At 67.2% G+C, this 54,408-nt stretch carries 50 protein-coding genes and 2 tRNA genes (1 of these 52 cut by a window edge); 23 read left to right on the forward strand and 29 right to left on the reverse strand.

Annotation, left to right across the window (positions count from 1 at the left end; genetic code table 11):
- Positions 1-322 carry the start of a thiamine-phosphate kinase gene (locus ACWF9G_RS20310; protein WP_379304733.1) on the reverse strand. The gene continues 683 nt to the left of window position 1, outside the view, so the window shows 322 of its 1,005 coding nt (coding positions 1-322); its start codon is at positions 320-322; its stop codon lies beyond the left edge, outside the window.
- A gap of 95 nt (positions 323-417) precedes the next feature.
- Between ACWF9G_RS20310 and ACWF9G_RS20315 the strand changes: the two genes are divergently transcribed.
- Complete coding sequence (locus tag ACWF9G_RS20315) at positions 418-1,248, forward strand: DUF3515 family protein (RefSeq protein ID WP_452517028.1); 831 nt, start codon at positions 418-420, stop codon at positions 1,246-1,248.
- Position 1,249: 1 nt separating this feature from the next.
- Here ACWF9G_RS20315 and ACWF9G_RS20320 read toward each other — a convergent pair whose 3' ends face one another.
- A complete protein-coding gene (locus ACWF9G_RS20320) occupies positions 1,250-2,344 on the reverse strand; it encodes a D-alanine--D-alanine ligase family protein (protein ID WP_379304585.1) in 1,095 nt (364 codons plus the stop codon).
- Between the two features lie 43 nt (positions 2,345-2,387).
- Complete coding sequence (locus tag ACWF9G_RS20325; RefSeq protein WP_452517030.1) at positions 2,388-3,383, reverse strand: NAD(P)H-dependent glycerol-3-phosphate dehydrogenase; 996 nt, start codon at positions 3,381-3,383, stop codon at positions 2,388-2,390.
- 31 nt (positions 3,384-3,414) lie between these two features.
- On the opposite strand from ACWF9G_RS20325, the gene cofC reads away from it, so the two are divergent.
- From cofC to ACWF9G_RS20340, 3 genes are all read left to right on the forward strand, one after another.
- Positions 3,415-4,095 carry a 2-phospho-L-lactate guanylyltransferase gene (gene cofC / locus ACWF9G_RS20330; RefSeq protein WP_379304581.1) on the forward strand — a complete coding sequence of 227 codons (681 nt, stop codon included), beginning with the start codon at positions 3,415-3,417 and terminating at the stop codon, positions 4,093-4,095.
- Between the two features lie 83 nt (positions 4,096-4,178).
- A complete protein-coding gene (locus ACWF9G_RS20335) occupies positions 4,179-6,335 on the forward strand; it encodes an RNA degradosome polyphosphate kinase (protein ID WP_379304579.1) in 2,157 nt (718 codons plus the stop codon).
- A gap of 20 nt (positions 6,336-6,355) precedes the next feature.
- The gene (locus tag ACWF9G_RS20340) at positions 6,356-7,276 is read left to right on the forward strand and encodes an NUDIX hydrolase (protein WP_379304577.1); all 921 of its coding nucleotides are present in this window, start codon (positions 6,356-6,358) and stop codon (positions 7,274-7,276) included.
- Between the two features lie 110 nt (positions 7,277-7,386).
- Here ACWF9G_RS20340 and ACWF9G_RS20345 read toward each other — a convergent pair whose 3' ends face one another.
- The 3 genes from ACWF9G_RS20345 to leuC all read right to left on the reverse strand — a co-directional run bounded on the left by ACWF9G_RS20345 (position 7,387) and on the right by leuC (position 10,268).
- Positions 7,387-8,043, reverse strand: coding sequence for an HU family DNA-binding protein (locus ACWF9G_RS20345; protein WP_189024485.1), 657 nt, complete (start codon positions 8,041-8,043; stop codon positions 7,387-7,389).
- Between the two features lie 157 nt (positions 8,044-8,200).
- Positions 8,201-8,809 (reverse strand): 3-isopropylmalate dehydratase small subunit, encoded by a 609-nt coding sequence (gene leuD / locus ACWF9G_RS20350; protein ID WP_189024488.1) that lies wholly within the window; start codon positions 8,807-8,809, stop codon positions 8,201-8,203.
- Between the two features lie 34 nt (positions 8,810-8,843).
- Positions 8,844-10,268, reverse strand: coding sequence for a 3-isopropylmalate dehydratase large subunit (leuC, locus tag ACWF9G_RS20355; RefSeq protein WP_452517031.1), 1,425 nt, complete (start codon positions 10,266-10,268; stop codon positions 8,844-8,846).
- A 63-nt stretch (positions 10,269-10,331) separates the two neighbouring features.
- Here leuC and ACWF9G_RS20360 point away from each other — a divergent pair, with 63 nt between their 5' ends.
- The gene (locus ACWF9G_RS20360; RefSeq protein ID WP_378851355.1) at positions 10,332-11,033 is read left to right on the forward strand and encodes an IclR family transcriptional regulator; all 702 of its coding nucleotides are present in this window, start codon (positions 10,332-10,334) and stop codon (positions 11,031-11,033) included.
- A gap of 45 nt (positions 11,034-11,078) precedes the next feature.
- Here ACWF9G_RS20360 and ACWF9G_RS20365 read toward each other — a convergent pair.
- The 4 genes from ACWF9G_RS20365 to ACWF9G_RS20380 form a co-directional block, all read right to left on the reverse strand.
- A tRNA-Glu gene (locus ACWF9G_RS20365) sits at positions 11,079-11,151 on the reverse strand.
- A gap of 28 nt (positions 11,152-11,179) precedes the next feature.
- Positions 11,180-11,251, reverse strand: a tRNA-Gln gene (locus ACWF9G_RS20370).
- Between the two features lie 189 nt (positions 11,252-11,440).
- Positions 11,441-12,916 carry a glutamate--tRNA ligase gene (gltX, locus tag ACWF9G_RS20375; RefSeq protein ID WP_452517032.1) on the reverse strand — a complete coding sequence of 492 codons (1,476 nt, stop codon included), beginning with the start codon at positions 12,914-12,916 and terminating at the stop codon, positions 11,441-11,443.
- Positions 12,917-12,934: 18 nt separating this feature from the next.
- The gene (locus ACWF9G_RS20380; RefSeq protein ID WP_379304568.1) at positions 12,935-13,708 is read right to left on the reverse strand and encodes a fumarylacetoacetate hydrolase family protein; all 774 of its coding nucleotides are present in this window, start codon (positions 13,706-13,708) and stop codon (positions 12,935-12,937) included.
- 356 nt (positions 13,709-14,064) lie between these two features.
- On the opposite strand from ACWF9G_RS20380, the gene ACWF9G_RS20385 reads away from it, so the two are divergent.
- Positions 14,065-15,189, forward strand: coding sequence for an MFS transporter (locus ACWF9G_RS20385; protein WP_452517087.1), 1,125 nt, complete (start codon positions 14,065-14,067; stop codon positions 15,187-15,189).
- Positions 15,190-15,272: 83 nt separating this feature from the next.
- Here ACWF9G_RS20385 and ACWF9G_RS20390 read toward each other — a convergent pair whose 3' ends face one another.
- Together ACWF9G_RS20390 and serA are read right to left on the reverse strand one after the other, a co-directional pair.
- The gene (locus ACWF9G_RS20390) at positions 15,273-16,280 is read right to left on the reverse strand and encodes a 3-isopropylmalate dehydrogenase (RefSeq protein WP_379304566.1); all 1,008 of its coding nucleotides are present in this window, start codon (positions 16,278-16,280) and stop codon (positions 15,273-15,275) included.
- Positions 16,281-16,398: 118 nt separating this feature from the next.
- Positions 16,399-17,997, reverse strand: coding sequence for a phosphoglycerate dehydrogenase (serA, locus tag ACWF9G_RS20395; protein ID WP_379304564.1), 1,599 nt, complete (start codon positions 17,995-17,997; stop codon positions 16,399-16,401).
- A gap of 133 nt (positions 17,998-18,130) precedes the next feature.
- On the opposite strand from serA, the gene ACWF9G_RS20400 reads away from it, so the two are divergent.
- Positions 18,131-18,940: a nucleotidyltransferase domain-containing protein gene (locus ACWF9G_RS20400; protein ID WP_452517034.1), complete on the forward strand. Its 810-nt coding sequence runs from the start codon at positions 18,131-18,133 to the stop codon at positions 18,938-18,940.
- A gap of 59 nt (positions 18,941-18,999) precedes the next feature.
- On the opposite strand, the gene ACWF9G_RS20405 is transcribed toward ACWF9G_RS20400, so the two are convergent.
- Entirely contained in the window at positions 19,000-19,203 is a 204-nt protein-coding gene (locus ACWF9G_RS20405; RefSeq protein WP_014987157.1) for a cold-shock protein, read from the reverse strand.
- A gap of 396 nt (positions 19,204-19,599) precedes the next feature.
- Here ACWF9G_RS20405 and ACWF9G_RS20410 point away from each other — a divergent pair, with 396 nt between their 5' ends.
- Positions 19,600-20,382, forward strand: coding sequence for an MHYT domain-containing protein (locus ACWF9G_RS20410; RefSeq protein ID WP_379304560.1), 783 nt, complete (start codon positions 19,600-19,602; stop codon positions 20,380-20,382).
- Positions 20,383-20,456: 74 nt separating this feature from the next.
- The gene (locus tag ACWF9G_RS20415; RefSeq protein WP_452517036.1) at positions 20,457-20,732 is read left to right on the forward strand and encodes a hypothetical protein; all 276 of its coding nucleotides are present in this window, start codon (positions 20,457-20,459) and stop codon (positions 20,730-20,732) included.
- Here the strand turns inward: ACWF9G_RS20415 and ACWF9G_RS20420 are convergent.
- Positions 20,729-20,932 (reverse strand): cold-shock protein, encoded by a 204-nt coding sequence (locus ACWF9G_RS20420; RefSeq protein ID WP_452517037.1) that lies wholly within the window; start codon positions 20,930-20,932, stop codon positions 20,729-20,731. The genes ACWF9G_RS20415 and ACWF9G_RS20420 overlap by 4 nt on opposite strands.
- Before the next feature lie 171 nt (positions 20,933-21,103).
- Here ACWF9G_RS20420 and ACWF9G_RS20425 point away from each other — a divergent pair, with 171 nt between their 5' ends.
- Positions 21,104-22,390 carry a hypothetical protein gene (locus tag ACWF9G_RS20425; protein ID WP_452517038.1) on the forward strand — a complete coding sequence of 429 codons (1,287 nt, stop codon included), beginning with the start codon at positions 21,104-21,106 and terminating at the stop codon, positions 22,388-22,390.
- Here the strand turns inward: ACWF9G_RS20425 and ACWF9G_RS20430 are convergent, their stop codons facing one another.
- Entirely contained in the window at positions 22,391-22,822 is a 432-nt protein-coding gene (locus ACWF9G_RS20430) for an NUDIX hydrolase (RefSeq protein ID WP_452517040.1), read from the reverse strand. It abuts the gene before it with no gap.
- A gap of 67 nt (positions 22,823-22,889) precedes the next feature.
- Between ACWF9G_RS20430 and ACWF9G_RS20435 the strand changes: the two genes are divergently transcribed.
- From ACWF9G_RS20435 to ACWF9G_RS20450, 4 genes are all read left to right on the forward strand, one after another.
- Positions 22,890-23,534: a hypothetical protein gene (locus ACWF9G_RS20435; RefSeq protein ID WP_452517041.1), complete on the forward strand. Its 645-nt coding sequence runs from the start codon at positions 22,890-22,892 to the stop codon at positions 23,532-23,534.
- An 81-nt stretch (positions 23,535-23,615) separates the two neighbouring features.
- The gene (locus tag ACWF9G_RS20440; RefSeq protein ID WP_452517043.1) at positions 23,616-23,774 is read left to right on the forward strand and encodes a hypothetical protein; all 159 of its coding nucleotides are present in this window, start codon (positions 23,616-23,618) and stop codon (positions 23,772-23,774) included.
- A gap of 105 nt (positions 23,775-23,879) precedes the next feature.
- Positions 23,880-24,533 carry a Uma2 family endonuclease gene (locus tag ACWF9G_RS20445; protein WP_452517045.1) on the forward strand — a complete coding sequence of 218 codons (654 nt, stop codon included), beginning with the start codon at positions 23,880-23,882 and terminating at the stop codon, positions 24,531-24,533.
- 1,074 nt (positions 24,534-25,607) lie between these two features.
- A complete protein-coding gene (locus ACWF9G_RS20450) occupies positions 25,608-26,648 on the forward strand; it encodes an HNH endonuclease (protein ID WP_452517047.1) in 1,041 nt (346 codons plus the stop codon).
- A 2-nt stretch (positions 26,649-26,650) separates the two neighbouring features.
- Here ACWF9G_RS20450 and ACWF9G_RS20455 read toward each other — a convergent pair whose 3' ends face one another.
- The 4 genes from ACWF9G_RS20455 to ACWF9G_RS20470 all read right to left on the reverse strand — a co-directional run bounded on the left by ACWF9G_RS20455 (position 26,651) and on the right by ACWF9G_RS20470 (position 33,047).
- The gene (locus tag ACWF9G_RS20455) at positions 26,651-29,632 is read right to left on the reverse strand and encodes a Z1 domain-containing protein (protein WP_452517049.1); all 2,982 of its coding nucleotides are present in this window, start codon (positions 29,630-29,632) and stop codon (positions 26,651-26,653) included.
- A gap of 18 nt (positions 29,633-29,650) precedes the next feature.
- Positions 29,651-31,108 carry an ATP-binding protein gene (locus tag ACWF9G_RS20460; protein ID WP_452517051.1) on the reverse strand — a complete coding sequence of 486 codons (1,458 nt, stop codon included), beginning with the start codon at positions 31,106-31,108 and terminating at the stop codon, positions 29,651-29,653.
- 268 nt (positions 31,109-31,376) lie between these two features.
- Complete coding sequence (locus tag ACWF9G_RS20465; RefSeq protein ID WP_452517053.1) at positions 31,377-32,306, reverse strand: Shedu immune nuclease family protein; 930 nt, start codon at positions 32,304-32,306, stop codon at positions 31,377-31,379.
- Positions 32,307-32,468: 162 nt separating this feature from the next.
- The gene (locus ACWF9G_RS20470; protein WP_452517054.1) at positions 32,469-33,047 is read right to left on the reverse strand and encodes a hypothetical protein; all 579 of its coding nucleotides are present in this window, start codon (positions 33,045-33,047) and stop codon (positions 32,469-32,471) included.
- A 181-nt stretch (positions 33,048-33,228) separates the two neighbouring features.
- Between ACWF9G_RS20470 and ACWF9G_RS20475 the strand changes: the two genes are divergently transcribed.
- The 3 genes from ACWF9G_RS20475 (at position 33,229) to ACWF9G_RS20485 (ending at position 35,788) form a co-directional block, all read left to right on the forward strand.
- Positions 33,229-33,414 carry a hypothetical protein gene (locus ACWF9G_RS20475; protein WP_379310439.1) on the forward strand — a complete coding sequence of 62 codons (186 nt, stop codon included), beginning with the start codon at positions 33,229-33,231 and terminating at the stop codon, positions 33,412-33,414.
- Positions 33,411-34,685 (forward strand): hypothetical protein, encoded by a 1,275-nt coding sequence (locus ACWF9G_RS20480; protein WP_452517057.1) that lies wholly within the window; start codon positions 33,411-33,413, stop codon positions 34,683-34,685. Before ACWF9G_RS20475 ends, ACWF9G_RS20480 begins: the two co-directional genes overlap by 4 nt.
- A 176-nt stretch (positions 34,686-34,861) precedes the next feature.
- The gene (locus ACWF9G_RS20485; protein WP_452517058.1) at positions 34,862-35,788 is read left to right on the forward strand and encodes a hypothetical protein; all 927 of its coding nucleotides are present in this window, start codon (positions 34,862-34,864) and stop codon (positions 35,786-35,788) included.
- 26 nt (positions 35,789-35,814) lie between these two features.
- Here the strand turns inward: ACWF9G_RS20485 and ACWF9G_RS20490 are convergent, their stop codons facing one another.
- On the reverse strand, positions 35,815-36,777 hold the full coding sequence (locus ACWF9G_RS20490; RefSeq protein ID WP_452517059.1) for a helix-turn-helix transcriptional regulator: 963 nt from the start codon (positions 36,775-36,777) through the stop codon (positions 35,815-35,817).
- Between the two features lie 89 nt (positions 36,778-36,866).
- Here ACWF9G_RS20490 and ACWF9G_RS20495 point away from each other — a divergent pair, with 89 nt between their 5' ends.
- Complete coding sequence (locus ACWF9G_RS20495) at positions 36,867-37,394, forward strand: DinB family protein (RefSeq protein ID WP_452517061.1); 528 nt, start codon at positions 36,867-36,869, stop codon at positions 37,392-37,394.
- Here ACWF9G_RS20495 and ACWF9G_RS20500 read toward each other — a convergent pair.
- A complete protein-coding gene (locus ACWF9G_RS20500; protein ID WP_452517063.1) occupies positions 37,354-39,861 on the reverse strand; it encodes a tetratricopeptide repeat protein in 2,508 nt (835 codons plus the stop codon). The genes ACWF9G_RS20495 and ACWF9G_RS20500 overlap by 41 nt on opposite strands.
- A 178-nt stretch (positions 39,862-40,039) precedes the next feature.
- On the opposite strand from ACWF9G_RS20500, the gene ACWF9G_RS20505 reads away from it, so the two are divergent.
- Together ACWF9G_RS20505 and ACWF9G_RS20510 are read left to right on the forward strand one after the other, a co-directional pair.
- Complete coding sequence (locus tag ACWF9G_RS20505; protein ID WP_378849479.1) at positions 40,040-40,495, forward strand: carboxymuconolactone decarboxylase family protein; 456 nt, start codon at positions 40,040-40,042, stop codon at positions 40,493-40,495.
- A 41-nt stretch (positions 40,496-40,536) separates the two neighbouring features.
- The gene (locus ACWF9G_RS20510; RefSeq protein WP_452517065.1) at positions 40,537-40,992 is read left to right on the forward strand and encodes a nitroreductase family deazaflavin-dependent oxidoreductase; all 456 of its coding nucleotides are present in this window, start codon (positions 40,537-40,539) and stop codon (positions 40,990-40,992) included.
- Positions 40,993-41,090: 98 nt separating this feature from the next.
- Here the strand turns inward: ACWF9G_RS20510 and ACWF9G_RS20515 are convergent, their stop codons facing one another.
- The 3 genes from ACWF9G_RS20515 to ACWF9G_RS20525 are packed head-to-tail and all read right to left on the reverse strand — an operon-like array spanning position 41,091 to position 44,221.
- The gene (locus tag ACWF9G_RS20515; RefSeq protein ID WP_452517067.1) at positions 41,091-42,482 is read right to left on the reverse strand and encodes a vWA domain-containing protein; all 1,392 of its coding nucleotides are present in this window, start codon (positions 42,480-42,482) and stop codon (positions 41,091-41,093) included.
- Positions 42,483-42,507: 25 nt separating this feature from the next.
- Entirely contained in the window at positions 42,508-43,395 is an 888-nt protein-coding gene (locus ACWF9G_RS20520) for an AAA family ATPase (protein WP_452496477.1), read from the reverse strand.
- Positions 43,396-43,420: 25 nt separating this feature from the next.
- The gene (locus ACWF9G_RS20525) at positions 43,421-44,221 is read right to left on the reverse strand and encodes a TetR/AcrR family transcriptional regulator (protein ID WP_452517069.1); all 801 of its coding nucleotides are present in this window, start codon (positions 44,219-44,221) and stop codon (positions 43,421-43,423) included.
- A gap of 110 nt (positions 44,222-44,331) precedes the next feature.
- Between ACWF9G_RS20525 and ACWF9G_RS20530 the strand changes: the two genes are divergently transcribed.
- Entirely contained in the window at positions 44,332-45,000 is a 669-nt protein-coding gene (locus ACWF9G_RS20530) for a hypothetical protein (protein WP_452517071.1), read from the forward strand.
- A gap of 2 nt (positions 45,001-45,002) precedes the next feature.
- On the opposite strand, the gene ACWF9G_RS20535 is transcribed toward ACWF9G_RS20530, so the two are convergent.
- From ACWF9G_RS20535 to ACWF9G_RS20555, 5 genes are all read right to left on the reverse strand, one after another.
- The gene (locus ACWF9G_RS20535) at positions 45,003-46,367 is read right to left on the reverse strand and encodes a DUF2252 domain-containing protein (protein WP_452517073.1); all 1,365 of its coding nucleotides are present in this window, start codon (positions 46,365-46,367) and stop codon (positions 45,003-45,005) included.
- A 43-nt stretch (positions 46,368-46,410) separates the two neighbouring features.
- Entirely contained in the window at positions 46,411-47,490 is a 1,080-nt protein-coding gene (locus ACWF9G_RS20540; RefSeq protein ID WP_452517075.1) for a DUF4185 domain-containing protein, read from the reverse strand.
- Between the two features lie 126 nt (positions 47,491-47,616).
- Entirely contained in the window at positions 47,617-48,618 is a 1,002-nt protein-coding gene (gene ilvC, locus ACWF9G_RS20545; protein ID WP_355282871.1) for a ketol-acid reductoisomerase, read from the reverse strand.
- A gap of 50 nt (positions 48,619-48,668) precedes the next feature.
- Complete coding sequence (ilvN, locus tag ACWF9G_RS20550; protein WP_189024559.1) at positions 48,669-49,172, reverse strand: acetolactate synthase small subunit; 504 nt, start codon at positions 49,170-49,172, stop codon at positions 48,669-48,671.
- Between the two features lie 76 nt (positions 49,173-49,248).
- A complete protein-coding gene (locus ACWF9G_RS20555) occupies positions 49,249-51,186 on the reverse strand; it encodes an acetolactate synthase large subunit (RefSeq protein WP_379310425.1) in 1,938 nt (645 codons plus the stop codon).
- A 307-nt stretch (positions 51,187-51,493) separates the two neighbouring features.
- On the opposite strand from ACWF9G_RS20555, the gene ACWF9G_RS20560 reads away from it, so the two are divergent.
- Both ACWF9G_RS20560 and ilvD read left to right on the forward strand, forming a co-directional pair.
- Complete coding sequence (locus tag ACWF9G_RS20560) at positions 51,494-52,225, forward strand: PH domain-containing protein (RefSeq protein WP_452517078.1); 732 nt, start codon at positions 51,494-51,496, stop codon at positions 52,223-52,225.
- Between the two features lie 295 nt (positions 52,226-52,520).
- Entirely contained in the window at positions 52,521-54,362 is a 1,842-nt protein-coding gene (gene ilvD / locus ACWF9G_RS20565) for a dihydroxy-acid dehydratase (RefSeq protein WP_452517080.1), read from the forward strand.
- Positions 54,363-54,408: the final 46 nt, after the last annotated feature.

The following is a 54,408-nucleotide window of genomic DNA, read 5'->3' on the forward strand; positions in this document are numbered from 1 at the left end:
GCACCGGGGTGTCGGCCGGACAGCCGAGCGCGACCACGAACGCCGTCGGACGCGCGCCCATGGCCACGATGTCGGCGGCGTTCTGGGCGATCGCCTTGCGGCCGATGTCCTCGGGCGCCGACCAGTCGAGCCGGAAGTGCCTGCCTTCGACGAGCATGTCGGTGCTCACCACGAACCGGCCGTCGGGCGCGGCGACCAGCGCGGCATCGTCACCGGGTCCGAGCAGGACGTGCGCTGCCTGCTGCCTGCCCGCGTTGATCCGGTCGATCAAGGCGAACTCACCCAGCTCACGCACCGTCTGCGGACGGCTGTCCTCGCTGATGACCGGCCCCTTCCCACTGTGCTGACGACCGACGAAATCGCCCCGACGGTACCCTTTCGGAGGCGATCGGACACAACGGAAAGGACCGGACGGTTATGGCGGCGGATTCGTCGGACTCGACAGCGGCAGACGATCGGGACAACACGTCCCCGGCCGGCGACGGCCCCGACACCGCGCCCGAGTCCTCGACCGGCAAGCCGACGACCGGCTCGGACGCCGATTCGGCGGCGGGCACCGCGTCGACCGACAGCGGTGCCGCCGACAGCGACGCGAAGCCCGACGCGAGTGCGAAGCGGGACGCCGACGCGAAGCCGGAGGCCGACACCGATGCCGATTCCGATGCGAAGCCGGATACGGATGCGGATGCGGATGCGGATGCGGATGACGACGATACGTCGACGCCCTACTCCCCCGCGCTCATCGCCACCGCCGTCGCCCTGCCGATCGTCCTGATCGTCGGCGTCCTCGCAGCTGCCTTCCTCGCCCTGCGCGCCCCTGTCGAACGCGAACCCCTCCCCCTCGGTCCGGTCCCCGCCCCCGCCGCCGACGGCCCCGCCTGCCAGGCCCTGCTCCCCGCCCTGCCCGCCGACCTCGGCGACTACACCAAGTCCACCCTCGCCGAACCGGCGCCGCCCGCCACCCGCGCCTGGCAGCACCCCGACGGCGGCGAACCGATCGTCCTGCGCTGCGGGCTCGACCGACCGCTGGAATTCAACCGCGCGTCCACGCTGACCGAGATCAACGGCGTGCAGTGGTTCCAGGTCCGCGACGAGGTCGGCAAGGTCGGCACCTGGTTCGCCGTCGACCGCGAAACCTACATCGCCCTGACCGTCCCCGACGGCTCGGGAACCGGCGCCATCACCACGGTGTCCGACGTCATCACCGCGAATCTGCCTGCCCGCGCCCCGAATCCAGGCGAGCTGTAACTCAGCGCAAACCGGTGCCGCGCGCCACGGCTGTCTCGATCAGCGTCGACACCAGCGCCGGGTAGTCGATCCCAGTCGCTTCCCACATCCGCGGGTACTGCGAGATCGGGGTGAACCCGGGCATGGTGTTGATCTCGTTGATCACCGGACCGTCCGCGGTGACGAAGAAGTCGACACGCGCCAGCCCCTGGCAGTCCAGTGCGCGGAACGCGGCCACCGACAGCTCGCGGATCTGGTCGGCGACCTCGTCGTCGAGCTTGGCGGGCACATCGAATTCGCACACGTCGTCGAGGTACTTGGTGGCGAAGTCGTAGAACTCGGGGGCAGCGGCATCGGCGTCGGGCATCCGGATCTCGGAGACGACGCTGGCCCGCACCTGGCCGTCGGCGAATTCCAGCACGCCGCACTCGACTTCCCGGCCGACGATGCCCGCTTCGACGATCACCTTCGGATCGTGCTCGCGCGCCGCGGCGATCGCGGCGTCGAGATCGGCCCAGCCGGTGATCTTGGTGATGCCGATCGAGGACCCACCGCGCGCCGGCTTCACGAACGCGGGCAGTCCGATCCGTGCCCGCTCCGCCTCGGTCAGCGTCGCGGTACCGGGCCGCAGCACGACCTGCACGCCGACGGGCAACCCCTCGGCCGCCAGCAATTTCTTGGTGAACTCCTTGTCCATGCCCGCGGCACTGGCCAGCACGCCCGCCCCCACGTAGGGGACGCCGGCTAACTCGAGCATGCCCTGTAAGGTCCCGTCCTCGCCGAACGGACCGTGCAGGATCGGGAACACCACGTCGACCCGGCCCAGCGCGGCCGAGGGATCGTCGAGCGCCACCAGCGCACCGGCGCGGCTGGGATCGGCGGCCAGGGTGAGCGCGGTGCCCGCCGCGTCGACCGCGGGCAGCGAACCGTGGCTGAGCGCGAGTTCGCCGATGCCCTCGGCGAGCACCCAGCCGCCGTCGGCGGTGATGCCGATCGGCACCACCTCGTAGCGTTCTGGATCGAGGTTGCGCAGCACACTGCTCGCCGACACACACGAGACGGCGTGCTCGCTGCTGCGCCCGCCGAAAACCACGGCCACCCTGATCCGGTTCGTCATGAACGTCACCGTAACCGTTTGCCCGGTTCGCGGCGCTATCGCCCTACTCGGGTTTGATCCGCCTGCCGAGCAAACTGTCGACCGCCTCACGCACCGAAAGGCCCTCGTGGCACACCCGGTGCACCGCGTCGGTCAGCGGCATCTCCACCTGATGCGCGGCGGCCAGGGACCGCACCGATGTGCACGACTTCACACCTTCGGCGACCTGCCCATTGGTCGCTTCCTGCGCGGCCTGCATCGACCCGCCCGCGCCGAGCACATGGCCGAAGGACCGGTTGCGCGACAGCGGCGAGGTGCAGGTAGCCACGAGATCGCCGACACCGGCGAGCCCGGCCAGGGTGACCGGCTGCGCCCCGAGCGCGACCCCGAGCCGGATGACCTCGGCCAGCCCGCGGGTGATCAGGCTGGCGACGGTGTTGTCGCCGAGCCCCATCCCCGAGGCGATGCCACAGGCCAGCGCGATGACGTTCTTGCACGCGCCACCGATCTCGCAGCCGATCACATCGGTATTCGTGTACGGCCGGAAATACCCGGTGGCGCAGGCCCGCTGTGCCACCCCGGCACGCTCGGTGTCGGTGCACGCGATCACCGTCGCCGCGGGCTGACATTGCGCGATCTCACCGGCCAGGTTCGGACCCGACAGCACCGCGATGCGTCCCGGCTCGGCCCCGGTGACCTCCGCGATCACCTGACTCATCCGCAGCAGCGTGCCGGTCTCGATGCCCTTGGCGAGACTGAGCAGGGTGGCGTCGGGGTCGATATCGCCCTTCCACCGGTCCAGATTCGCGCGCAGCGACTGCGACGGCACGGCGAGCACGACCAGGTCGGCGCCCGCGAGCGCGGCCCCGTGATCGTCGGTAGCCCGCACGGGCGGCAACTGCACGCCGGGCAGGTAGAACGGGTTGCGATGCTCGGTGTCGAGCGCCTGCGCCACCTCGGCTCGCCTGGCCCAGATCGTGACATCGGTCCCCGCCTCTGCCAACACCTTCGCGAACGCGGTGCCCCACGACCCCGCACCCATAACCGCCGCCCTCGTCATCAGCTCAATATGCCATGGAAGGATTGACCCCATGCGTCCGCACACCGTGCACGCCGTGATGGCGGTCAAGCACATCGATCGGGCCAAGAGCAGGCTGGCCGACGTGCTGACTCCCGAGCAGCGCGGGCAGCTCGTGCTGGCCATGTTCGCCGACACCGTCGCGGCAGCGACCGCCGTGCCCGAGGTGTTGTCGCTGACCGTCGTCACGCCCGATCCGCTCGTGGCCGCCCGCGCCCGCGAGCTCGGCGCGTACGTGCTCGACGAGCCGGTGGGCGCCGACGATCCGCTCAACACGGCCCTGGCCGCCGGTGCCGCCGACGTGCGCGACCGGCACGGCCCCGCCCATCTGCTGGCTCTGCAGGCCGACCTCCCCGCCCTGCGCCCGGCCGAACTCGCCGACCTGCTCACGGTCGCGCCCGACGGAATTCGCTCGGTCGTGATCGATCACACCGGCACCGGCACCGCGGCATTACTGGTCCGTGACACCACCGCCGCACTGGCACCACGTTTCGGCGCCGACTCCGCCCGCGCCCACCGCGACGCCGGCGCGCACCCCCTCTCCGGGCACTGGCCCGGCCTGCGCTGCGACGTCGACACCCCCGCCGACCTCGATACCGTCCGCACGCTCGGGGTCGGCCCGCGGACCGCGATCACGCTCCGCGAATTCGGGCTGCCCGCACGGATCGGTGACCCCGTTCGCACCGTGTGCTAGCCGATCGCCGCAATCAGTTCACATCGGGCGAACCGGTCGGTGTCATGCTGCGGACTGCCCGGTATGTAGGGGATGATTGATGCGTGAGCGACACGGAAACCATCAAGCAGCAGCCCCCGATTTCCCCGCCACCTGCGGCCGCCATCGCCTCGGGCGGTGACACCACCTCGCAGCGATTGCCCCGGGATCGCTATCTCAACCGCGAACTGAGCTGGCTCGACTTCAACGCCCGGGTGCTCGCTCTCGCCGAGGACGCTTCGCTGCCGCTGCTCGAACGCGCGAAGTTCCTGGCGATTTTCGCCTCGAACCTCGACGAGTTCTACATGGTCCGTGTCGCCGGGCTCAAACGTCGCGCCGAGACCGGTCTGTCGGTGCGCTCCGCCGACGGCCGCTCACCGTCGGAACAGCTGGAGATGATCACCGCGCGCGCCCAGGAACTCGCCGAGCGCCACGCGAACGTCTTCCTCGACGATGTCGATCCGGCGCTGGCCACCGAGGGCATCGACCTCATCGGCTGGGCCGATCTCGACGACGATGAACGGCAGCGCCTTTCGGGCTACTTCACCGACCAGGTGTTCCCCGTGCTCACCCCGCTGGCCGTCGACCCGGCGCACCCGTTCCCCTACATCTCCGGCCTGAGCCTCAACCTCGCCGTGACGGTGAAGGACGCGGGCACCGGCGGTGAGCATTTCGCCCGCGTGAAGGTGCCCGACAACGTCGACCGGTTCGTCCGCGTCCGGCGCACCGCGGCGCCGTCGGCGATCGCGGCGTTCCTGCCGATGGAAGACCTCATCGCCGCGCATCTCGATCTGCTGTTCCCCGGTCTGACCGTGGTGGAGACGCATTCGTTCCGGATCACCCGCAACGCCGATTTCGAGGTCGACGAGGACCGCGACGAAGACCTGCTGCAGGCGATGGAACGCGAACTCGCCCGCCGCCGTTTCGGTAAGCCGGTGCGGCTCGAGGTCTCCGACGACATGACCGAGCACATGCTGGAGTTGCTACTACGTGAGCTCGAGGTCGACCCCGCCGATGTGATCCAGGTTCCCGGACTGCTCGACCTGTCCTGCCTCTGGCAGGTCTACGGCGTCGACCGTCCCGATCTCAAGGACGCGCCGTATGTCCCGGCCACCCCGGCGGCCTTCGGTGAGCGCGAGACTCCGCGCAACGTCTTCGCCGCGCTGCGCGAGGGCGACGTGCTGGTGCACCACCCCTACGACTCGTTCTCCACCAGCGTGCAGCGTTTCATCGAGCAGGCCGCGGCCGATCCGCAGGTGCTCGCGATCAAGCAGACGCTGTACCGCACCTCCGGTGACTCGCCCATCATCAACGCGCTGATCGAGGCCGCCGAGGCGGGCAAGCAGGTCGTCGCGCTGGTCGAGATCAAGGCCCGCTTCGACGAGCAGGCCAACATCAAATGGGCGCGCGCACTGGAACAGGCGGGCGTGCACGTCGTCTACGGCCTCATCGGCCTCAAGACCCACTGCAAGACCTGCCTGGTGGTGCGCCGCGAGGGCTCGACCATCCGCCGCTACTGCCACATCGGCACCGGCAACTACAACCCGAAGACCGCGCGCCTGTACGAGGACGTCGGATTGTTCACGGCCGCACCGGAAATCGGCGCCGACCTGACCGACCTGTTCAATTCGCTGACCGGTTACTCCCGCAAGGAGGACTACCGCAATCTGATGGTCGCCCCGCTCGGCGTGCGGGCGGGCATCATCGACCGGATCGACCGCGAGATCGAACTGGCCAGGCAGGGACTCGGCGCGCGGATCCGGATCAAGGCCAACGCGATCGTCGACGAGCAGATCATCGACGCGCTGTACCGGGCCTCCCAGGCGGGGGTTCCGGTCCAGATCGTGGTGCGCGGCATCTGCGGCCTTCGCCCCGGTGTGGCGGGCCTGAGCGAGAACATCGAGGTGCGCTCGATTCTGGGCCGCTTCCTCGAGCACTCCCGGGTGATCGAGTTCGGCGCGCAGGAACAGACCTGGATCGGCAGCGCCGACATGATGCACCGCAACCTCGACCGCCGCGTGGAGGTCATGGTGCAGGTGAAGGATCCGCGCCTGGTCGAACAGCTCGCCATGGTGTTCGATTCGGCGCTGGACCCGATGACCCGCTGCTGGGTGCTCGGTCCCGACGGCACCTGGCAGGCCAGCCCGACCGCTGCCGAGGCCGGCGGGGTGCGCGACCACCAGCAGTTCCTCATGCGGCTGCGTCGTCCCGATCAGCCGTGAGCAAGGGCGTACAGAAACCGATGCGTGACCCCAGAGTGCGGCCCAACATCCATGCCGCGGGCGCGGTCCTGTGGCGCATCGGCGCCGCTGGGCCGGAAATCGCCGTGATCCACCGGCCCAAATACGGCGACTGGTCGCTGCCCAAGGGCAAGCTCGACCCCGGCGAGACCCCGATCGTCGCCGCGGTCCGCGAGGTCGGCGAGGAAACCGGCCTGCCGTGCACGCTCGGGCGCTATCTCGGGCACGTCACCTATCCGATCCCCGGCCACCGTCAGCTCAAGCGGGTCGACTACTGGGCCGCCGAAGCCGCGGCGGGCGAGTTCGCCGTCAACGCCGAAGTCGACCAGCTGCGCTGGTTCCCGCTCGACCAGGTGATGGATCAGCTGTCGTATCCGATGGACCGTCAGGTCGTGCGGATGTTCGCCCGGCTGCCCGCGACGACGAACACGGTGCTGCTGGTGCGCCATGCCAAGGCGGGCAAGCGCGCGCGCTTCGACGGACCCGACGAGTTGCGCCCGCTCGAGCCCGCCGGCGAGCAGCAGGCGAAGGCATTGACGCCGAATCTGCTGGCGTTCGGGGCATCCGAGATCCATTCGGCCGATCCGCTGCGCTGTATCCAAACCGTGACACCGTTGGCGGAACAGTTGAACACCGAAATCAATTGCGAGCCAATGTTTTCCGAGCAAGGTTACGATTCAGCGAAAAGCGCCGCGCGGCAGCGATTTCTGTCTTTGGTAACGGATCGGGGTGTCCCGGTCGTGTGCAGTCAGGGCGGGGTGATTCCCGATCTGGTGCAGTGGCTCGCCCAGCGCAGCGAGCTCACGCTGCCGCCTGCCCGCAATCGCAAGGGCAGCGTCTGGGCATTGTCGTTCGTCGGGGACCGATTGGTCGCCGCCGACCATATGGACCGTTCGCTGTCGACGGGCATCGTCACCGCCTGAACGCCCTCAAACAGCCGAAACGGCCCCGGTTTCCCGGGGCCGTTCTCGGTCCAGTGGTGGGTGATGCGGCCTACGTGCACATTCCCCGACCCGATCCCGCTGCGGCGGGATCAACGAGCACGACGGGTGGCTGTCTTCTTCGCAGCAGTCTTCTTCGCGGGGGCCTTCTTGGCGGCCGTGGTCTTGGCGGCGGTGGTCTTCTTGGCCGCCGTGACCTTCTTCGCCGGCGCCTTCTTGGCCGCGGTCACTTTCTTTGCCGCCGTGGTCTTCTTGGCGGCGGTGGTCTTCTTCGCTGCCGCCGTCGTGGTCTTCTTGGCGGCGGGTGCCTTGGTGGCTGCCTTACGGGCGGTGGTCTTGGCCGGACCCTTCGACGGCGTCGCCTTCTTGGCGGCGGTCTTCTTGGCCGCCGTCTTCTTGGCTGCCGCCTTCTTCGCCGCCACCGGGGCGTTCACGCCGCGCTTGACGGCGGGGCCGGACGCGGCCAGCTTCTGCTTGCCCGCGATCACCGCCTTGAACTGAGCGCCCGGCCGGAAGGCAGGCACCGAAGTCGCCTTCACCTTCACGGTTTCACCGGTACGCGGGTTACGGGCAACCCTGGGGGCACGCTTGCGCTGTTCGAACACACCGAATCCGGTGATGGTGACGCTTTGACCTTTGTGCACGGCACGGACGATGGTGTCGACCACGTTCTCGACAGCCGCAGTAGCCGTGCGCCTGTCCGTACCCAACTTTTCGGTCAGAACGTCGATCAGTTCCGCCTTGTTCATTGAATCCTCCGCAGACTAATGGCCCGTCGTCGGACCGACTAGGTACCACGGTAAACCCAGTTTGAGCAAGAGTCTATGTGCCACGCCAAAATTCATGTGGTTTAGCACACGTCCAGCTACCGCCCCCAGGGGATGCGCCGCCAATCGTCGGTGGTGATTACGCTTGCGAAATAGGCTCCGGCAGCGTCACGGGTTTCCATGACGGCCTTCCCTTTTCGAAGTCGCCGATGACGTCGGCCTGGCGCAACGTCAGGCCGATGTCGTCCAAACCCTCCAGCAGACGCCACCTGGTGTAGTCGTCAATATCGAACGGCAACACGACGGTTCCCGCCGTCACGGTGCGCGCGGTCAGGTCGACAACCAATTCCAGGCCGGGCTGTTCCTCCATCAGCTTCCACAGCATTTCGACATCGTTCTGTGACATCTGCGCGGCCAACAGGCCGCCCTTGCCCGCATTCCCACGGAAGATGTCGGCGAAACGCGACGAGATGACCACCCGAAAGCCGTAGTCCGACAGCGCCCACACCGCGTGCTCACGCGAGGAACCGGTGCCGAAATCCGGTCCGGCCACCAGAACACTGCCGTGACGGTAGGGCTCGGTGTTCAGAATGAAGTCCGGATCGGCCCGCCAACCGGCGAACAAGCCGTCCTCGAAACCCGTGCGGGTCACCCGCTTCAGGTAAACGGCGGGGATGATCTGGTCGGTGTCGACATTGGACCGGCGCAGCGGGACCCCGATGCCTTTGTGAACAGTGAAGGCTTCCATAACGATTCTCCTTCGATCGTGGTGGTCGGGGCGCTCAGGCCAGATCGGCGGGCGAGGACAGGGTTCCGCGGACCGCGGTGGCGGCGGCCACCAGCGGCGAGACCAGGTGGGTACGGCCACCCTTGCCCTGCCTGCCTTCGAAATTGCGGTTCGAGGTGGACGCGCAGCGCTGGCCCGGCTCGAGCTGATCGGGATTCATGCCGAGGCACATCGAGCAGCCCGCCTGGCGCCATTCCGCGCCCGCGGCGGTGAAAATCTCGCCGAGTCCTTCTTTTTCCGCCTGCGCGCGCACCTTCATCGACCCGGGTACGACCAGCATTCGCACCCCGTCGGCGACGTGGCGTCCCTTCAAAACATCGGCGACGGCACGCAAATCCTCGATCCGGCCGTTGGTGCAGGAACCGACGAATACGGTGTCCACGCTCACCGCGCGCAGCGGCATTCCCGGCGTCAGGTCCATGTAGCGCAACGCCTTCTCGGCGGCGTCGCGCTCGTTCTCGTCGGCGATCTGGGACGGATCCGGCACGTCGGCGCCCAGCGGCAGGCCCTGGCCCGGGTTGGTGCCCCAGGTGACGAACGGGGTCAGCTTGTTCGCGTCGATATGGACCTCGGCGTCGAAAACCGCGCCCTCGTCGGTCTTCAGCGCCTCCCAGGCGGCCACCGCGGCGTCCCAGTCCGCGCCCTGCGGCGCGTGCGGGCGGCCCCTGAGGAATTCGTAGGTCACCTCGTCCGGGGCGATCATGCCCGCGCGAGCGCCCGCCTCGATGGACATGTTGCAGATCGTCATCCGCGCTTCCATCGACAGCTTGCGGATCGCCTCGCCGCGGTACTCCAGCACATAGCCCTGGCCGCCGCCGGTGCCGATCTGGGCGATCACGGCCAGGATCAGGTCCTTGCTCGTGACGCCGGGCGCCAATTCGCCGTCGACGGTGATGGCCATCGTCTTGAACGGGCGCAGCGACAGCGTCTGGGTGGCCAGCACGTGTTCGACCTCGCTGGTGCCGATGCCCATCGCCAGCGCGCCGAACGCGCCGTGGGTGGAGGTGTGGCTGTCGCCGCACACCACGGTCATGCCCGGCTGGGTCAGGCCGAGCTGCGGGCCGACCACGTGCACGATGCCCTGCTCGACATCGCCCATCGGGTGCAGGCGGACGCCGAACTCGGCGCAGTTGCGGCGCAGCGTCTCCACCTGGGTGCGCGAGACGGGGTCGGCGATCGGCTTGTCGATGTCGGTGGTGGGGACGTTGTGGTCCTCGGTGGCGATGGTGAGATCAGGCCTGCGCACCGGCCTGCCCGCCGCGCGGAGCCCGTCGAAGGCCTGCGGGCTGGTCACCTCGTGCACGAGGTGCAGATCGATGTAGATCAGGTCGGGTTCACGGGAGGAACCTTCGCCGGCACCGGTAGTGACGACGTGCTGTTCCCACACCTTCTCTGCCAGTGTGCTGGCGCGCTCGGCCATGGCTTGATCACCTTTCGACGGGCATACTTGGTATCTCAACATATGAGACGTTAGTATCGTTCTATGAGACAGCATAGCGGTATCGGTGTCCTCGACAAAGCCGTGGCGGTGCTCTACGCCGTCGCGGACGAGCCATGCGGTCTCAACGACCTGTGCACCCGCACCGGCCTGCCCCGCGCCACGGCGCACCGGCTGGCGGTCGGGCTGGAGACGCACCGGCTGCTGGCACGTGACGGCAACGGGCTGTGGCGTCCGGGCCCCGCGCTCACCGAACTGTCCGCAGGGGCCGCCGATCCACTGGTGGAGGCCGCAGGGTCCATTCTGCCCCGTCTGCGGGAGATCACCGGCGAGAGTGTCCAGTTGTACTGCCGCGACGGGCACGCACGCGTCTGCGTTGCCGCGCTGGAGCCGCCCGTCGGCCTGCGCGACACCGTGCCGGTCGGCTCCCGGCTCCCGCTCACCGCGGGCTCGGCGGCCAAGGTGCTGCTGGCGTGGGCCGATCCCGAACTGCAGCGCACCGTCCTGGCCGACGCGGTGTTCGGCGATCGCGCGCTGGCCGAGGTCCGCAAGCGGGGGTGGGCGCAGAGCGCCGCCGAACGCGCACAGGGCGTGGCGAGCGTCTCCGCGCCGGTCCGCGACACGGCGGGCCTCGTGGTGGCCGCGGTGTCGGTCTCGGGTCCGATCGACCGGATGGGCAGGCGACCGGGCGCGCGCTGGGCCGCCGATCTGGTCGCCGCCGCCGAGGCGCTGCACAAGCGGTTGTAAAACGAAGAAGACCCCCGGTCGAATTCGACCGGGGGTCTTTCTTTGTAGCCCCGACGGGATTTGAACCCGCGCTACCGCCTTGAGAGGGCGGCGTCCTAGGCCGCTAGACGACGGGGCCAGGACGATCTCACCGAAGTGAAACCTTGCTGGGGTACCAGGACTCGAACCTAGAATGGCTGAACCAGAATCAGCTGTGTTGCCAATTACACCATACCCCAAGGATGGAAACGCTCGGCCTGGCATCTCACCGGCTGGTTGTCGGTGTTGCGAGGCCGTGTTCCGCGGCGAGGAGAAGATTACCAAACACAGTGGGGTAAACTACAAATCGCCTGGTCAGAAGCCTATTTTTGGCTGTTTCGACCGTTCCCGGGGCGGCTGCGGACCGGCCACATCCGCCCCGGACGCACTCACTGCGCTGCGGGCACCCAGCCACGCGCGGCACGCAGCCGGTCGAGCGAGACCTCGCGGCCGAGCAGTTCCATCGACTCGTAGAGCGGCGGGCTGATGTGCGAACCCGTCACCGCGACGCGCACCGGCGCGAACGCCTTGCGCGGCTTGAGCCCCAGATCGTCGATCAGCGCCTTCTTCAGCGCCTCTTCCAGGGCAGGCGTCGTCCACTCGGCCAGCGGCTCCACGGCGGCGATCGCGGCGTCGAGCACCGGATCGGCCTCGGCGCCGAGGTTCTTGCCGCCGGCGGCCTGGTCGATCGCGAACTCCGCGGGCTCGACGAACAGGAACTTCAGCAGGTCCCACGCGTCGCCGAGGACGACGATGCGGGTCTGCACGAGTTCGGCCGCGGCGAGGAACGCCTTCTCGTCGATTTCGGCGCCGATATGCCCCTGCGCGGTCAGGTACTCGCGCAAACGGTGACCGAAATCACCCGGCTCGAGCAAACGAATCTGCTCGGCATTGATGGCGTCGGCTTTCTTCTGGTCGAAGCGGGCCGGATTCGAATTCACCGTCGAAATGTCGAATGCCGCCACCATCTCCGCCATGGAGAACACATCGCGATCCTCGGCGATACTCCAGCCGAGCAGGGCCAGGTAATTCAGCAAACCCTCGGGGATGAATCCGCGATCACGGTGGACGAACAGATTCGATTCCGGGTCGCGCTTGGACAGTTTCTTGTTGCCCTGGCCCATCACGAACGGCAGGTGACCGAACTCCGGCGTGAACTCCGCGACCCCGATACGCTGCAGTGCCGCGTACAAAGCGAGCTGGCGCGGCGTCGAGGACAACAGGTCCTCGCCACGCAGCACATGGGTGATCTTCATCAACGCGTCGTCGACCGGATTCACCAGTGTGTAAAGCGGATCGCCATTGCCGCGAGTGAGCGCGAAGTCGGGCACGGTACCGGCCTTGAAGGTGGTTTCGCCGCGCACGAGATCATTCCAGCCGAGATCTTCGTTCGGCATCCGCAACCGGATCACCGCGGGCCTGCCCTCGGCCTTGTAGGCCGCGATCTGCTCGGCGGTCAGGTCCCGATCGAAATTGTCGTAACCCAGTTTCGGGTCACGACCGGCCGCGAGATGCCGGGCCTCGACCTCGTCCGGGGTCGAGAAGGATTCGTAGGCCTCGCCCGCCTCGACCAGCTTGCGCACGACCTCGAGGTGCTGATCGCGGCGCTGCGACTGCCGGTACGGCTCGTAGGGCCCGCCGACCTCGGGGCCCTCGTCCCAGGTCAGGCCGAGCCAGCGCAGCGCGTCCAGGATCGCCCGGTAGGAATCCTCGGAATCGCGTGCGGCGTCGGTGTCTTCGATGCGGAAGACGAAGCTTCCGCCGTGGTGGCGCGCGTACGCCCAGTTGAACAGCGCCGTGCGGATCAGGCCGACATGCGGCGTGCCGGTCGGCGACGGGCAGAAACGGACCCGTACTTCAGTCATGACTCTCTCTCCGCGGTATCAGCGCTTGGTGGCAACAGGATTGGTGAGGGTGCCGATGCCCTCGACGGTGACCGACACGTTCTGCCCGGCCCGCAGCGGGCCGACGCCTTCCGGTGTGCCGGTGAGGATCACGTCACCGGGCAGCAGGGTCATCACGGTCGACACCCATTCGACGATCTTGGGGATGTCGTGCAGGAACAGCGACGTGCGGCTGCGCTGGCGGACCTCGCCCTCGACCTCGGTGACGATCTCCAGATCGCTTGGATCCAGCGCGGTTTCGATCCACGGGCCGAGCGGGCAGAACGTGTCGTAGCCCTTGGCCCTTGTCCACTGCCCGTCGTGGCGCTGCTGGTCGCGGGCGGTGACGTCGTTGGCGACGGTGTAGCCCAGAATGACATCGGCCGCCTTGGCCGCGGGCACGTCCTTGCACGGGCGGCCGATCACCACGGCCAGCTCGCCCTCGTAGTCGACCTGAGACGAGCTGGGCGGCAGGATGATCGACGCGTTCGGGCCGACGATCGCGGTGTTGGGCTTCATGAAGATCACCGGGTCGGCCGGCGCCTCGCCACCCATTTCGGCCGCGTGGGCGGCGTAGTTCTTGCCGATGCAGATGACCTTGCTCGCCAGGATCGGCGCCAGCAGGCGCACATCGGCCAGCGGCCAGCTCCGGCCGGTGAACGTCGGCGAGCCGAACGGGTGTTCGGCGATCTCCTTGGCGGTGGCATCGCTGCCGTCACCTTCGATGCTGACGAACGCGACTCCATCGGGACTGGCAACTCGACCTAAGCGCATGCCCCGGAGTCTATCGAGACACGCCCACCTGCCCGAACGCGCCCGGGATGCGGCGTGCGACGAGTGATGCGCCCGCGGGTGGAGTGCGGGCAATCTCACACCGGGGCGATTCGAAGCCGCTGCCCGCCTGTGGGATTCGCACTCCGCACCGTCCTCGCCGGTTGTGATCTGTCAGACACCGAATCGAGGGGCGTCATTCGGCGGTCACGGGTGTACCGTGAATCCAGATGTTCACCCCATGAGACATCAATCTCAAATATTGAGATGCAATCGTGCAATCCGGCGAGGTGAGAATCGTGACACAGGTGCGGCCGAGGGCCGAAGTGACCAGGATCGGCGACGGCAGACGCTGGCTGATGCTCGCCCTCGGTGTGTTCGCGCAGACCTCGAGTTCGATCTTCATCCACGGCACCCCGTTCCTGCTGCCCGCGCTCACCGCGCGCGGCGATTCCCTGTTCGCCGCGGGCGCGCTGGTCGCCCTGCCGACCGTCGGCCTGGTGTGCACGCTGATCGCGTGGGGCTATGTCGTCGACCGGATCGGCGAACGGATCGTGCTGGTGGCGGGCACGGCGCTGATGTTCGTGGCCGGGGTGGCCGCCGCGCTGGTGGACAACCCGATCGCGTTCGGCGCGCTGCTGTTCCTCGGCGGTGTCGGCGCGGCCAGCTCCAACGGCGCGAGCGGCCGGGTGATCGTCGGCTGGTTCCCGCCCGACCGGCGCGGCCTGGCCATGGGCATCCGCCAGACCGCCCAGCCGCTCGGCGTCGGTCTGGCCGCGCTGAGCATTCCGTGGGTCGCCCAACACCACGGCATCCCCGCCGCCCTGCTGGTCCCCGCGCTGATGGCCGGTATCGCCGCGGTCGGCTGCCTGGTCGGCATCGTCGACCCGCCGCGTCCGCCCGCCAAGGCCGCCGACCGCGCCAACCCCTACCGCGGCGATTCCACCCTGTGGCGCATCCACGCCGTGTCGATCCTGCTGGTCGTCCCGCAGGCCACCCTGTGGACCTTCGCCCTGCTGTGGTTGCACCGCGACCTGGGCTGGTCGCTGGCCGCCGCGGGCGCACTGATGACGGCCACCCAATTCCTGGGCGCCGCAGGACGAATCGGCGCGGGCGCCTGGTCGGACCGGGTCGGCAGCCGCCTCGGCCCGCTGCGTCAGGTGGCCGTCGCCGCCGTCGTCGCGATGGCCGCCCTGACGATCACCGCCTGGACCGGCTGGTGGTGGCCGGCCGTCCCCCTGATGGTCGCCGCCTCGGTGATCTCGGTGTCCGACAACGGCTTGGCCTTCACCGCCGTCGCCGAAATCGCCGGCCCGTTCTGGAGCGGCCGCGGCCTCGGCATCCAGAACACCGGCCAGAACCTCGCCATCGCCGCCGTCCCACCGGTTTTCGGCCTCCTGATCACCGCCACCGGCTTCCCCGCCGCCTTCGCGGTGGCCGCCGTCGCCGCCGCGGCCGCAGTCCCGTTGGTACCGCGAAAGTAGCTGTACCGCATCATGTTTCGCTAGACCGAACACGAAGGCCCGCTCCGGCAACAGCCGAGCGGGCCTTCGGTTGTTCAGCGTCCTCAGACGATGGCGGCGATCCGGTCGCCCACCTCGACGGTGGAGGCGGTGCCGGCGCGCGAGACCAGGTCCTTGGCGACGGCGGACTCGATGCGCGCCGCGCCCTCGGTGTTGCCGAGGTGGTTGAGCAGCAGCGAGACCGACAGGATGGCGGCGGTCGGGTCGGCCTTGGACTGGCCCGCGATGTCGGGGGCACTGCCGTGGACCGGCTCGAACATCGACGGGTTCACGCCGGAGGCGTCGATGTTGCCCGAGGCCGCCAGGCCGATGCCACCGCTGACGGCGGCGGCGAGGTCGGTGATGATGTCGCCGAACAGGTTGTCGGTGACGATCACGTCGAAGCGGCCCGGGTCGGTCACCATGTGGATGGTGGCGGCGTCGATGTGCTGGTAGGCGGTCTGCACCTCGGGGAACTCGGCGGCGACCTCGTTCACGGTGCGCTGCCACAGCGAACCGGCGAAGGTGAGCACGTTGTTCTTGTGCACCAGGGTCAGGTGCTTGCGGCGGGCCTGCGCGGTGGCGAAGGCGTAGCGGACCACGCGCTCGATGCCGAAGCGGGTGTTGGTGGACACCTCGGTCGCGACCTCGTGCGGGGTCTCGACGCGGATCGCGCCACCGGTGCCGGTGTAGGGGCCCTCGGTGCCCTCACGCACGACCACGAAGTCGATGTCGGGGTTGCCCGCCAGCGGGCTGGTGACGCCGGGGTACAGCCGCGACGGACGCAGGTTCACGTGGTGATCCAGCGCGAAGCGGGTCTTGAGCAGCAGACCACGCTCGAGCACGCCGCTGGGTACCGACGGGTCACCGATGGCGCCGAGCAGGATCGCGTCGTGCTGCTTGAGCTCGGGCAGCACCGACTCCGGCAGGATCTCGCCGGTGCGGTGGTAGCGGGCAGCGCCCAGGTCGTATTCGGTCTTCTCGACACCGGGCGACACCACGTCGAGCACCTTGAGCGCCTCGGCGATGACCTCGGGACCGATGCCGTCACCGGCGATGACTGCGAGTTTCATGAACAAGCTCCGTTCGAAGTCGGGGCGGATCGTGCCGCGCCGGGGATACAGGTGCGCGCCGCCACCGTGGGGTGACGGCGCGCAGCTGCCGATGTCCCGGAGACCGGGACGTCACAACTCAGGCCAGGTCGACCAGGACGACCTTGGCGGCGCCGACGGCCTCGGCGATCGCGGTCTGCACCTCGGCGGACACCTCGCGGTTGACGCGCAGGATCACGGTGGCGCCCTCGGCGTCCACGTCCTGGCTCAGCTGCGCGGCCAGGATGTCGATCTCGGCCTCGCCCAGCTTGGTGCCGATCTTGCCCAGCGCGCCCGGCTTGTCACCGTAGTTCAGCACGGCCAGGTTCAGGCCCTCGGCGCGCATGTCGTAGTTGCGGCCGTTGATGTTGACGATCTTGTCGACCAGGTTCGGCTCGGTCAGCGTGCCCGCGACGTTCAGGGTCGAACCGTCGCCGAACACGGCGCGCAGGTCGACGACGCTGCGGTGGTTCGGGCTCTCGGTGGCGGTGGTGACCTCGGCGGTGATGCCACGCTCCTTGGCCAGCGCGGGCGCGTTGACGAAGGTGACCTGGTCCTCGACCAGCGCCGAGAACACGCCGCGCAGCGCGGACAGCTCCAGCACGGCGACGTCCTGCGAGGCGAGCTCGCCGCGCACCTGCACCTCGACGCTGACGGGCAGCTCGCTGGCGATGGCGCCGAGCAGGTGACCCTGCTTGCGCACGACGTCCAGCCACGGCGCGACGACATCGTTCACGGCGCCACCGGTGACGTTCACCGCGCCGGGCACGAACTCACCGGCCAGCGCCAGCAGCACCGACTTGGCGACATCGGTGCCGGCGCGGTCCTGGGCCTCGGCGGTGGAGGCGCCCAGGTGCGGGGTCACGACGACCTCGGGCAGCTCGAACAGCGGGCTGTCGGTGCACGGCTCGGTCTCGAACACGTCCAGACCGGCGGCGCGCACGTGGCCGGACTTGATGGCGTCGGCCAGCGCCTGCTCGTCGATCAGGCCACCGCGGGCGGCGTTGACGATGATGACGCCCGGCTTGGTCTTGGCCAGCGTCTCGGCGTTGAGCATGCCCTTGGTCTCGGGCGTCTTCGGCAGGTGGATGGAGATGAAGTCGGCGCGCTCGAGCACCTCCTCCAGGCTCAGCAGCTCGATGCCGAGCTGGGCGGCGCGAGCGGGCGAGGTGTAGGGGTCGTACGCGACGATCTTGGTCTCGAAAGCCGCAAGACGCTGCGCGAACAGCTGGCCGATGCGGCCCAGGCCGATGACGCCGACGGTCTTGCCGAGGATCTCGACACCGTTGAACTTGCTGCGCTTCCAGGTCTTCTCGCGCAGGGTGGCGTCGGCGGCCGGGATCTGGCGCGCGGCGGCGAGCAGCAGGGTGACGGCGTGCTCGGCGGCGGTGTGGATGTTGGAGGTCGGCGCGTTGACGACCATCACGCCACGCTCGGTGGCGGCGGGCACGTCGACGTTGTCGAGGCCTACGCCGGCACGGGCGACGATCTGGAGCTTCTTGCCCGCCTCGAGCACCTCGGCGTCGACGGTGGTGGCGGAGCGCACGAGCAGCGCGTCGGCCTCGGGGACCGCGGCGAGCAGCGCCGGGCGGTCGGGGCCGTCGACCCAGCGAACCTCGACACCGTCACCGAGCGCGTCGACGGTCGACTGGGCGAGCTTGTCGGCGATCAGAACTACAGGACGGCCTGCTTGGCTCACTGTGGGGTACTCCTGGGGAAGAGAGGGGGTCGGCAGTTACCGCCGACCAGAATAGTCGGCGGAGTTCGGCTGCCCTTACCCCCCTGCCGAAAACCGGGTGAACCCTGGGTGTCGCGCCACCTACCATCACGCCATGTCATTGCGCACCGTCCCCGACTCGATGGATCCGGCCGTCGTGGCCGCCGTCGACGCCGAGCTCGACCGGGTGGCGGCCGAGCACGACGTGTCCATCCGGCTCGCCATCGAAAGCGGCAGCCGCGCTTGGGGTTTCCCCTCGCCGGATTCCGACTACGACTGCCGGTTCGTCTATGTGGCGAGCCTGGAGACCTATCTGTCGCCGTGGTCGCGTCGCGATGTCATCGAGACGCCGCTGGTCGGGCTGCTCGATGTGAACGGCTGGGACCTGGCCAAGGCGCTGCGCCTGCTGGTGCAGGGCAACGCGGTGCTGGTCGAGTGGCTGATGTCACCGATCGTCTATCGCGGCGACGAGGCGTTCCGCGCCCGCCTGCGCGAGGTGGCCGAGGAGGTGGCCGATCGCGACCGGATCGCCCGGCACTATCTGCACCTCGGCGCGCGCCAGTGGGCGCTGTTCGAGCGCAATGGCGGCTTGAAGAAGGTGTTCTATTCGCTGCGCCCGGCGATGGCGCTGCGCTGGTTGCGCGAGCATCCCGGCGCCGCGGTGGCCCCGATGCACCTGCCGACCCTGCTCGCCCAGTGCGAACTGCCCGCCGACCTGGTCGCCTCGATCACCGAACTGACGGCACTCAAGTCGAAGACAAGGGAGATGGGCTCGGCCGAGCCGCCGCGCTTGATCGCGGACTTCATCAACGACGAGTTCACCAGGGCGGCAGCGGAATTCGCGACGCGCGGGCCGCGCGATCTGACGGCGGCGCGAGCGGTGACCGACGAGTTCTTCCGCGCGGAGGCACTGGCCCCCAGATAGCAGAAACTCCGCACCTACTGGTGCGGAGCTTCACGTTCGTACGCTGGTCAAGCGCAGAATCAGAGGACGCGGACGTCCTGAGCCTGCGGGCCCTTCTGACCCTGACCGATCTCGAACTCCACACGCTGACCCTCGTCGAGGGAGCGGAAGCCCGAGCCGCTAACAGCCGAGTAGTGCACGAAGACGTCGGGTCCGCCGCCGTCCTGTGCGATGAAGCCGAAGCCCTTCTCGCTGTTGAACCACTTCACAATGCCCTGAGCCATTTCAAAACCTTCTGTAGACGAGCCAGGTCCTAATAGTCCGGTCCCGGTCTCGGCTTCAACAATGCCATGATCCGACGAATTCCTCCACACCCGACTTCGTCGACTGTGAGGAAGCCAACGCCGCGATGCCGTTGACCGGTGCCGTCACACAAGCGACCGCTTGGATGCTCGGTGTATGCCGAGGTAGTTGCGGCGAGGATGCCGGATTCGATCGACACCCTCCACCGAACCGGCTGGCACGCTTCACCATCGACATCTCTATGCCACTGTGCCCCGTCACCGTCAGCATCCCTAGACATTTTCAAGAAACCCAGTACGGCAAATTTCCTACCAGCGTATTTTCCGAGTTTGTGAGGGAGGGCACACCCCGCGGAGAAATCACGCAAGGAGTAGAGAGTGCTGGACATCAACCATTTCACCTACGGCTGGGTAACCCCACTGCTGGCGTATCTCATGTCGGTCATCGGATCGATGCTGGCACTGCGTTGCATGGTTCGCTCGCGCGCATCGGGTAGTCACGGCGGCTGGCTCACCGCGGCCGCGATCGCACTCGGCGGGACCGGCATCTGGGTCATGCATTTCATCGCGATGCTCGGCTTTTCCGTGCACGGCGCGACCATCCGATACAACGTCCCGATCACCTTGTTCAGCGCCGCCGTCGCGATGGGCGTGGTGTGGCTCGGCCTGTCCATCGTGGTGCGCCGCAGCTGGGACAGCGCCGCCCTCCCGGTGGGTGGGACGATCACCGGTCTCGGCGTCGGCGCGATGCACTATTCCGGCATGTACGCGATGAAGACCGACATCGAAATCGTCTACGACCCGTTCGTCGTCGCCGTCTCGATGGTCATCGCCGTCGTCGCCGCCACGGCCGCGCTCTGGTTCGCCCTGCACATCCACGGCCTCGTCGCCACGATCGGCGCCGCCCTGCTGATGGGTGTGGCCGTCACCGGCATGCACTACACCGGCATGTTCTCGATGAGCGCGCACACCAGCGCCCACGTCGCCCACGCCTCCGGCGCCACCGCGTACCAACTGCTCACCCCGCTGATCATCGGAATCAGCATGGTCACCATGGTGCTGCTCATGCAGGTCGGTGTCACCGAGGCCGAGGACCCCAACCTGGCCAGGCCGGTGCACGATCAGCGCGCGAGCCGCTTCTGGCCCAGCGGCCAGAACTGAATCTGTCGTACCCCGTTGAGACACTGAGGAGGTAGCAATCACCGGCTCCGGCCGAGTCTCTACGGGGGATCCACATGCTGTTTTTCATCATTGCGGCCGTGCTCTGCGCGGGCGCGGGCGCTCTCGCCCTGTTCGCCGCCTCGATCACCGAATCCAAGGCGACCGACGCGCTGCTCGCGTCGCGGGCCGCCTCGCATTTCATCGGCGACGGCAACCCGACCAGCGGGTTCTTCGTCCTGCGCGCCCGCCACGACCGGCTGCACCGGCTCAGCACGCGGCTGCTGACCGTCAGCGCGGTAGCGGCGCTGGCGGCGACCGCTTTCGCGATCTACGCCGTCGCCGTCTACTAGACGACCCGCACGTGGTGCGCTTCCGGCCCGCGCCGGGTCTCCCTGATCCCGAATTCCACACGCTGACCGGCCCGCAGCGTGCGGAACCCCTCCCCGACGAGTTCGGTGTACTCCACGAACACCTCCGCCCCGCCCGCGTCGGGGGTGATGAATCCGAATCCCTTGCCGCTGTCGAACCAGCTCACGACGCCGCCCGGCATCAACCGACCTTCCGAATCATTTGCCTGACACGCTGATTCGCCCATGGTCGCATGCCCAGCCCCGCGACACGAAAGCCGTGGAGTTCTCGCAGCCGTTCGCCGGCATCCACGCTGGATAAACTCCAGGTAGGTCCGCAGGGGACCGGCCGGGTCCGGGAGAACGGAGAGCCGGTGCAGCGCAGCGCCACCACCGTCCGTTCCGCCGCCGAAGCGGTCACCGTCTTCGCGGCCACCGCCGTCGCGGTGCTCGCGATCATGCTGCCGATCAGCTTCGCCGCCCTGGCGCAGGCGCGCCACATCGACCTGCTGGTGTTCAACATTCCGCGGGCGATGACCGGTGGCGCGTTCGCCGCGGTCATCACCGCGGCGGTCACGGTCGCCGTCGGCAGCCGGCGCACCGCCCGCTGGACGGCGCTGCTCGCACTCGCCGGCATCGTGCTGAGCCACCTGCTGTTGGTCCCCCACAGCGACAACGCGGACTTCACCGGCCTCTCGCTGGCCACGCTCAATTTCCTCGACGCGCTGCTCGCCGGCGTGACGCTGGGCGCGATGGCCGTCGTGGTCTGGCCCGAACCACTGCTGCGGACCGTCTACCTGTTCGCGGTGCCCGCCGCCGCCGTGCTGGGCGACCTCACCGAGACACCCACCGACGAGGGTTCGGCAGGCTTCGACGGCGTCCTCGCCGGCTCGCTGCCGCTGTGGTTCATCACGGCCGGGGTACTCGCACTCGCCTACTTCGCGATCACGACCGTCACCCCGCCGCGCAACGGTGTCGACACCGCGATTCCCTTGGCCCCCGTGTTCGCCGGCGTCGTCGCCTTCTCGACCATTCTCATGACGTCACTCGCCGTGGCGTCCCGCGAGACGAGCATCCCGGCTGTGCTCGTCGGCTCGATCGTCGTCGTCGCGGCCGCGACGGTGGCCGCGCTGATCCTGCCGGACCGCGACGGTGTCCTGGTGCTGCTGATGACCGGTTTCGCCGTGGCAGGCAGCCTCGTCATCGCGCTACCCCGTTCGGGCCTGGTCGACGTGGGCACCGTCATCGCCCTCGGCGCCGGACTGCTGGCAGCCCTGCGCCGTCCCCATCCCCTGGCCGCCGCAGTCAGCGTGGCGGGCTTGGCGGTCTTCGTCCTGGCCACCGACCTTCTCGACCCACCGGCGACCCTCAATGCCGCAGTCGGCTGCCTGGCACTCGGCGCGATCTGCGGCTATTGCGTCGGCTCCGCCGTCCCGTTGAGCCCCACCTCCGCCACGGTCGGCCTGTCGATCCTGTGCGTGCCGTCCATCGGAGTCGCGTTGAGCGACAGCGAGTTCAGCCATCTGGCCTACTCGTCGTCCTGGTACCGCACCGCCGACGTGAACCGAGGCCCGCTCCCGGCGGCGATCGCGATCGGCATCGCCATCGGCTGCGCCGTCGCCATCGCACTACTGATCCGTCACCGCCCCGCGCCCGACTAGTCAGGCGTCCTGCCAACCGAATTCGGAGAACGCCCGCCCGGTCAGCACCTCCCCCAGCCCGACCCGGCAGTACTCGACGATCTCCGTCGGCAGCGCCGACACCTCGAACCACCGCAGCTCCGAACACTTCTCCGGCTCACAGTTCGTCACAGCACCTCGCCAACGCCGGACGGTGAAGAACATCTGCACCCGCTCGGCACTGTGCAGCACATGCGCGAATTCGACATCGCCCGCGTCGATTTCAACCCCCACCTCCTCGCGTGCCTCGCGAATCAGCCCCGCCACCGCTGACTCCCCCGCCTCGAGATGCCCGGCAGGCACGTGGAACAACCCGTCTCCGAACCCGGTATCACGCCTGCGCCCCAACAGCACCCGCCCGTCCCTGTCGAGGAGCACCAGATGAACGCCGACGAGCACCCAATACTTGTCCACGATTTCCACCCTACCGAGAACTACGAGACCACCCATCCCACAGCCATATTCGGGGTATACCGAGAGCATGAGTTTTCCGGTGACCTTCGGGCTCGCCCAGGTCGTCCTCCTCGCACTGATCGCGCTCGCCCTAGCCCTCCTCGTCTCCGCAGCCCTCGCGGCCCGCCGCCGCCGAGGCCCGAAAGCCGTCCTCGGCCGAGGCGCCCCCGCCCTCGCCCTCCTCCTCGTCGCCACCCTCCTCCTCTGGATCGCCACCCTGCTCCAGACCTACCTGGGCCTCACCGGCGAAATCACCGCCGCCCATGTCATCGCGAAACCCGTTGCCGGACAGTCCGACCAACTCGACCTGGAACTGACCATCTTCGACGACGACGGAGCGGTCGACACCCGCACAACCCACCGCGTCGAAGGCAACCTCTGGGTCCTGCAAGCCAACATCGTCGAACTACACCCTTGGGTCAACGCCCTCGGCTTCCACTCCGGCTACAAAATCACCCGCCTCTACGGCCAACGCCTGGACGGCAAACACACCACCCAAGACCACATCATGCTCAACGGCAGCGACCGCGACTTCTTCGAAGACATGAACAACGGCACCTGGTACACCTCCCCCTTCGTCAAATCCGCCTACGGCAACGCCGTCATCGCCACCCCCGGCGAATACGACGTCCTCATCTCCCACGACGCCATCAAGGTCCGCGCCACCTTTTGAGCGCACCGGGCGTCTCGACGAACGGGATATCCCGCCCTTTGACCACGCAGCGATACAAATGCACGAAAGGGACAGTAAGAGGTGACAATTCAGCGAACCACCGACGTCTGGGAAGCCATCAGCGAGTCTCCCGAGGAAGCACAGCGACTTCGCGACTGGGCCGAGGCCATGGATGCCGTGCTCGCCCGAAAAGAGCGTAGGAGCTCACAGCTACCCAAGCCGCCGAACGACTCGGTGTAGCCAGGTCGCGCATCCACAAGATGCGTGCCGGCAACCAGGGCACGTACAGAACCGCGCATTCGCCGAGGCAGGACGCGGTCAGCCGGGCCTGGGTAGCATGGATGAATGCCTGTGCCCAGCGTCGAGCGTCCAGATCTTCCAGAGCACATGACCTGGGAAGAGCTGGAGAATCTGCCTGCGGAGGTCGCCGAGCAGATCGAGTTGTGGGAGGGGCGGGTCGTCTGGGTGCGGCGCGGTCCCGGCGAGCATCAGATGGCAATGCGCAGGCTGACCGAGCAGATCGAACGATGCGCTCGGGACGACATGTCGACAGGTTCCGAACGGTGCTGGCGAGTGAACCTTGAAACGAATGTGTTCTTCGGTAGTAGCGGAAAATCCGACTTCGTCACCCCCGACTTCCTGGTGCACCGCTGTCTACCAGCATTCGCCGACGTACGTGCCACCGATACGGTGCTGGTCGGCGAGGTCCTGTCACCGTCTAACACTCAGATCGACATCGAGGCCAAACGAGCCCGCTATGCCAGCGGAGGGATCCCCTGGTACTGGGAAGTCAGTTTGCAACGAGACACAGGCGCGATCGGAACCGTCCGGGTATACGGACTAGACATCGGCCACGCCGAACTCCCCGAGGGAGTCCGCCCGCTACGCCGCGCAAACTATGTCCTCGCGGGTGAATGGACCTCAGCCGCCGGCAGCACCGATATATCGTTCCACTTCCCGTTCCCCATCAACATCCCTTGGTCCTCGCTGACCTTCTGAGCCGACCCGAGAAACCACTTCACTCAGCACGGGCACATCGATAGCGGTGTCGATTCAAGCCACTGGCGGCGGGCAAGCTGCCTGTCGGGATGTGTCAGGTCCGACGGGCCCACCGCCGACGTGCCACGCGAAAGGCCGAGCGTCTACGCCAGCACTACATGTGCTGATCGGCCAATTGGCTTGCCCCACATGGTAATCGCGGGCGACGATGATCTACTTGTCCTTCGAACGAGGGCTGAGCGCCGGCGCCAGGTGCGCCTTTGGAAGCGACGATGACAGACGACCCCACAACGACAGCCGAGTCCCCGACGGCCGATAGCGGTTCTCCGCAGGCCGCCTGCATTCCGCCACCACCGCAGTCGAGCCGTACACAGTCGACTTCTTCGACCGATGGACCTATGCGCGCTTTCTAGGTCCGGAAGCCCTCGCGTTTGGGTTCGAGTCAGGTCAGCCGTGGGACCTCGATGGCTCGTACGGTAACCGCCTCTGGGGCATAGAAGTTCTCACTCTGGACGACGACGGCACCTGGAAGGTCACCGACTACGAGCACGAACAGAGGCAGCACGACGAGGAGTTCCTTCCCGATCAATCGTCTGGAATCCCCAAGGCACACTAGCCTGGCTCCGCGACGGAATACTCGAATGCCGAGTGCTGAACACACCGAGACCTGCACTCAGTCAGATCTGGCCACAAGCCGTCCAGTACTCGGACGATTTCCGCCTGGTCGACTTCTGGTTCGACATTCCGGCCCCTTGGACCGACCTCACCCTCGCTGTTGACGGCCGACTCCTCCTGGCCCACGGCCCCGATGCCACCGACCACATCGATCTCGTCCACACCCGGCGATCACCCGATGGCCACACCTGGTACGAACTCCCGCCAGAATCGCTCGATCGCCCATCAGCAGGCACCATCTGACACGCCTCACCCTCCAGGTGCGCAGTCAACCACTCCTCCGACCCCCCGGACCTCACGCCGACCTCCAATCCCGGTGTGCGCCGGATCAATTCCACGACGATCGTCGCGAGCATGTATCCACCAGAATCTGTCGTGGAACCGTGGCACACTGCGTCTGTGGACCTTGGGGATGAACGCGCGCTTCGACTCGACATCTTCGATGCGCTGAGGGCATTGGTGGAGGAGCGGGGCGGATCGGTGACGCGCGCCGATCTGCTGGACTTCCAGGCTGGTGACTTCGCGATTCAGTTGATCGATCGCAACCGTGGGATTCGGAATCCCAAGATTCTCGCCTCGACGCTGTCCATCATGTCGAAGCCGGACAGTCCATACGACGATGCGATCGTCGGAGAGTCGCTGTTCTCCTATTCCTACCGTGAAGGCCCTATCGATGCCGGTGACAACGTCAAATTGCGCAGGGCGGCCGACACGCAGCTACCTCTCATTCTGCTGCGGTGGATCAAGGTCGGCGACGATATCCGATACCTGCCTGTGTTTCCGGTGTACGTCGTCGCCGATGACCCCGCCAATCGACGAATTCTGCTGGCCCTCGACGAATCCCTGCGTGATGTGAGTGACCCGCAGCACCTGACCGAGACCGAACGACGCTATGTCCAGCGGGTGACCAAGCAGCGCTTGCATCAGCCGCAGTTCCGCAGCCGAGTGCTGTTGGCTTATCGGAACCGATGCGCCGTTTGCCGGCTCGGGCGAGCGCAACTGTTGGAAGCCGCCCACATCATCGGTGACAAGGAGGTGCACGGCATCGCCGATATCCCGAACGGCCTGAGCCTGTGCAAGATTCACCATGCGGCCTACGACCAGAACCTGATGGGCATTTCTCCCGACTGCCGAGTCCACATCGGTCCGGCGCTGGCCCAGGCCGACAATGAGGGCCCAATCCTCAAGTTCGGACTCAAAGGCATGAGCGATGTACGGCTAACGCTCCCCGACAAGAAGTCGCTGCATCCTGCACGGGACCGCTTGGCCGAGCGATTCGAGCAGTTCCAGAAGGGCGACATCGCCTTCCCCACCACTGGATCGGGTTCGTACGGCCTCGCCAACGTCGACTTCCAAAAGACCACGCCGGTCACAATCGGAACGAACTTCCCGCTGGTCGACTTCACATCGGCGGATACGCGGTCCGCCGATGCGAAGTAGGTTCAGTCGTCGCAGTCGATAATCGCCGCATCGGTCGCGGAATTCTTGGTGGTGAAGCGGACCACCCGGTCGCCGCTTCCGTAGGCGGAAGCGGGTGCGGCGAATCCGAAGGTGAGCACCAGCTTGCCGGGATCGATCGAGCCATCCGAGTTCATGCTGTCGACGTGAGTCGGTTCGACCACCGCGTGGACCATGACGGCGCCTGTCCGATCCCCGACCAGCGCCTCGGTATTGGGGTCCTTCGAATCACCGAGGGCACCCGCGATCCGCAGGGCGATGCTGCGGTGACGGCTCGTACTGATCGACCCGAAGAGAGGGTCGCGACGGCGCACGCGGTCCCATCGCGTGAACATCCGGCCGCCGACAAGCACCTGCTGGTTGCCCTTTTCCCGCTGTGGGGCAAGGACCACCCACTCGTCGACCGCGCGCCCGACTCCCCGGGTAATCGAACGCAGGTACTCGAGGTGCGGACCGAATTCACCGGCCGCACGCCATTTTGTCTGCTCTGCCAGCTCCAAGAACTCCTCTGGTGAGAGTCGCCCGGTCAATGCGGTCAAGTAGTGGACCTTCGGTCCCACAGCGTCCTTAGCATGCCGACCGTTCTGCGCCGGAAAGTGATAGGCGAACCGCGTGGTCTCGTTGGACAACCTGTCGAACACCGGCGTCCACAACGCGGTGTTGTGCTTCAACTGAGCACTCGCCGTCGGATACGCGGCGGGTTCCAGCCACTTACCCGGCGAACGCACTTCGACGAGTTTGGAGTTGTACATCTTGTTCGGGCTCGTCGGCTTCAAGTGTGGAAAGTGTTGGGAGACAAGCGGCGGAACCTGGGCAGGCGTCACCTGCGGCTCGCCGTCCACGAGTACCGAGTACTGCTGCAATTCACGGCGGAACGCGTCTTCGTCCTGGCAGACCGCTTCGAACGCGCGAAGCAGGTCGAACCCTTTGGCCCCGACGCCCTGCTGTTCGCGTCCGATATAGAGCCGCACCAGATCGCGATATCCGGGACGGAATCCGAACCATCGGCCCATCTGCATCAGCGCCGACATATTCGTGGCGCGACGCAGGAAGTACGAGACCGTCAGGCCCTCGACGGTGAAGCCACGGGAGAGCTTCTGGCCGCCGATCAGGATCTTCCAGATCTGGCGCTTGTCGAAGTCGGCTTCACCGGTCTCGATGTCCTTGTCGCTGTTGACGACGATGATCGGCTTCTGATCACCGCCGATGCGAAATACCGCAGCACCGACGTACGGCTGCAGCTCCGCGAAACTCGACGGGACCGCATGACCTGCCGCTCGGACCGCCGACACCTGGGACAGATCGTCGTCGAACAAGATGCGCAGGCGCTCGTGCCCGCTCGGCCCCGAATAGTCGGAGTCCCACCACAACTTCGTGATGCGGCCCAACAGTTCTCGGTGATCGATGGTCCACCCGGACTCGTGGATCAACATCGTGTGGTGTTGGAAGTAGCCGTCGCCGAGCCCGCCCCGATCCTCGCGGTACAGCTTCATCGCCGCGGCGAGAACGAACATGTCGATAGCTTCACGCAGGGTGGCGGTGTCACCTTCATCGACGTCGTCGACCTGCACACTGCGAACATGAGCCTTCTCGTTCGAGTTGGCGAATGTCCGCTCTTCGGTCGGGATATCGTCGTCGAGATCGTGGAAGTCGCGTGCGCCCATGTATTCCAAGGGTCGCTCGAGCGAGACGATGAAATCCTTCGGGAAGATGTCGGCGGCGTCACTCGGGTCGATGAAGACATTGGCGTAGGGCGTCGCGGTGTAGCCGACATACTGTGCCCGCGGCAGCATCGTCAGCAGTTCGGAGATCTTCTTGTTGATCGCGGTGCGTTCGGCATCCGGCTTCTGTCGAGCGGTGTTCACCGATGCTTCGTCGGACTCGTCGTCGATGATCAGCACGGGGATTTCGGCAAGCGGTGTTTTGATCTTGTTGAGGTCCTGGACCAGCTTGCTCAGGACGGTCTTGTTCTTCTTCACCACCATCAGCCGCGCCGACGAGCGATGCAGGTTGACCGGGTCGTAGAGCGGCAAGGCGGGCTGCTGCTTTTCGAACTCGAGGGCGACGATCCCCTGGCGAAGGCTCTTGTAGTCGTCATCTCTCGTGGTCATCCGCACAATGTCGAACGCACCCAATGCTGCCGGCTGCCCGCCGAATTCGACGAACTTGCCCTTGATCCAAGCGGGGTCATCGGCATAGTCGGATTCGAATTCGCTGGCGCCACGAAGGATGTTCTCCCTGCCGACCAGTTCCATGTCGAGTCGGCGTTGGGTCTGCGCGCGAAGCAGATTCAGCGTTCCGCCGAGCACGATGACCAGCCGATATCCGGCGTCGACCGCTTTCGCGATGACACCGGTGAAGTTCGCCGTCTTTCCCGACTGGACGTAGCCGACGACCAAACCCTTCGACTGGAAGGCTTCCGGGCGCGAAGGGTCCGACAACCGCTCGACCACACTGTCGGTCGCCATATCCAACCCGGCGACCGCATCATCGGACCACCCCTTGGACGCGAGCAGGTTGCGGTATGCGGGCCAGTACCATTCCCGCCCATACTTCGTCGTGGTCCGATACCACGGCTCGAACTTCTCGCTGATCACCACCGGCGGAGGGGTCTTCATCACCGGAGCACAGGCCTCCAGGAGTTTGCGCGTTCCCGGCTCCAAGTCCAGCAGGTCGTAGACCTCGGTGCGACGCTCGTCGGTCCGCGGTGCACAGGACGACCAGGCCGGCTGCTCGGCAAAATCCCACTGTGTCAGTTGCTTTCGCCACATGTCGACCAACTGATCGGTGGGGCCAGCAGAGAGCAGGGCGGCACGGAAATCTTCTTCGTCGGCGGCCGGTTGCGCGTCCGGAAGATCGTATGCCTGATATCCCATGGCTCGGGCGAGGCTCTTCGGCTTGCTCCCCGCAAGATCGGCGAGCACAGCGCGATGCAGGTCGAGCCGAGCCGCATCCAATGACGACATCGCGTCCTCCGTCATCGCCTACCCCCCTGCCTGGTCGCGCTCGATGCGCGCGGCGGAGATGAGCACCGACTGCCACAGCGCGAGGTTGTCCTTGATCCGTGATCCGTTGTGTTCCTTGCCGAATACCTCATGCAGCAGAAAGAACATCAGTGCCTTGACGATCGGCGCGTCGTTGAGGCTGCCGTTGCGACCACCCAGGACGGCAGAACGAAAGCGCTTGTTGAGAGCGATCGTTCGGGTTTCCCGGTCGATGTCGAAGAAGACGTCGTCGGGAAGCTGGCGCCACTCGATTCCGATGGGATCCTCCCCCGGGATCTGCGGCAATTCGTCGTTGATCGTCTCCTTGACCGCGGGCGCGAATCCGCGCCCCGGCGGGATCACGGCCTTTCTACTCGCGCCGGATCGCTGGCGTGCTTCTCGGTAGACGGTCTGCGCGTCGTTGATGTACTCGGCGAAGGATCGACCGGCGTCATCGGTGGCGCCCTCGAGGGCCGAAACGAACTCCGGCGATACCTCGACACCCTCCTTCTTGACCGTCAGCCGGAACACGTCGCCGAACGACTTCGGCAGGTCGACGTCGACCCGTGCCAACGACAGGTGCTGTTCGGGTTGCCGATAGTTGTTCCAACCACCAGCCTGGACGATCCGCCCGTTGCGATAGAAGTAGAAGCCCTGGCGGTCGAGCACACTGCCCACCGCCTTGTATTCGCTGACCGACGAACGCGGCGTCCATACATGGGCGGTGAGCTGTACTTTTCCGATCGAATCGATATCGGCGACAAAGGTTCGGGGATAGTCGGGATGGCCGGTGACCGGGTACCCGAACGGATTCAGTCCGACGACACCGAGATTGGTATAGATGGTGCCGGACCGCACGTCTTCGACCGCGATGGTGATGTTGAAGTCGTCACGTGCGAGGAACCGATGCAACTGCAGACCGAGGTGCGCTCCGAGTCGGTTGATCATGCGGTCGAGGTAGCGGCCGGTCTGGGCGCTACCGACGTTGCGGGGGAAGTCCTTCACACCGTCCCACCGCACCACCGTGCCGTGCCATTCGATCGGGCACTTGTGGTAGCGATCGATCAGGGCTTGCGCGTAAGCGGGTTCTACTATGTCGCACTGGAATCCGTCGCGTGCGCGTTCCATCACCCACTGGAGGCCCGCCGGCCGCGTCTTCTTGGTGCGGCTGACCACCGTGACGGCTGATGCCTGGCTCAACGACGCCGACTTCAGTCCGGTCCCGAACATGCCCAATGCGTTCTCAGCGTAATCCCGCCGGCCACCGACGGTCATCGCGACCTCGAGCTCGTCCTCGGTCATGCCGAAGCCGTCGTCGATGATGAGCAAGCTCAACAGGTCGTCGCCATCCCGCAAGAAGTGGATGACGACGTCCTTGGCTCCAGCATCGATCGAGTTGTCCACCAGGTCGGCGACGGCCGCTTCGAACCCGTATCCCTGACTGGTCAACGCCTCCATGTACCGAGCGTCCGGCGGTAGATACTTCCGCCCCGTCGTCGGCACATCGAACTGCCAGTCAGCCGTCATCGCCACCCCAAGTCACCAGCACCAATAGTTGAAGAACTGTCCCGGGATTGATCACTGTCGGAGAGTGGACTGTTACATGCGACACGCGAGACGTTTCACCTCGGCGCCGACGGTGTTCGCGACTACTCCGAGGACGGCGTCGACACCATCCATTCGGCCTTGGCGAGGAGCTCGTCGAAGGTGACGACTTCGGGTGAGGTCAGCTCGCGTCGGTACAGCTCGAACGAGCGGATCTTGTGCTGGTGGTGACCGCCACTCTCAGCGAGAAACTCCCCAACTGACCGACTACGACATACGACCTGGGACGCAGCATGTATGTCCACTCCCCCGGAATATCGCCACCGTCACCGTCCTTCGACAGCAACCGCTCCTGGATCTGCCTAGTGGCCAGGTGAACAGTGGCTTGGACCTGTGCCACGGCACCAGTCAGCTCCGCCGACGGTTTCCACACGCCCGGCCGGTACGCCGTTGGCGTGAGCAGGCCTGTCCTGTGGGTCTTGAACTCGACGAATGCCATGGATCTGATCCGACCCGAGGTTCGCAGCAACGCGTCCGCTCGCTTGCCGACATCCGCGATCGAATGGCCGGCCACCACCTGCTCCAGTTGGTTCTCGTCCCACGAGGTCAAGAGCTGGGTAGCGAGCGAGGTGCCGAGGATCCACGGGTTCTGCTCGAAGAATCGTTGCCACACCTGTTCCGGGCCACGGCCCGACGATGCATCAATCTCCTGCTGGAATGCGACCTCGTCTGTCATCAGTTCGCGGAAACGGTCCACTTGAGCACGCCGTCGAGCCAAGCCGACGACATCAGCTGCTGCGACGTCCGTTGCGATCAGCTCACGAAACAGCTGTGGGTTGGCTTCGTATGCCGCCTTCAAGTCCGTTTCCAGGCCAGGATCCATCGGTTGCGTCAGATCGAACGCCTCGCACAGGATCTCCACCAAGTCACCTGCCACCGTGCGATCGAACTGCATCGACTGGCTACTCTTCGGCGGCGAGACTCGACGCCTGGAGCCATGGGTGGTCAGGTGGACCAATCGACTGCCATCTTCGTCCTCGATGACCTGGTAGCCGCACTGGACGCTCGTCTCGGGCTTGTGCGGTGCGACATGCTGTGTGTTCTCGACCATGCCATCAATACGAGCCATCGTGGTGAAACCCCCGCACCGAAATCTATTCGGCAACAACTATTTTCGTACACAACAGTGAAGTCACCATTCTCAACGGCGAGTCTTTCGAATGTCAATGCTCCGAGATGAGGCCCATCGGAACCTCATCCATTCCAGTAGTTTCTAGAGGTAGTCCTCCTCCAGACGCTCCAGCGCCCATGTCCAGTACGCCGACTTCGCCCACGCATGAGCGCCGATCGCGGCGATCAGGTCATGAGCTGTCTGGTCCGAATCGTCACTCTCCAACTGTTCGGCAAGGCTCGCCATCAGCGCGACCGCTCCGGCGGCTTCCTGGATGGTCGTGAAAGCGACGCCCTGGTCGCCTTCGCCGTGGTCCCAGCCACTCGGCGCGTAGACCTGAACCACGCCCGTTTCGCCGTCGAGCATCAGGGTCATTTCGCCGTCGAAGGTGGCGAGGCCGTAGGCGTATTTCGCGGGCGGAGAGGTGTCGTCGGGGTAGCGGCGGCCGAACAGTTCGTCGGGGTCGGCTTCCCACATGCCCTTGGTCGGGAGGGCGGCTGAGTCGAACCAATCGCCGTCGACCGACACTGCCGGAAAGCCGACTTCGGTGAGGAAGGTGCGGGACTCGGGGTGTTCCAGGCGGTGGGGTAGGTCGGTAGGGCGCCAGAGGGTGGAGGCGCCGACTTGGGCGACCAGCCATTCGGGGGTGGGGTTGGCGGCTTGGGTGATGTCAATGGGCATAGGTCATTGAACATCAACGGTGGAACGTCGGTTCACATGTACCTGTGTCGTTGTTTTCGTTGCTGTGCACAGATATTCGCGAAGTTGTGGTCAGGGGCGGGGCGAGGCGGCATTCTCGGAGGCTGAGAGCTACGCGTTGTTCAGGAGCCACATGACTGTCCGAAGTGACCGTGAAGGTGGGGTGCCTGAGACGCTGCCTGCGTTACAGAGTTTGCCCGCCGATGAAGCCAGGGATTTGTTCGAGTTGATGCGGGCGGCGGTGACGTTCGAGGCTGCGGCGCTGGACAAGTCGATCGACTCGATGGTCGGGGCGTTGCCTCGGCCGTTGCGCGCGGTGACGAAGAAGATCATGTTCGGCGGCAGATGACTGATTTGACGACGCGGGCGCAGTTGGTTCTGCTGGCTCGCACGCTGCATGTTCATCCTCAGCGGGTGCAGCATCTGCGGTATCTGGGGGCCGATCGGCTGCATGAGTTGCAGCAGCAGATTTCCGGGGTGTTGTTCGATCAGCACACCGAGACGTTTCGGCGGATCAGTGCGTTGGTGCCGTTCATTCCGCTGTCGATCTCGATTCCGTTGGTGCAGAGGCTGGTTCCGCCGATGACCACCGGGCGGGCGGCGGGGTCTGTCGGGGTGGAGCATCCGATCAAGGCTGCTGAGACGTTGATGATGCTCGATCCGAGGTATGCGGCGGACTGCGCGCCGTATCTGGATCCGCGGGCCATCGAGCAGTTGGCGGAGATGGCGCCGCCTGGGCCGATCGTCGAGATCGTGAACGAGCTGCTTCGCCGGTGTGACTATGTGACTGCCGGTCCCTTTTTGTCCTGTGCCACACCGGAGTTGATCGCGGCCGTGGAGGCGGGTGTCCCCGACGATGCGGGACTGATCCACTCGGCCGCCTACTCCTATGACGGCGACATCCTCAGCGCCGTGATCCGGCAGCTGCTCGATGGTCCGCATCGGCGGATTCCGCGGATGGTGCATGCGGTGCTGACGGGTCGGCCTGCGCTGCAACATGCTGCGCTGTCGGTGTTTTCGCGGTGCGCGCCGGATGTGATCTGCCGGGTGGGCGATGTGCGGTTCGGCAATGCGCGGCCTGTCCAGGTGGCCAATCTGGTCAGGAATGCGATCGCGGCGGGGGCTGTGCCTGAACTTCTCACGCTGGCTGGGCAGCTCACGCCTGTCGCGCTGTGGACGCTGGTCGGCAATCCGGTATTCGACGATCCGGGGGTGGGCGCCGGGTTGGTCGCGCCGCTGGACAGCCGCAGCGACGCTGGCAGTTGGCGTGGGCTGTTCACGTTGATATCGCGCATGGACGAGCCTGTGCGGAGCGTGGTCGGTTATGCGTTAGCCGCGTTGTCGGATTCCGCGGTGGCCGAGTTGCCCGCCCGCGCCACCGAAACCCATTGCTGGCCTGCGTTGCTCGATCTGGTTGCCGTCGCGGGGCCCGACGCACAGGCTCGGTTCGGCGCGGTGTGGTCGGGGCTCGGGCCCGAGCGGCGGGCTCACCTGCACCGGTGCATTACCGAGCATCACTACGACACCCGGCTGGCCGAGATCACGGCGTTGGTTGACCCGGTCGCGGTCGACCAGCTGTTCTTTCGGCGTCGGCGGATGCAGCGGTATCGGCACGGGTAGCCCGGAGAACCGTTCTGCGGCAGCAGCGTGGTCCCAAGGATTCGCCATTGAGCAGGTGGGTAACTGAGTACAGGCGGCGGGACCACTCGCGGTGTTCACGATGCGCGGTTGGCGATGTATGGCAGCCGGGTGGATCTGGTCGAGTGGGCCGACCGGGACTACGCGAGGAGGACCAGATGTACAGGGTTGCCGATCAGCGGCCGGCTAGCGGGGGGACGGCGGTTGTGGCTGCGATTCTTGCGCTGCTCGGGGGGATTGTGGGGGTGGTCGGGGTTGTTTTCGGGGTGGTGGCGACCGTGAACAGTGAGCGTGGGGTGTCCGCGTGGGGGTTGGTTCCCGGGTGGATGTCGGCGGTGTCGGTGGTGACGTTGGTGGTCGACTTGCTGGCGGGGGTGCTGTTGGTGGCGGGGGCGATTCTGGTGTTTCGGCGGCGGGGTGCGGGGCCGACGTTGGTGGTGCTGGGGTGTGTGGGGGTGCTGGTCGCGTATGTGGTGACGGCGATCTCGACTGTTGTCCAGTTGCTGCAGTACGGCATTCCGGTCGGGCGGCATCTGGATGCGGTGTTCGGGCCATCGGCCTTTTACTGGCTCGAGTCTTTGGGGATCGACGTGCCGTGGGGGTTGTCGGTGCTGGTGCTGGTGTTTCCGGTGGTGACGTTCGTGCTCGGAGTGCTGCCGTCGACGCGGCGGTGGTGCACGGGGGCGGCCGGGCAGGTCGGTGGGCGACCGGTCGGCGCCTGGGCGCCCGGTGCGCACATGCCGGGCATGCAGCCGTACGGCATGCGGCCGCCGGTCGGGCACCATCCCGGAGTGCAGCCGGTCCCTGCCGCGCAGCATCTGGGTGCCGCACCCGTGCCTGGCGGACACTATCCCGGTCTCGCGCCCACTCCTGGTGCACACCCCGGTGTGGTGCCCGTGCCTGGCGCGCAACATTCCGCTGCCACACCCGCGCTTACGCCTGGCGGACAAAATCCCGGTGCCGCGCCCATCCCCGGCGCCTCACATCCGGGATTCCCGCAGCCGAGTCATGGTGCGCCACAAGGGCAACAGCTCCCGAGCGGTCAGCCGCCGCAATATCGACCTCACGACGGATATCGCCCCTGACAAACCCCGGACGTGCGCCGGGTCGGCTACGTGGCCGTCGCGGCGCTGAAGCGCGTTCCCCACTCCGCCAGCCGTGCAACAAGTTCCGGTGGGCCGAGGACCTGGAAGTCGGCTTCCACCTTGCCCAGCAACAGGATCGGCCAGTCGAGGTTGTCGACGGTCATCTCGATGTGGGAGCGGTCGTCGGGGAGGGCGGTGATGTGGCACCAGCGGCCGACGCGGGTGTGGACATCGAGGGCGGGAGCTTCGATTTCGGCGGTGACGGTGTACCCCGTTCGGCGGGAGCCTATTCCGTCGCGGACGAAGGTGGCGGCGTCGGGGGACGGGAGTTCGCGGGGGCGGAAGCGGATTCCGGTGGTGTGGGAGTCGGTGAGGCGGTCTACGCGGAAAGTGCGCCAGTCGTGGCGGGTCAGGTCATAGGCGACGAGGTACCAGCGGCGGCCTTGGGAGACCAGGCGGTGGGGTTCTACCTCGCGGGGGCTGGTGCGGCCGTCGGCGGCGGTGTAGGTGAAGGTGAGGCGTTCCTCGCCGCGGCAGGTCATGGCCAGGTCGGTGAGGACGGCGGGGTCGACGTCGGCGAGGGGGACGGCGTTCCAGCCGGTGGAGACTGTCATCGCGCGCAGGGCGTCGACGCGGCGGCGCAGGCGGGTGGGCAGGACGGTGACGAGTTTGGCCAGGGCGCGGATGGACGGTTCGGCCAGGCCGTCGCCCGCGCCCTGGGAACCCGCTTGCAGGCAGACGGTGATGGCGACGGCTTCGTCGTCGTCGAGGACCAGGGGCGGGAGGGCCGCGCCCGCGGCGAGCTGGTAGCCGCCGTCGACGCCGGGGCGGGCCTCCACGGGATAGCCGAGCTCACGCAGCCGGTCGATGTCGCGGCGCAGGGTGCGCGCCGAAACACCGAGACGCTCGGACAGTTCGGTGCCCGGCCAGTAGCGATGCGTCTGCAGCAGCGACAGCAGACGGAGGGTGCGTGCGCTCGTGTCGGCCATGTTGTCGATTATGTCCGCAATTGCGGACAGAAACTGGCCGCAATGGGTTCTACCTTGGATTTCACACCGACAACGAAGGGATTCCGCTCATGACCACGCCTACTCTCCTCGACGCCGAGCGCACCGATCTGCTGGAGATGCTCACCAAGCACCGGTACTTCCTGCGCTACACGACCCGCGATCTGACCGACGAGCAGGCCGGGATGCGGACCACCGCCAGCGAGCTGTGCCTGGGCGGGCTGATCAAGCATGTGTCGGCGACGGAAGCGAACTGGGCGAAGTTCATCGTCGACGGGCCCGAAGAAGGCCCCGACTTCGAGTCGATGAGCGAGGAGGAGATCGCCGCGTGGGGCGACATCTTCCGGATGCTGCCGGGTGAGACCCTGGCCGGCGTGCTCGCCGAATACGAGCAGGTCGCGGCGCGGACCGACGAGCTGGTGCGCACGCTGCCCGACCTGAATGTGTCTCAGCCGTTGCCGAAGGCGCCCTGGTTCGAGCCCGGCGGGCGCTGGAGCGCCCGCCGGGTCTTCCTGCACATCATGACCGAGACCGCGCAGCACTCCGGCCACGCCGACATCATTCGGGAATCGCTGGATGGAGCGAAGTCGATGGGCTGAGCTCGGCGTGGATGGCCTGGGCCGCCGCACGATGGTGCGCGGCGGTGTCCGGGTCGGTCGGTTCGAGTACGTCGGCGATGCCCTGGTGCGCCAGCGCTTCCTCGAGGCGGTAGCCGAGTTTCGGTGCCAGCTCCAGGGTTTGGCGGTGCAGGCGCAGCGCCTCGTCGGGAAGTCCGGCCAGACGGCAGGTTTCGGCGTAGCCGTGGAGGAAGTGGATCTTCCAGTGTTCCTCGAACAGGGAGTCGAGCAGGGCGAATGCCTCGCGGTGGCTGGCGAGGGCTTCGTCGTAGCGGCCCATCCGGCGCAGTGCGACACCCTGACAGTTCAGGCACCAGGCTTCGTTGTGTTTGTGGCCGTCCGCGCGCGCGAGGGTCAGCGCGGTGCTCAGGTGTTCGAGCGCTTCGTCCGGTTCGTCGGCGGCGATGGCGACGCCGAGGGTGATCTGGGCCTGGAGCGACGGCGGCCACGACGGGTCGTCGACGGGGATGTCGAGGGCTTCGCGGGCCAGCCGCGCGGCTTGCTCACGGTGGCCCAGTTGCAGCATGGCCCAGGCTTCGCTGGCGATGGCGTCGGCGGCGCTCATCGGGCAACCGCTGGTCGCGTAGAGGTCGCGGGCCTGGCGGAACAGTTCGAGTGGTTCCTCGGTATCGCCTTCGTCCCAGCGCAAGTGGGCGCAGCGCATGGTCAGTTCGGCGCGGGGCAGTGGGTCGCCCGCCGCCGCGATGAGCGGTGCCGCGGCGGCGTAGGCGGCGGCCGCCTCGGCCATGCGGCCCGCGTTGTAGCGGGCGAAGCCCAGGTCGCTGTGCGCTTCGGCGAGCTGGCGTGGGTCACCCAGATGTTCGGCGGCGGTCAAGGACTGTTCGAACAGTGCGTTGAGATGCGTTGTGCCGCAACGGCGGGCGAAGAAGGCGCGCAGGAAGCGCGGCAGCTCGCAGACATGGACGTTCGCGCCGACCTCGACGGCCGCGTAGAACACCGCCATCAGGTTGGTGTACTCGGTGACGAACCAGAAGAACGCGGGGTCGCGGCCGGGGAAGTGCGGTAGCTCCGCGGGAGGCGAGCCCGCCGACACGGGGCGGGTCGGCGACAGGAACGGCATCGCGGCGTCGGCGGCGGCCGCGGTGTGCACGTAGTAGTCGAGGATCCGGTGCAGGGCGCGGTGGCGGTCGGCGTCGGTGTCGTGTTCGAAGGTGGCGTTGCGGGCGTGCTGGCGGACCAGGTCGTGGAGGCGATAGCGGCCCTCGGCTGGCTGCTGGACCAGGTGGGCGTCGAGCAGGTCCTCGAGCATCGTGCGCGCGCTGCGCAGCGGCACGTCGGCCACCGCCGCGGCGACATAGTCGGTGAAGGTGGATCCGGGGATCAGGCCGAGGAGCCGGAACAGGCGGCGCTGATCGCGGTTGAGCTGGCGCACCGACATGCCGAAGGCGGTGTCGAACTCGGTGGCCCCCTCGGCCATTCGCTCCACCAGGATGCCGACCGACCAGCCCGGACGGTGCCGTAACCGGGCCGCGGCCAGGCGCAGGGCCAGCGGCAGATTGCCGCACAGCCGCAGCACCTCGGCGGCCTGTTCGGGTTCCCGCGCGAGCCTGCCGTCGGGTCCGCGCGCATCGCCGCTGGCCCTGACCAGCAGCTCCGCGCTCTCCTCCGGGGTGAGCACGTCGAGGGTCACCGGCGGCACCTCGTCGAGCTCGAGCAGCCGATTGCGGCTGGTGATGATGGCGACCGACTCGCCAGCGCCCGGCAGCAGATGACTGACCTGCGCGGCGTCGGCGACATTGTCGAGGACGACCACCGCGCGCAGCCGGGCCAGCTCCGAACGCCAGCACGCCGCCCGCAGTTCGACTCCGCCGTCCTGCGGGACCTTCTCCGAGGGCACCTGCAACGCGGCCAGCAGGGCGCGGATCGCGGCATCGGGGTCGAGCGGCTGGCGACCGTCGGTGAAACCGTGCAGGTCGAGATAGAGCTGGGCGTCGGGGTATTCGGCGGTCAGCTGATGCGCGGCGTGCACGGCCAGGGACGTCTTGCCGACACCGGCCATGCCGTCGATCGCGACCACCCGGTCGGACCGGACGGCGGCGAGGACGTCGGCCAATGCCTGTTCGCGGCCGGTGAAGTCGGGGACATCGCGGGGCAGGTCGTTGCGCGGCGGCGGCGGGGCGTCGGCGGGCAGGCTCGGCGGGGCGACCTGACGGCTCGTCTTCGGCGGCGCGGGCAGCGGGTTGTTGGCGCGCTCCCACAGCGGGCGCAGCGGGCGCGGGTCGCGTTTGACCAGGCGGCACAGCTCCAGCACGGCCGGCCACGGCGGCACCGTCTGTCCGCTGAGGTAGCGCGACAGCGACGACGAGCTCAGGTTCGTATCGCGGGCCAGTGCGCGTACGCCGCGACCGGAGAGTTCCTGGATCAGGCGCAGACGCGCGGCCAGTTCGTCTTGTGGGTAGGCCCTTGCCGTCTGCTGTTGCACAACCACCGTTTCCCGCTGTCGTTGTCCCGGCCCGGATCAGGAAGTTTCCCGATGACAATCGAGAGGTCAGGGCCGTTTTCCACTGTCCCACAGTGTCCCACAGCCATCGTGTTCCGGCGCACGACGGGCTGTTATTGAGTCACACCGCAAGCAGCGGAGAACAACGGGAAACAAGGAGAACATCATGCAGTCTCGGATGCAGAACCCCGCCATGGTCCTCACCGACGCGATGGGCCCGATCCAGCAGGTCCTCAAGGCCGTGCAGACCGGCGGCGTCGACGGCGAGATCCTGGAGCTGGTGCACCTGCGGGTCAGCCAGATCAACAACTGCAGCTCCTGCGTGGACGCAGGCACCAAGACGGCCCGCAAAGCCGGGGTCAGCGAGGAGCGGCTGGCCACGGTCGTCGCCTGGCGCGAGACCCCGTACTTCACCGACGAGGAGCGCGCCGCCCTCGAGCTGGCCGAGGCGGCGACCCGCCTGGCCGACCGTTCCAACGCCGTCACCGACGAGATCTGGGACGCGGCCGCCAGCTACTTCGACGAGAAGCAGCTCGCCTCGATCGTGCTGATGATCGGCGTCACCAACATGTTCAACCGGCTCAACGCCACCACCCGCCAGATCGCGGGCGCCTGGGGCTGAGTCCCCGCACCCACCCGACCAGCTCGAAAGGAACCATCGCGATGACCACCAACCAGACCGGCAAGAAGAGCTCGCACGGGGGATTCTCCCGATGGATGCAGCACAGGATGAACGCCAGGATGAACCGCAAGATCCGCAGCGGCAACGGCACCTTCATGGGGATGGACGTGCTGATCCTCAACACCGTCGGCCGCCGCAGCGGCGAGCCACGGCAGACCCCGATCTCGTGGTTCGCCGACGGCGACGGGTCCTGGCTGCTCGTGGCGTCGGGTGGGAAGAACGGACACCCCGACTGGCACCTCAACCTCATGGGACATCCCGAGCAGGCGAGCATCGAACTGCCCGGTGAGGCCGCTGTGCCGGTCGCTCCGCGGGTGCTCACCGGTGCGGAGCGAGCCAGGGCCTGGGAGTCGATCACCGCCGCGCAGCCGCGGTACGGGAAGTACCAGGCCAAGAGCGACCACGAGTACGCGGTGGTGCGGCTCAGCCCGCGATGATCCGCGCACGGCGCACCGGGTGGTTCGCCACCCGGTGCCGGGCCCCTGTCAGCGACACCGGATCTGTCGGCGCACGGCGGTCTGCCGCGGTGACGCCGTCAGGCAGGTAGCAGGCGACCGATCACCACGGCGAGCTGGGCGACATTGCGGCACTCGTGCATGGTGACGACTTCGGCATAGGTCGAGGCCGCCGAATCGCCGGTGTTCCACGATCGCGACGGCTCGGGATTGAGCCAGTAGACGGCTTTGGCGCGTTCGGTCATCGCTTCCAGCGCAGCGAGATTCGGGTCCGTGCGGTTGGTGCGGGCGTCACCGAGGATCAGCACGCAGGTGCGCGGGCCAAGGGCGTCGAGGTAGTGGTCGACGAAACCTTGGAGCGCCTCGCCGTAGTTGCTGGAACCGAAGCGCGCCACGCCCGCCTCGCGGACGATGTTCTGCGCGAAACCGGGCGTCGGCGGTTCGCCCGGGTTGAAGTAGTCGGTGATCTCGGCGCAGGTGTCGACGAAACCGAAGCTGCGAACCTTGCTGAACTGGTCTTGCAGGGCCTGCACCAGTTGCAGGGTGAACTCGGCGAAACCGGTCACCGAGCCCGAGACATCGGCCAGCACGACCAGATCCGGCCGACCGTGGCGGCGGGCACGCAGCACGGGATCGATCGGGACGCCGCCGGTGGCCATCGAGCGACGCAGGGTGCGGCGCAGGTCGATCTGCCCGCGCACGGCCTTCTTGCGACGGACCGCCAGCCGGGTGGCGAGTTTACGGGCCAGTGGGTGCACCAGGCGGCGCATCTCGGCGAGGTCCTGTTCGCGCGCGCCGAGGAAATCCGCACTGTCGGCGCCGGATTCGACGCCACGACGGGCGATGTAGTCGGTGCCGCGCAGTTGTGCCGAGCGCAGGCGAGCCTCGGCCTGCACGGCGGAGCGGAACTGCTCGACCCGGCGGCGCGCCTCGATCGTGTGGACGGCGGAGTCGAATTGGCCTGTCCCGCCCATGGTTTGCGCGACCTGCTCGGAGATCTCGTCCGGGCGCAGCGATTTCATCGTCAGATAGGACGACCAGCCCGCGCCCGATGCCGAGGTGACCCGGCCCGCGCTCTCCCCCGCGCCGCCGTACGCGCCGAAGGTGTTCAGTGCTTCCCTGGCGAGTTCGGCGGTGTCGGCGCCCTGGATCAGGGCGGCGATGACCCGCTCGCGCAGCGGGTCGGTGTCCGCGCCCGACGCGGCGATCGGACGGGCGGCGTCGAGGAAGTACAGGTCGAAGAGCTGGTCGAAAACCTTGCGCTGACCGTTGCGGCGCAGCAGACAGGCGGCCAGGCCCGAACGCAGCACCCGGGAGTCCGCGGTGCCGAGGGCGACGATCGTGGCCGCCGCGTCGACGGTCTCGCTGGGGCCCGCGTGGATGCCGTGCTCGCGCAGCAGCCCGACGAAGCCGACCAGGCGATCCGACATCGGTGCTTCGACACCACCATGCGCGGGCGCGGAGCTCACCATGCGCCCATCACCGTGCGCGGGCCGGTCATCGGGCCACGCTGCCGTCGGGCTGGTCGTCGAGACCGAGCCGCTCGATCGCCACGCGATGATCGGACTGGTACTTCAGCAACACGCCGAGGGTCGCGCGGACCACTCCCCCGCTCAGCGTGCGTGTTCCCAATGCCACCAGAGTCTTTGCCCAGTCCACGGTTTCGGCGATCGAGGGCGCCTTGCGCAACGACAGCTGACGCAGTGCGCTGACCGTCGTCACCACCGGTTCGGCCAGCGCGGCATCGAGCTCCGGCACCTTCAGCCGGACGATCGCCTTCTCCAGTTCCGCGGTCGGATAGTCGATGTGCAGGAACAGGCAGCGGCGTTTCAGCGCCTCGGACAGGTCGCGGTTGGCGTTGGAGGTGAGGATCACGAAGGGCTTGCGGACGGCGGTGACCGTGCCGAGTTCGGGGATGCTCACCTGGAAGTCGCCGAGCACCTCGAGCAGCAGGCCCTCCAGCTCCACATCGGCCTTGTCCAGTTCGTCGATCAGCAGCACCGTCGGATCGGGGTTGCGGATGGCGGCCAGCAGCGGACGGGCGAGCAGGAACTCCTCGGTGAAGACGTGGTCGCGGGTGCCTTCCCAGGTCTCCCCCGACGTGGCGGTGATACGGAGCAGCTGTTTGGCGTGATTCCACTCGTAGAGCGCGCGGGCCTCATCGATGCCTTCGTAGCATTGCAGGCGGATGAGCTCGGCCGACACCGCCGCGGCGACGGCCTTGGCCAGCTCGGTCTTGCCGACGCCTGCCGGGCCCTCGATCAGCAGGGGTTTGCCGAGGTGGTCGGCCAGGAAGACCGCGGTCGCGATATCGAGGGACGGCAGGTAGCCGGCCGCGGTCAGCCGGTCGGTCACCTGGTCTACCGAGGCAAAGAACTTACTCATCGGTAACCAGTGTAGGCGGGCGTGTTCACCGCCTGATCGCGGCGTCGACGCCGTCGAGGATCAGGTCGAGGCCGAAGCGGAAATCGGCGTCCGCCGACTCCTGATCCGGGGGGACATCAGCGAAGGCCTGATCGGCGAAGAGCTGCTCGATCTCGGGGAAGCGGCCGGGATCGAGCTGCGCCGAGACCTCCTGCTGATAGACCTGCAACGCCGTCGCCTCGTCGACCTGCTCGACCAGACGACGCTCGGCCAGGTTCCGGCCGGTGACGAACGCCTGGCGGACGTAGCCACCGACGACGGTGATCACGCCGATCTTGGCGCCCCAGTCCAGACCGGTACCACGCAGTGCAGCCAGTCCGGCGTCCATCCAGGCGAGGGCGTTGACACCACGGGGCGGGCCCGTGATGGGGATCTGAGCAAGCCAGGGATGACGGGTGAACACCGCCGATTGCGCGTCGGCCCAGGTGTGCAGGGCTCGACGCCAGTCGGGGTCGGTGTCCGGTGGCAGCCCGAAGGCGGTGTCGGCCATGCGGTCGGTCAGGCCGTCCCTGGAACCGATGTGCCGGTACAGCGACATCGGCGTGACGCCCAGTGCGGCGGCGACTTTCGACAGGGTCGCACCGGCGAGGCCGTCGCGGTCGGCGAGGGTGATCGCGGTGGCGACGATGCGCTCGGCATCGAGTTCGGGCGGGCGGCCGAGGCGAGGGCGGCCGTGATCCCGCTCGCCGCGTTCGGCCCACGTGCCGCGCCGGAACACCGCGGGGAAGTCGGGATCCCAGAGCGGTGCGAACTCGGGCGCCGCGGGCCGCGAACGATTCGGTCGCACCGTCTCCTCTTTCGATCGGGGGTTCCGCCAACTTAACATACAGCCTATAGTTTAAGTCATATACTAATGCCGGGCCGGGGGCGATACCTCGGGGACGAGGGCGAATCACCATGAACACCAGCACTGTTCAGCGCATCACGGGCGCCGCCGCCATCGCGGGTGCGACCTGCACGTTGATCGAACTTCCGCTGTACTTCGTCTACGCGGGGCCGCCGCCGGATGCCAATGTGCTCGCCCGATCGCTGTTCGGACTCGTCGGCATCACACTGTTCGTGGTGTTCATGAGCGGCGTCGCCTATGTGGTGAAGCGGCGCGATCCGGAACGGGAGTGGTTCGGCTCGGTGGCCGCGACCGCGGGTACCGCCTGGCTCACCGTCGTCGCCGTGTCCATGGGGTTGGAAGTAGGCGCCGTGATCGCCGCGCCGGAGCCGATCGACCCGACGATCACCGTCACCGGCACCTACATCCTCTACGGGACCGTGTCGCGATTGCTCGAAGGATTGTTCCTGGTGGCCTTCGCCGTCGGGGCCGCGCGGCTGCTCCCCCGCTGGTGCATCGTGACCAGCTGGCTACTCGCCGGGGTGAACGTCGCGTTCGCGCCCTCACTGTTCTTCGGCAATATCCCCGCGAACTTCTACGCGGCCAACGGCTGGGGCACCACGGCGACCGTCGGCGGGCTGACGATGCTGTGGTTGTTCGCGATCGGCACCGCGCTGGTGCGGACCGCCGAGCGGCGCGAGACGGTCCCCGATCCGGACCGCCTGGCGCCGCAGCGGTGAACTCAGTAGGCGTGCGTGGCCGCGGTGATCCGGCCCGAGTCGATCGCGGCGAGCAGGGAGAGCCGGTCGGTGAGAGTCTGGTCGCCGTAGGACAGGCCGAATTCAGCCATCGCACGATCGAATCCGTCGTTCTTGCCGAGGTAGGCCGCGATGGCGACACGGTCGCCGGAGCGGGCGTGCGCGCGGGCCAGAACGGAACCGCACAACTGCGCGTACGTCGCCAGCTCGCCGTGGGTCATGCTGTCGATCGCCGCGGAACCCTTCATGTCGCGCAACTGACGCAGGTAGAAGAACCGGCCGGCGGGGCCGGTCGCCCAGGCGAGGAAGATGTCGCTGGCCGACTGCATGAGACGCTGTCCGACCACCACCCGGTGCCCCTGGTGGTGATATTTGCTCGGCTTCAGATGCGGCGCGAGCACCGACGCCTCAGCCTCCTTCAACTGCAGGAACAGCGGGCTGCCCGATTCCTTGTCCATCATCAGCGTGATGAAACACCGCGTACCGACACTACCGACACCGACCACCTTCATCGCCTGATCCACGCGCCGATACCGGTCGAGCAGCACGCGGCGCTCGTCCGGCAGGCTGCGGCGGAAGTCGGCGAAGACGTCCTTGACGACCTTCTCGTCGGGCAGTTCGATCGGCACCAGCAGCGGCGGCTGGTTCTTGATTCGCGGAATACCGTCGGCGTCCGGCTCGGTGAGCTTGGCCAGCGCCTGCAAGCTGGTCTTGCTGCGGGCACTGGTGATGGCTCTGGCGACCTTCTTACGCTGCTTGGGTTTCCGGACCAGATCGGCGACCTGTTCGGCATCGACCCGCTCGTACCAGACGGTCATGCTGTCGGTCTCGGCGAGCATGCCCATCGTCTCGCGATAGCCGCGGGCGGCGGCCTCGACGGCCGTGGCGGCCCGCTCGTCGTCGCAGCCGTTGTCGCGGGCGGCGACGGCAACGCTGGCGGCGAGGCGTTTGACGTCCCATTCGAACGGACCGGGCAGGGTCTCGTCGAAGTCGTTGACGTCGAAGACGAGATTGCGCTCCGGCGAGGCGAAGAGACCGAAGTTCGACAGGTGGGCGTCACCGCAGAGCTGCACGATCAAGCCGGTGTTCTCGCTCTGGGCCAGATCGGCGGCCATGATCGCGGGCGCACCACGCAGAAACGCGAAGGGCGACTGGCTCATCCGGGCATATCTGATCGGCACCAGCTCCGCGACCCTGGTCTCGGCCTGACGCTCCAGAATGGCCACCGGATCCTCCCGGTTCGGACCCGCGCCCCACTCCCCGAGCTGCGATCGCGAGATCCTCTTTCGCGCCGCCTTACCCTCGTCGACCGCTTCGTCCGCGAAGTCCTCCACCGTCTCATTCATCATCCAGCAAGTCTCCCGCTATCACCCCTCGACAGCAAGGTCTTCGCTACAGGCGTCGCTGCCTCAGCCACTGGTCGACTCGGCGGACGAGTTCCTGCCACCAGGTTAGCTGCGGGTCCGGCGGCGGCTCGGGATCCGGGCCGGGAACCGGCACCGTGCGGCGAATCCCGTCGCAGGTGAATTGAGTTGCTCGGTAGGGGTTCCCGCTCTCGGCCCACTCGGAGACGATCAGGGTGAACTTGCCGTCCTCGAGCCTGCTGTAGGGATGGATGTAGCCACCGTAGAGACGCGGCACCGTATCGACACCGCGCGGCATCCCGGTCACCGGGCGATGGGTGTGTGCCGTTATCCAGTTGGTGTTGTCGATGCGGTCGCCGACCTTGACGAAGATCGAGTAGTCCCCCGCGTCGAATCCGGAGATGACGGCCTTGTTCTCGACATAGCGCAGGCAGATCTCACCGAGTCGCCAGCCGGGCAGGATCGGCGTCGGCTCGCGGTTCCAGCCCCAGTTGTCGCCGTTCCAGCCCCAGCCCTGCCAGGCGTGGGGATCGGACAGGCCCTCGACCGTCGCGCGCCACAGCAGCATGTCCTTGTTCCTGGCCAGGCCGCCGGTGGAGATGATGTGGACCCAGTCGCTGTGCGGGTCCTTGGCCCAGGAGATCATGACCCGCTTACCGGCGAAGGCGCCGCACCAGAACTTCGAACCGCTGCGCGCCCAGGTGATGCCGCTGTCGTCGGATGTCCAGACCTCACACCATTTCTCGTTGCCCAGTCCCTGGGTGTACATGACCCACAGGTAGATCCGGCCGTCGATGGTCATCGCGTCGCACGGGAGGACGGTGGAGTACTCGGCGTTGTCGTGCTGGTAGTCCCACAGCTGACGGCCATCGGTGCTCGGCGAGGTGGCCATGACGATCGGCTCGGCGGGGTCGCGCTGGGACGTGCGAGTGATGATGGGCGAACGCCAGTTCCCGATGCCGGCCATCGGCGGCCCGAACGGACCGTCCCCGGAAAACGAGTCACCCCAGATGAATCCGACATCACCATGGGGCAGCACGAAGGGAATAGCGAGATCCCCGCCACCGAGGTCGGCGGAGGGGACCGGATTCAGATCGGTGATGCGCAACGAACACTCCCCCTCGGTGACGCGAGCCAACATCGTTGGGCTGGTGTTGCTTCCGTCACCTCAGGTTACGCCAGAACGCCGAAGGCCCGCTCGCGCGTGGCGAACGGGCCTTCGTGGATCAGAAACCTACGCGGTCTCGGTGATCGGGCGGTCGACCCAGCTCATCAGGCTGCGGAGCTTGGCGCCCGTGACCTCGATCGGGTGCTCGGCGTTGGCCTTACGCAGACCCTCGAGCTCGGTGTTGCCGTTCTCGACGTTGGCGACCAGGCGGCGGGTGAACTCGCCGGACTGGATGTCGGCCAGGATCGCCTTCATGCGCTCCTTGGTGCCGGCGTCGATGACGCGCGGACCGGACAGGTAGCCACCGAACTCCGCGGTGTCGGACACCGAGTAGTTCATGCGCGCGATGCCGCCCTCGTACATGAGGTCGACGATCAGCTTCAGCTCGTGCAGGACCTCGAAGTAGGCCATCTCGGGGGCGTAGCCCGCCTCGACCATGACCTCGAAACCGGTCTTGACCAGTTCCTCGGTGCCACCGCAGAGCACGGCCTGCTCACCGAAGAGGTCGGTCTCGGTCTCTTCCTTGAAGGTGGTCTTGATGACGCCGGCGCGGGTGCCGCCGATGCCCTTGGCGTAGGACAGCGCCAGCGCCTGGCCCTCGCCGGTCGGGTCCTGGTCGACGGCGATCAGGGCGGGAACGCCCTTGCCGTCGGCGAACTGACGACGCACCAGGTGGCCGGGGCCCTTCGGCGCGACCATCGCGACGGTGACGTTGGCCGGAGCCTTGATCAGACCGAAGTGGATGTTGAGGCCGTGGCCGAAGAACAGCGCGTCGCCATCCTTCAGGTTCGGCTCGATGTCGTTGGTGAAGATCGACGCCTGAGCGGTGTCGGGCGCCAGCACCATGATCACGTCGGCCCACTCCGACACCTCGGCGGGGGTGCCGACGGTCAGACCGGCCTCTTCGGCCTTCGGCCGCGACTTCGAACCCTCAGCGAGGCCGACGCGCACGTCGACACCGGAGTCGCGCAGGCTCAGCGAGTGCGCGTGGCCCTGGCTGCCGTAGCCGATCACGGCGACCTTGCGGCCCTGGATGATCGACAGGTCAGCGTCGTCGTCGTAGAACATCTCGACTGCCACTGTGGAGTCCCTTCTGGATAATTTCTGGTGGGTAAAAGTTAGCGGGTGGCCGTGATCGACTTCGGACCGCGTCCGACTGCGACCACGCCAGACTGCACGATCTCGCGGATGCCGAACGGTTCGACCATGCGCAGCAGGGCATCCAGCTTGGACCGGGTGCCGGTGGCCTCGATGGTCAGCGCGTCGGGCGAGACGTCGATCACCTTGGCGCGGAACAACTGCACGGCCTCGATCACCTGCGTGCGCACCGACGCGTCGGCGCGCACCTTCACCAGGATCAGTTCGCGGGCCACCGACGCGTCGGCATCCTGCTCCACGATCTTGATGACGTTGATCAGCTTGTTGAGCTGCTTGGTGACCTGCTCGAGCGGCAGATCGTCGACGGTGACGACGATGGTCATGCGCGAGATCTCGGGGATCTCGGTGCCACCGACGGCCAGCGACTCGATATTGAAGCCACGGCGCGAGAACAGGCTCGCGACTCGCGCCAGCACGCCCGGCTTGTCCTCGACGAGAACGCTCAGGGTGTGGGTGGTGCTCATGCCGCCACCTCGCTAGCGCTCGGCGTCGGCACGATCACCATCGTGGCTGTGCTCATTGGGCGCTCGCTGCGCTCGCTCATTCGTCGGAACCCTTCTCGAAGGCCGCCTGCTCGCGCTCCATCGCCTCGTGGATGACGGCCGGTTCGGAGACCGACTCGTCCTCGTCGAAGAGCGGGCGGATGCCGCGGGCGAACATGATCTCGTCGTTGCTGGTGCCCGCGGCGACCATCGGCCACACCTGGGCGTCCTTGCCGACGATGAAGTCGATCACGACCGGACGGTCGGTGATCGCCTGCGCCTCCCGGATCGCGGCCTCGACGTCTTCTTCCTTCTCCACGCGGATGCCGACGCAGCCCAGCGCCTCGGCCAGCTTGACGAAGTCGGGGATGCGCAGGGTGTGCGTGCCCAGGTCGGTGTTGGAGTAGCGCTGTTCGTAGAACAGGGTCTGCCACTGGCGGACCATGCCGAGGTTGCCGTTGTTGATCAGCGCGACCTTGATCGGCACGCCCTCGATGGCACAGGTGGCCAGCTCCTGGTTGGTCATCTGGAAGCAGCCGTCACCGTCGACCGCCCAGACCTCCTTCTCCGGGGCGCCCATCTTGGCACCCATGGCCGCGGGAACCGCGTAGCCCATGGTGCCGAGGCCACCGGAGTTCAGCCAGGTACGCGGGTTCTCGTACTTGATGAACTGCGCGGCCCACATCTGGTGCTGGCCGACGCCGGCGCAGTACACCGCCTCGGGGCCTGCCAGGCGGCCCAGCGCCTCGATGACGAATTCCGGCGACAGCGAACCGTCGCTGGGGGTCTTCCAGCCCAGCGGGTAGTTGTCGCGGATGTCGCCGAGGTAGGCCCACCATTCGGTGAGGTTCAGCAGCGGGGCCGCGCCGGACTGCGGGTCGGCCTTGAGGGTCTCGATCAGCTCGACGATCACCTCACGCGCGTCGCCAACGATCGGGACGTCGGCGTGGCGGTTCTTGCCGATCTCGGCCGGGTCGATGTCGGCGTGGATGACCTTGGCGTCGGGCGCGAAGGAGTCCAGCTGACCGGTGACGCGGTCGTCGAAGCGGGCGCCGAGGGTGATCAGCAGGTCCGAGCGCTGCAGGGCGGCCACGGCGCCGACGGTGCCGTGCATGCCGGGCATGCCCATGTTGAGGGTGTGGCTGTCGGGGAACGCGCCACGCGCCATCAGGGTGGTGACCACCGGGATGCCGGTCAGCTCGGCGAGCTCGAGCAGCTCGGCCGAGGCGTCGGACTTGATGACACCGCCACCGACGTAGAGCACGGGCGCCTTGGACTCCAGGATCATCCTGGCGGCCTCGCGTACCTGCTTGCCGTGCGGCTTGGTGACCGGACGGTAGCCGGGCAGGCGCATCTCCGGCGGCCACGAGAACGTGGTCTGGGCCTGCAGCGCGTCCTTGGTGATGTCGACCAGGACGGCGCCAGGGCGGCCCGAGGCGGCGAGGTAGAACGCCTCGGCCAGGATGCGCGGGATGTCGATCGGGTCCTTGACCAGGAAGTTGTGCTTGGTGATCGGCATGGTGATGCCGGAGATGTCGGCTTCCTGGAACGCGTCGGTGCCGACCAGGCTCGACGGCACCTGACCGGTGATCGCCACGATCGGGACCGAGTCCATCTGCGCGTCGGCCAGCGGGGTCACCAGGTTGGTGGCGCCGGGGCCGGATGTGGCCATACACACACCGACCTTGCCGGAGGCCTGCGCGTAACCGGTCGCCGCGTGACCGGCGCCCTGCTCGTGGCGCACCAGGACGTGGCGGACCTTCTTGGAATCGAACAGCGGGTCGTAGACAGGAAGGACCGCGCCGCCGGGAATGCCGAATACGGTGTCGACGTCGAGCTCTTCGAGGGACCGGACCACCGACTGCGCGCCGGTGACGCGCTCGGGCGCGACCTGGCGGCGGGTGGGGTTGGTCGCCGGGCTACCAGCGGCAGGCTGGTTCGCCGAAGGCGCTGACCTGCGGGCCGATGGCCCGGGTCGTGCGGTAGGTGCACTCACCGTCTTCGTTCCTAACTTTGTCGTTCTGACTCCGGACTGGCGCGGAATTCTCCCGAACACAAAAAAGCCCCCGACCAGCGCAGTGCTGTTCGAGGGTGGCGCGTCGCAACGCGAGCTGACGTATTCGACTCAGGTAGTCAGGCTCAACGCTGGACGCGCCGGCCGAGTACGAGCAACTCGTTTCGGTTCACGAGCACGACGTTAGGCGCGCGTGAGTCGAAGAGTCAAACAGGCTACTCTCTGCATCCCATTATGTGGGACTCGAGTGGTTGCGTGGGTCCGTGTACCAGGATGCGAGGATAGGGGGGTGTCATCACCGCATCAGTCCGTGCCACCGGCTAAATCGTCCCACACCGCCGACGGGGGAACCGATACGGGTCGCTCCTCGCGGCCCGGCGGTCCGCGCTCGGCGAGTCCGGGCCGACTCGCGGCGATCGCCGCGGTGGTGCTCGGGTACCTGATCTTCGTCGTCGTCGGCACCGTGCAGGACTGGTCGCTCGGCATGCGGATCGGCCTGCTCGTGCCGACCGCGGTGGTCGTCTGGCTGCTGGTGCCGCGCAAGACGGACACCCCGACACCGGGCGTGCACGTGATCGGGGTGCCGCGCCTGGCCTACATCGGTGTGCTGGTGCTCGCGTTCTGCGTGTTCTTTCCGTTCGTCGGCTGGCCCGCCGCCCTGTGGTGGCTGCTGCTGCTCCCGATCATCGCGGTGTTCTGGGTCGTCCGGACGCACACGACGGTGTCGGATGCCGGGCTCGACCTGAGCTCGATGTTCGGCAAGAAGCACCTCGACTGGGCACAGGTCAAGGGCATCAGCATCCCCAAGCGCGGCTCCGTCAAGGCCCGCCTGGCCGACGACTCCGAGGTCAAGCTGCCCGCGGTGGGCTACGACCGGCTGCGTGAACTGATCGACGCCTCCGGTGGACGCCTGCCCGATGTGTTCGCCGCGGCCGAGCAGGCCGAGGCCGAGCGCGTCGCCGCCGAGCGAGCCGCCGAGGCCGAGAAGGCGAAGACCGAGGAGCCCGGCACCGAGGAGTGACCGCCGCCTCGGTCACCGCGGGAACCGGCACGGCCTCGCGCGCCGTTGCACCGGTAAGCTGACGGCGACCGGGCACCCCGCGCCGACGGCACCACCGCGGCGACACCCTCCGGAGCGACACTCCCGCCTCGAGCCCGGTTCCATCACCCCTGCACGGACTCCCGGCGCGACGCGACCACCGCCCGCCGGAGTAACGTGCACGGTTGCCGGACGCACCGCGCACTCGCACCGCGCCCCGCAGGTCAGCCCCCTGCGCGCATGCTTGGACGCACCCAGCGACATTACGAGGACACCCATGCCACCGCTTCGTTCACGCACCACCACCATCGGCCGCAATGCCGCGGGCGCCCGCTCGCTCTGGCGCGCGACCGGCATGACCGACTCCGATTTCGGCAAGCCGATCATCGCGATCGCGAACTCCTACACGCAGTTCGTTCCTGGTCACGTGCACCTGAAGAACATGGGCGACATCGTCGCCGAAGCCGTGCGCGCCGCCGGTGGTGTGCCGCGCGAGTTCCACACCATCGCCGTCGACGACGGCATCGCCATGGGGCACGGCGGCATGCTCTACTCGCTGCCTTCGCGCGAGATCATCGCCGACTCGGTCGAGTACATGGCCAACGCGCACACCGCCGACGCGCTGGTGTGTATCTCCAACTGCGACAAGATCACTCCCGGCATGCTCAATGCCGCGATGCGCCTCAACATCCCCGCCGTGTTCGTCTCCGGCGGTCCGATGGAGGCCGGTAAGGCCGTGGTCGTCGACGGTGTCGCGCACGCCCCGCTCGACCTGGTGAGCGCGATCTCGGCGAGCGCGAGCCAGGCCGTGTCCGACGAGGGCCTCGACGAGGTCGAGCGGTCCGCGTGCCCGACCTGTGGTTCGTGTTCGGGCATGTTCACCGCGAACTCGATGAACTGCCTGACCGAGGCGCTCGGGCTCGCGCTGCCCGGCAACGGTTCCACGCTGGCCACGCATGCGGCGCGGCGCGCGCTGTTCGAGCGGGCAGGCACGGTCATCGTCGACATCGCCAAGCGCTGGTACCAGGACGACGACGCGTCGGTCCTGCCGCGGAACGTGGCCAATGCCAAGGCCTTCCGCAACGCGATGGCCCTCGACGTCGCCATGGGTGGCTCCACCAACACCGTGCTGCACACCCTCGCCGCCGCGCGGGAAGGCGAGATCGACTTCGATCTGCAGACCATCGACGAGATCAGCCGCCGGGTGCCGTGCCTGTCGAAGGTCTCGCCGAACTCGGATTACCACATGGAAGACGTGCACCGCGCCGGTGGCATCCCCGCCATCCTCGGCGAACTGCGTCGCGGCGGCCTGCTCGAGACCGATGTGACCACCGTGCACACCGCGAGCTACGAGGAGTTCCTCGACACCTGGGACATCCGCTCCGGCAAGGCATCCGACGAGGCGCTGGAACTGTTCCACGCCGCACCCGGTGGGGTGCGCACCGTCGAGCCGTTCTCCACCAGCAACCGCTGGTCCTCGCTGGACACCGACGCCGCCGGTGGTTGCATCCGTGACATCGAGCACGCCTACACCGTCGAAGGCGGGCTGTGCGTGCTGCGCGGCAATATCGCCCCCGACGGCGCGATCCTCAAGACCGCGGGCATCGACGAAGAGCTGTTCACCTTCGAAGGCCCGGCCGTGGTGGTCGAGTCGCAGGAGGAGGCGGTGTCGATGATCCTGGGCAAGAAGATCCAGCCCGGTGACGTGGTCGTCGTGCGCTACGAAGGTCCCGCGGGTGGTCCGGGCATGCAGGAGATGCTGCACCCGACCTCGTTCCTCAAGGGCCTCGGCCTCGGCAAGGTGTGCGCGCTGATCACCGACGGCCGTTTCTCCGGTGGCACCTCGGGTCTGTCGATCGGGCACGTCTCCCCCGAGGCCGCGTCCGGCGGTGTCATCGGCCTGATCGAGAACGGTGACCGCATCCGCATCGACGTGCACACCCGTGCGCTGGAAGTGCTGGTCTCCGACGAGGTTCTCGCCGAGCGCCGCGCGAAGATGGAAGCCTCCGAGCGTCCGTGGCAGCCGGTGAACCGTGATCGCCCGGTGACGACCGCGCTGCGCGCCTACGCCGCACTGGCCACCTCCGCCGACAAGGGCGCGGTCCGCCAGCTGCCGTAGGGCCACGGACGAACAGAAAAGGCGGCGTCTCCCCGAAGCTTCGGGG

Source organism: Nocardia sp. NPDC055029 (assembly GCF_053608525.1).

Bases quoted from the DNA above. Each gene is read 5' to 3' on its own strand.
- ACWF9G_RS20360 (WP_378851355.1), top strand. From the start codon at position 10,332: ATGAGACAGCATAGCGGTATCGGTGTCCTCGACAAAGCCGTGGCGGTG.
- ACWF9G_RS20510 (WP_452517065.1), top strand. From the start codon at position 40,537: ATGACCACCAACCAGACCGGCAAGAAGAGCTCGCACGGGGGATTCTCC.
- ACWF9G_RS20505 (WP_378849479.1), top strand. From the start codon at position 40,040: ATGCAGTCTCGGATGCAGAACCCCGCCATGGTCCTCACCGACGCGATG.
- ilvD (WP_452517080.1), top strand. From the start codon at position 52,521: ATGCCACCGCTTCGTTCACGCACCACCACCATCGGCCGCAATGCCGCG.
- ACWF9G_RS20485 (WP_452517058.1), top strand. From the start codon at position 34,862: ATGTACAGGGTTGCCGATCAGCGGCCGGCTAGCGGGGGGACGGCGGTT.
- ilvC (WP_355282871.1), bottom strand. From the start codon at position 48,618: ATGTTCTACGACGACGACGCTGACCTGTCGATCATCCAGGGCCGCAAG.
- ACWF9G_RS20405 (WP_014987157.1), bottom strand. From the start codon at position 19,203: ATGGCTCAGGGCATTGTGAAGTGGTTCAACAGCGAGAAGGGCTTCGGC.
- ACWF9G_RS20465 (WP_452517053.1), bottom strand. From the start codon at position 32,306: ATGGTCGAGAACACACAGCATGTCGCACCGCACAAGCCCGAGACGAGC.
- ACWF9G_RS20390 (WP_379304566.1), bottom strand. From the start codon at position 16,280: ATGAAACTCGCAGTCATCGCCGGTGACGGCATCGGTCCCGAGGTCATC.
- ACWF9G_RS20460 (WP_452517051.1), bottom strand. From the start codon at position 31,108: ATGGAGGCGTTGACCAGTCAGGGATACGGGTTCGAAGCGGCCGTCGCC.
- leuD (WP_189024488.1), bottom strand. From the start codon at position 8,809: ATGGAAGCCTTCACTGTTCACAAAGGCATCGGGGTCCCGCTGCGCCGG.
- ACWF9G_RS20490 (WP_452517059.1), bottom strand. From the start codon at position 36,777: ATGGCCGACACGAGCGCACGCACCCTCCGTCTGCTGTCGCTGCTGCAG.
- ACWF9G_RS20470 (WP_452517054.1), bottom strand. From the start codon at position 33,047: ATGCCCATTGACATCACCCAAGCCGCCAACCCCACCCCCGAATGGCTG.
- ACWF9G_RS20340 (WP_379304577.1), top strand. From the start codon at position 6,356: ATGCGTGACCCCAGAGTGCGGCCCAACATCCATGCCGCGGGCGCGGTC.
- cofC (WP_379304581.1), top strand. From the start codon at position 3,415: ATGCGTCCGCACACCGTGCACGCCGTGATGGCGGTCAAGCACATCGAT.
- ACWF9G_RS20435 (WP_452517041.1), top strand. From the start codon at position 22,890: ATGAGTTTTCCGGTGACCTTCGGGCTCGCCCAGGTCGTCCTCCTCGCA.
- gltX (WP_452517032.1), bottom strand. From the start codon at position 12,916: ATGACTGAAGTACGGGTCCGTTTCTGCCCGTCGCCGACCGGCACGCCG.
- ACWF9G_RS20480 (WP_452517057.1), top strand. From the start codon at position 33,411: ATGACTGATTTGACGACGCGGGCGCAGTTGGTTCTGCTGGCTCGCACG.
- ACWF9G_RS20515 (WP_452517067.1), bottom strand. From the start codon at position 42,482: ATGGTGAGCTCCGCGCCCGCGCATGGTGGTGTCGAAGCACCGATGTCG.
- ACWF9G_RS20400 (WP_452517034.1), top strand. From the start codon at position 18,131: ATGTCATTGCGCACCGTCCCCGACTCGATGGATCCGGCCGTCGTGGCC.
- ACWF9G_RS20420 (WP_452517037.1), bottom strand. From the start codon at position 20,932: ATGCCGGGCGGCGTCGTGAGCTGGTTCGACAGCGGCAAGGGATTCGGA.
- ACWF9G_RS20535 (WP_452517073.1), bottom strand. From the start codon at position 46,367: ATGATGAATGAGACGGTGGAGGACTTCGCGGACGAAGCGGTCGACGAG.
- ACWF9G_RS20345 (WP_189024485.1), bottom strand. From the start codon at position 8,043: ATGAACAAGGCGGAACTGATCGACGTTCTGACCGAAAAGTTGGGTACG.
- ilvN (WP_189024559.1), bottom strand. From the start codon at position 49,172: ATGAGCACCACCCACACCCTGAGCGTTCTCGTCGAGGACAAGCCGGGC.
- ACWF9G_RS20415 (WP_452517036.1), top strand. From the start codon at position 20,457: ATGCTGTTTTTCATCATTGCGGCCGTGCTCTGCGCGGGCGCGGGCGCT.
- ACWF9G_RS20380 (WP_379304568.1), bottom strand. From the start codon at position 13,708: ATGCGCTTAGGTCGAGTTGCCAGTCCCGATGGAGTCGCGTTCGTCAGC.
- ACWF9G_RS20325 (WP_452517030.1), bottom strand. From the start codon at position 3,383: ATGACGAGGGCGGCGGTTATGGGTGCGGGGTCGTGGGGCACCGCGTTC.
- ACWF9G_RS20530 (WP_452517071.1), top strand. From the start codon at position 44,332: ATGAACACCAGCACTGTTCAGCGCATCACGGGCGCCGCCGCCATCGCG.
- ACWF9G_RS20315 (WP_452517028.1), top strand. From the start codon at position 418: ATGGCGGCGGATTCGTCGGACTCGACAGCGGCAGACGATCGGGACAAC.
- ACWF9G_RS20385 (WP_452517087.1), top strand. From the start codon at position 14,065: ATGCTCGCCCTCGGTGTGTTCGCGCAGACCTCGAGTTCGATCTTCATC.
- ACWF9G_RS20495 (WP_452517061.1), top strand. From the start codon at position 36,867: ATGACCACGCCTACTCTCCTCGACGCCGAGCGCACCGATCTGCTGGAG.
- ACWF9G_RS20455 (WP_452517049.1), bottom strand. From the start codon at position 29,632: ATGTCGTCATTGGATGCGGCTCGGCTCGACCTGCATCGCGCTGTGCTC.
- leuC (WP_452517031.1), bottom strand. From the start codon at position 10,268: ATGGCCGAGCGCGCCAGCACACTGGCAGAGAAGGTGTGGGAACAGCAC.
- ACWF9G_RS20320 (WP_379304585.1), bottom strand. From the start codon at position 2,344: ATGACGAACCGGATCAGGGTGGCCGTGGTTTTCGGCGGGCGCAGCAGC.
- ACWF9G_RS20520 (WP_452496477.1), bottom strand. From the start codon at position 43,395: ATGAGTAAGTTCTTTGCCTCGGTAGACCAGGTGACCGACCGGCTGACC.
- ACWF9G_RS20445 (WP_452517045.1), top strand. From the start codon at position 23,880: ATGCCTGTGCCCAGCGTCGAGCGTCCAGATCTTCCAGAGCACATGACC.